Raw genomic sequence first — 57,671 nt, forward strand, 5'->3', positions numbered from 1 at the left:
CCTGCCGCGCCCCGGGGTGCTGACACGCCGCAGCCACGCGCGTGCGTAAATCCAGTGAATAAGCTTGCATCCTGGGACTTACGACCAAACCTCGCCGTAAGATACACCGTTCACGAATCTGCTATATGTATAATGGGTTGTGAGAAGGCTATTAAGGATATAGCACGCCCTAAATACTCAGGCGAATCACTCTATAGGGGCATCTACTTTGGCCAAGGAACGGTGGCTGACCAAGTGCCACTGTTAACCACTAGTTCTCCCTCCATTACGGAAATGATTAAGAGTATGGGAAAAATGCGTGAATTTATCAACATGCAGGATAAGATTGTCCTACAAATCGTATCTGATAATCCAAAGTTTTTCACAGTATTTAAGGAAAAAATACAAAGTTGGAATCAAGTAGTAATTAAGAAAGTGTTGATAAATTCCACGATTACGACCTTACGCGCCGTGCAAAAATTGCCAGAATATAAAACTCATTAGGAGTTACGCAGTTGGTGGCTGGTTTTTAATTTAGGGCATGAATTCGCCAAAGATCAACGCCGAGGAATACATCCAGTTTTTGGTAGCGAGCCCGGTGGCGGTGAGCGGCACGGAAGCCGCCCGCGTCCACGCCGGGCCGCTGGTGGCCCACGACGCCTACACGCGCCTGCTGCACCGGCTGGAGCCGGACGCGGCCACACTCTGGCAGGGAGCGCAGGGCCTGGTTGCGCCCACAAGCGGGGTGTTGGTGCTCGACGACACGACGCTGGACAAGCCCTACGCCCGGCACATGGGCCTGGTCACGCGCCACTGGTCGGGCAAGCACCACGCCCTGGTGCAGGGCATCAACCTGCTCACGCTCTTGTGGAGCGATGAGCAAGCCTTGGTGCCGGTGGAGTATCGCCTCTACGACAAGGCCACCGACGAACTGAGCAAAAACGACCATTTCCAGCACCTGCTGCGCGCCGCCCAGCAGCGGGGCTTCGCCCCGGAGTGCGTCTTGTTCGACAGCTGGTACGCCAGCCTGGCCAACCTCAAGCAGGTGCGCGCCTGCGGCTGGCCCTGGCTCACGCGCCTGAAGCGCAACCGGCGGGTGAACCCCGACGGGCAGGGCCTGCGCCCGCTGTGTGCCCTGGCCGAGGGCGGGCAGCGCGTCTGGCTCCAGGGCTACGGCTTTGTGCGCGTCTTCCGGTTCGCCGCCCCAGACGGCGGCACGGAGGGGGCCGAATACTGGGCCAGCAGCGACCCGGATCTGACCGAAGCCCAGCGCGCCCCACTGGCGGCCCTGGCCTGGGGCATCGAGCAGTACCACCGCGGCCTGAAGCAGTGCTGCGGGGTGGAAAAAGCCCAGGTGCGCGCCGCCAAAGCCCAGCGCAACCACATCGGCTGCGCCCTGCGGGCCTTTTTGCGCCTCGAAGCCCAGCGCCTGCAAACCGGCCGCAGCTGGTACGAGGCCAAAAAGCAACTCCTGCGCGAGGCTATTCTAACCTATTTGGGTAACCCCACTTACCTTTTGCATCCAGCAACTGCGTAACTCCTACTATAAAAGAAGGTGCATTAGGAAAGCATCAAAAAGTGTAGGGCATCGAGTTAAGCCTAGCGCCTGATGATTATGATTATTAATGCCCCGCACTTTTTGATGTTCTCCGGTTTATGCCTGGCACAACGCACAAAAAAGCACTGGCCAACCGGCCAGCGCTTCTATGAAAGAGTTGGGTAAGGACAAGCTACTTGCGGGGCGGGGCTTTTTGGCCACTTGGCGCTTCCCGGCTAAGACTTATACAGCAGCACGATGCCAAACGACAGCGCGGTCAGGATGAGGCCCACCATGAAAATGGTGTAGCTCACGCGCAGCAGCCGATACTTGCGCGAAAGCACCTCGCCCAGGTAATAGATATCGGTTACCATGTTGGTATAGAGGTTGTCTTTGTTGCGCATCAGGCCCGTCATGCCACTCTGGAAGTCGTCGAGGCTGAGCTTGGTGAAGTTGCCGAAAAACAGCAGGTTCACGCGGCGGTTGGTGGCTACCTGCGGGCTTTTCTTGAGCCACTTAAAGCTCGTCACGTCGGGCTGAGCTGAAAGAATGGCCGACACCACCGAGCATAGCGCCGTGGCCAGCAGTAGGCCCATGGGCACCGTCAGAATGGGGTTGCGGGTGAAAGCCGGCCCCACGGAGGTAGACTTGGCCCCCAGATAAGTAATGATAACCGACATAATCACCGCGTTCAGGCTGATCATCATGCTGGCCTTCTTATCGGCCATGTCCGAGAGCTTGATGTGGTTGCTGTAGGTGGTGCGAAACATGGTTTCGACGCCCCGCTTGCCTTCGGCGAAGTTGCCCTTCTCTTCCTGGTCGCGCTTTTTCTGCTTCTTCTCGGTTTTCTTCAGCAGCTTGCGCTGGTCCTTGATGTTCTCCTTGAACTGCTCCTTGTAGCGGTCTTTGGCGGCATCGGTCAGGTACTTGGACGACATCAGGAAGTTGAGCTGGCTCTCGGCCCACTCCACACTGCCGTACGACTTGCCCAGCACCGTTTCCCACTCGGCCCGCAGCAGCTCGCCGTTGGCAAAAAACTCCTCCCGGCCCATGGTGCTCATGTCGGCATCCACCAGCAGCTGCTGCAGGTCCGTTTTCGCTGTTTCGTCGCGGTGCGTAGCCTTGATGGTTTCCGTAATGACCTCGATCCGGTCGGCGGGGTAGCCCTGGGCCTGCAGCCACTGCTCGGCCAGGGCCATGCTGCGGTACTCGTGCCCGTCGTAGACTTCGGTGTAGCCCGCGTCGTGAAACCAGGCCGCCAGCACCAGCGCCTCCAGATCTTCGGTGCTCAGGCTGCTGGCCTCGCCCAGCGCTTTGGCTTCTTTGGCGGTGGCGGCAGTATGCTTAAAGGAGTGATAAACGAGGGTTTTGGGCAGCTTTTCCTCGAAGAGGGTCGTAATATGCGCTTTGGCCTTCTTCAGAATTTCGGCTTTGGCCGGTTTAAGAGTCTCAGTGGTTTCCATGCGGAGGGAAGTAGAATGGAGCAGGCGGCAGTAGGTACCCAACCCCTAACCGGCTTAGAACGCGAATCGCGAAGCGAAGTTTTTGCCGGGGTCAAGCCCAACCGTGACCGGGTAGATTGCGTAGGGCTGCGCACGGCCCACCATCACCCGATGTGCGGGACCGTATGCACCAGAGTATAGCTTTTTTTGCGTTAACTACCCCGCCCGCTTCTCTGTTTCCATATCTCCCCCGCTGCTTTTACGTTCATTGCTTCTAACATGAGAATACCTTTTCTGCTTTGCTGCTTGCTGCTAGTGCTAAGTGGCCGAGATGCTGCCTTTGCCCAAAAATCTCAAACTGCCCATACCACCCGCCCCAACTACAACAAGGGCGCGGAAAACTGGGAGAGCAAAACTCCGCCCGACAGCAACCGCATCCGCTATTCCATCTTCCTGATCGGCGACGTCGGCAAGCCTGTTCCGACCGCCGACGGGGGCGAGCCGTCGCTGAACTTCATGCGGCGCGAGATTCTGAAGGCGGGCTCCAAGAGTACCACTGTATACCTCGGCGATAATATCTACGAGTATGGCATGCCCCGCCAGGGTGCCTACGACCGCAAAGCCTCCGAGGAGCGCATGGTGGCCCAGCTCGAAGTGCTGCGCGGCTACGCCGGCGAGAAATACATGATTCCGGGCAACCACGACTGGAAACAGGGCCTGACGGGCAGCGTGGAGCAGGTGAACCGCGAGCAGACCTTCGTGGAGGACTACCTGACCAGCGATTCGGCGGCTTTCGCCAACCCCGGCGACTTTTTCATTCCGCGCAATGCCTGCCCCGGCCCCTTCGAGGTGCGCTTGCAGGATGATATTCTGATGATTGCCATCAACTCGCAGTGGTTTCTGCAAACCAGCGGCGAGCGGCCCTATGGCTCGAACAGCGGCTGCGGCGTAGCCAACGAAACCGATTTCTTCACCCAAATCGAAGATATCATTCAGCGTAACCAGAACCGTAACATCATGGTCATTGCGCATCATCCGCTGTTTTCGGATGGTATTCACGGTGGCTATTTCACCCTGGCCGACCATTTCTTCCCGCTCTCGATTGTCTATAAATACGCGTTTCTGCCCTTACCCATCATTGGCTCGGTGTATCCCTTTGCCCGCAAATACGGCGGCGTAAGCCAGGATATTCCGCACCCGCTGTACCAGGCCTACAAAAAGGGCCTGATGGAGATTTTTGATAAGTATCCCAACATCATCTACGCGGCCGGCCACGAGCACAATCTGCAGTATTTTAAGATTGGGGCCACGCATGAAATCGTGAGCGGCTCGGGCTGCAAAACGCAGCACGTGCGCCCCGGCAGCAGCGGTGAAGCCGTTTTCTCGGACAAGGAGAAGGGGTTTGCCCGCGTCAATTACTATGACAACGGCGAGGTCTGGACCGAATACTGGATTCCGAACGACAAGGGCGAAACCGGCCGTCTGGTGTTCCGCACGCCGCTCTATGCCAAGGAAACCAAGGAAGTAGCCGAAATTAAGCAGGAGAAAAACATCAAGCGCCCCAACTTCCAGGACAGCACCATTACGCTGGCCGTAAACCCGGACTACGACAAGCGGGGCCGGTTCCACCGCTTCCTGTTTGGCGAGCATTACCGCAAGGAGTGGGCCACGGCCGTGCAGATGCCGGTGCTGGATTTGGCGACCGAGCGCGGCGGCCTGGAACCCTACCAAATCGGGGGCGGCAAGCAAACGGCTTCGCTGAAAGTCCGCAACGAGGAAGGCCGCAACTACACGCTGCGGGGGCTGAACAAGGACCCCGCAGCCGTGTTGCCGGAAGCCCTGCGCGAGGGCGCGGCCAAGGATATTCTGCAGGACCAGATTTCGGCCCAGCACCCGTTCGGGGCCTTTCCGGTGGCTTCGCTGGGTACCACGGCCGGTATTCTGCACACCAACCCCCGGCCGGTCTATATTCCCCAAGACCCCTTGCTGGGCCAGTACTACGAGCGGTTTTCGAACACGCCGGCTATGATTGAGGAGGACGCCAAGGACGACCAGAGCAACGTGGCGTCGTTGGGCAATGCTAAAAACCTGGTGGGCACCGACAAAGTGCTGGAGCGCTTGGAGGAAGACAACGACAACCGGGTCAACGAAAAAGCCTTTGCCCGCTCCCGCCTCTTCGATATGTGGATCGGCGACTGGGACCGGCACGAGGACCAGTGGCGCTGGGCCGAAACCAAGGACAAGGACGGTGACCGGAAATTTGTGGCCGTGCCCGAAGACCGCGACATTGCCTTCTTTAAAGGTGATGGGCTGCTGCCCTACCTAGCCAGCCGCAAGTGGGCCATCCGCAACTTCCAGAACTTCGGCTACGACTACGCCGACTACAAAGGCCTCAACCTGACGGCGCTGGCCAACGACCGGGTGTTCCTGGCTTCTGTAACCAAGGAGGACTGGATAAAGACGGCCGAGAAAATGAAAGCCGACCTGACCGATGCGGAGATTGAAAAGGCCTTCCGCACCCAGTGGCCCAAGGAAATCTTTGACCTGAACGGTCCCGAAATCATTGCCAAGCTGAAAAGCCGCCGCGACCTGCTGCCCCAGCTGGCCGCCGACTACTATGCCACGCTCAACAACATCGTGGAAGTAAAGGGCAGCTCGAAGCGCGAGCAGTTTGAAGTAGAGCGCCTGGCCGGCAACAAAACCCGCGTCAAGGTGACCAAGATCACCAAGGAAGGGAAGCGGTCGAAAACGCTTTTCGACAAGACCTTCGACAAGGACACCAAGGAAATTCGCCTCTACGGCTTCTCCGGCAACGACGTCTACAACGTGTCGGGTACGGCTGGCGGCGGCTCGCTGCTGCGCATCATCGGCGGCACCGATCGGGACTCCATCACCGACAACTCTAGTGTGGGTGGGCTGGGCCACAAAACCCAGATCTATGACGCCGACACCGGCAACGTCATCAAGGCTGGCAAGGAAGTGCGCCTACGCCTGGCACCCGGCATCGACGTGAGCCAGTACGATACGCACCCCCGCACCGACCGCAAGGACTACAACCTGACCTATTTCGGCCCGGCCCTATATTTCGGCTATAACATTGATGACCGGGTCTTTGTGGGCGGCGGCGCTACCTACCGCACCTACGGCTTCCGCAAGTCGCCGTACTCGACCGAGCAGACGCTGGCGGCCAACTATTCGCCTTCGCAGCGCGCGTATAATGTGCGCTACCTGGGGCATTTCGTGGACGTCATCGGCAAGTATGACCTGCGGATGACGGCGCAGCTTTATGGCCCGCAGCTGCTCTACAATTACTTTGGTGAGGGCAACAACTCACGCAACGAGCTGATTGGCTCCGACGAGCAGGTGCGCAACCGCGACATCAACGATACATACCGGGTGCGATTCTCGCGCCTCTACGTGTCGCCGGTGCTGGAGCAGGATGTATTCAGCTTCCTCAAAATCGGGGTCGGCCCGCAGTACGACCAGTTCCGGGTCGAAGGCAGCGCCATCGGCAGTGAAATCGCCAAGGGCCTTGATGACAACAAAAATGGCGTGAGCGGCGCAGGGCTCGGCGTTCGGGGCTCCGACTTTCAGCTCAACCGCTACCTCGGGGGCCGGGCTTATCTGAACATCGACGCGGCCAGCTCGCCCAAAAATCCGCGCATTGGCTTGCGCTGGTATAATGAGGTGCAGCAGAACTACCAGCTGAACGCCGAGCAGCTGCGCTATGGTCGTATCACGTCGGAGTTTCGCTTCTACCTGAGCCCCAATTTCCCCTTCCAGCTCACCTGGGCCGGCCGCGTTGGCGCTGCCCGCAACTGGGGCGACTACCGCTTCTACCAGGCCAATGCCCTGGGCGGCACCACCAACCTGCGCGGCTACCGCCGCACCCGCTACGCGGGCCGCAGCACGGTGTATGCCAACGCCGAGGCGCGCCTGCAGCTCTTCTCCTTCAATGCCTACCTCGTACCCGGCAAGTTTGGCATCCTGGGGCTGGCCGATGCTGGCCGCGTGTACTCGTCTTATGATACGCGCACGGGTATCGATGCCTTTCACACCGGCTTTGGCGGGGGTGTTTGGGTCGATGTGCTGAAGCAGGCCGTTATCAATGCCACCTACTCGGTGGGCGAGGAAAAGCTGGTCTTCGTCGGCTTCGACTTCCTGTTTTAGCCCCGCCCGCTGCCACCGGAAAGGCCCCGCGCCGCTTGCCCGAGGGCCTGCTGGCACGGGGCCTTTCCGGTGGCACTGACCTCAGATTGACAAGCCAATCTTTCGTTCATCCTTTTTCCGGCCAACCCCGTTTAGAACCGGGTGTTCCTGTAGTCGGAAACGCTTCCCGCTTTTGGTAATTTTCATGAAGATTCGTTTCGTTTTGCCGGTTTCGTCTTGGGGGCATCGCTCACTGCTTGTTGCCAGCCTAAGTACGCTGGCTCTCACGGCCACCGCCCAAGTCAAGCCTTCTTCGCCCGTATTCCCGGCCCCGGCTGCTCAGGCCGGCGACACCACCGCCTCGGGAGCAGTCGATAACCAGCAGTTTGCCACGCCCTCGGTGGTGGGCATGGGTCCCAGCAAGGGCCTTGTATTTCGCTACGAGCGGGTGCCTCAGTTCAACGTGTCGTCTTCCGGGCAGGCTGTGGGCTTGACGGACTACAGCTCCCAGGCTACCAAAAACGCCCGCTTCATGGTGAAGGGCTACATTCCGATGCTCAACCATCCTCACCTCAAGCTGATTCTGGGGGTGAACTACGAGCGGGAGGAGTTTAAATTCCGGGAACGGCCTGCCGGCTACGAGCTCTACGACAACATTGAGGACAAAGGCCTGAAAACTCTGGGTGCCCAGCTAGCCGTTATCCGGCCCGTGAATGCCGTGAACTGGTACATTTTTCGGGTGAAGGGCGAGTTGAGCGGCGACTACACGTCCCAGGAGCTGAGCGTGCGCGACTACCTGCGCGTGTCATCTGAGTTTCTGTATGGCTGGAAGCGCAGCCCCACGTTTTCTTGGGGCCTGGGGGTGCAGCTGGGCTACACGTTTGGGCGCTTTAGCCCCTATCCGGCCTTGCTCTACAACCGTACCTTCAACCAGCGCTGGGGAGTGGAGGCGCTGTTTCCGGCCCGCGTCACGGCCCGCTACAACGCCTCGCCCCGCTCGCTGTTCTACGCCGGCTATTCCGTCGATGGCCTCAACTATATCGTGAAGCTGCGCAAACCCTTGCGCTATGAGGGTGCAAACCTGAACTCCCTGGAGCTGCGCGAAACCGAGGTGAAGCTGCGCGGCCGCTGGGAGCGGGAGATTTACGACTTCCTTTGGTTTGGGGCTGAAGCTGGCTACCGCTACAACTACGCCTTCGACGCTTTCGACCGCACCAACAACAACCGCATCAAAATCATTGACAGCAAGCTGGCCGGCGCGCCCTACGCCAGCCTTGAGCTCTTCATTGTGCCCCCACGCAAGTTGCTGAAGCGGTAATTGGTAATTGGCTGCAGAACGGAATAAAGCTCTGCTTCATAGAAGGTCAATTCCTGAATGTGCTCCTGCGGCAAGTAGTTGCTCTACAAAGGCCCGCTCGGTAAGGATACTCCTTGCCAAGCGGGCCTTTGTAGAGCAAAATTGTTTTATGTGGACTCGATCTGGAGAGCCAACCGACCAAACTTCAACCTTGCCAAGTCAATTTTGGGCCGGCCTAAGTAGTAAGCCAGCGTACAGCATCTCCTTCATCTTTAAACATGCGCAGATCGTAGGGTTGGGTGGGAGCCAAGGCCGCCTGCACGATAGGCTGCACCAATACATCGGAGTGCATTACTTCGTCGCGCGTCGGCGAAATGAAATAGGCTAGCTGTAGCCAGCCCGAGCTGATTGCGGCAGCGGCCCGGGGCAGCCAGTTATGCGTTACCCATTGGGCAGCTTCCTGGGTCGGCACCGCGCGGCGGCGCACGTCCAACAGCCACCGGAGCGTGTGGTGGCTCTGGCCTTCGATCAGTATTGCCTCATACTGCGCCTGTAGTTCTGTAAAAGATACATCGGCGAGCCAACGCACCATAAGCAGGTCCAGGTCGGGGCGGTAGAGTAGGTCGAGGGCGGGAGTCATAGGCGCGAAAGATACCAGTAACGGCAACAGATTGTTTCTCCGCTGTTGTCACTAGGCTGCTCTTGCAAGGCGGCACCATTTCACGCGTTGTAGGTGATGAAGCTGTTTAGGAAGTCTGTCGAACGTCATGCTTCGGCTGCGCTCAGCATGACGTTCGACAGACTTCCTAAACAGCTTCGATATCAGTACCCGGTGAAGACGAAGTTTTGGCACCGCTACCCAATGTATTGTGCACGAAACTGCCGTAGCAAAACACCGGCCGCTGACGGCTGAGGGTTTGCTACGGCAGTTTCGTGTGGCCCGTGGGCAGGGGCAGGGTCTACTTCGGCACCGATGCTTTCTTGCGGCGGTTCGTCAGCTTGCGGAGGTACTCATAGGTTTCCGACTGCGCCCGGATTTGCGGCGCGTTCGGATCATCCTGCCCGATGAAGTTGTTGTCGAAGTCGCGCGATTTTACGTTGTCCTGGCGCTGCAAGTCGAGCAGATGGCGTATCTCGGCCCGTAGCTCGTCGTTGTAAATGGGAAAGGCCACTTCCACGCGGCGGTCCAGGTTGCGGGCCATCCAGTCGGAGGAAGCCACGTACACTTTCTCTGCGCCGTTGTTGCCGAACACATATACCCGGGCATGCTCCAGGTAGCGGTCCACCATACCCCGCTGCTGAATGTTGGAGCTCTGGCCGGCCACTTGAGGCACCAGGCACGAAATGCCCCGAATCAGCAGCTCAACCCGCACCCCGGCCTCACTGGCCTCGTAGAGTTTGCGGATCATACGCTCATCCTGCAGCGCGTTCAGCTTGAGAATGATGTAGGCGTCCTTGCCGGCCTTGGCCAGCTTAATTTCCTTGTCGATCAGCGCGTTCAACTGGTCGCGCAACTCGAAAGGAGCCACCAGCAGGTGCTGAAAGCCGGTTTTGGGCTGCCGGTCGTGGAAATAGCGGAATACCTCAGCGGCCTCGTGGGTCAGGCGCGAATCGGCCGTAAACAGGCCGTGGTCGGCGTAGATACCACTGGTAACCTCGTTGAAGTTGCCCGTGCTGAAATAGGCGTAGAGCTTGTTCTGCTCGTCCTCGGTGCGCGTTATCAGCAGCAGCTTGCTGTGCACTTTCAGCTCCGGAATGCCGAAGATGACGTTGGCTCCGGCCTTTTGCAGCTTCTCGGCCCAGTACATATTCGACTCTTCATCGAAGCGTGCTTTAAGCTCCACCACCACTGTCACCTGTTTGCCGTGCTTCACCGCTTTCAGCAGTGCCTTGGCCACCTCGCTCTTGGCGGCCACCCGATACAGGGTAATGCTGATACTGGTCACCTGCGCGTCGGCTCCGGCTTCCGTGATGAGGCGCGTCACGTAGTCGAACGACTGGTAGGGCGGGTGCAGCAGATGGTCGCGCTCGGCAATGGCGGCCAGCATCTGGCCCGCCGCGCGCGGCAACGTGGGGTGGGCCAGGGGCGGCTGCTCCTGGTACTTGAGGTCGGCTAGGCCCAGGTCGGGGAAGCCGAAAAAGTCGCGGAAATTGTGATAGCGGCTGCCTTCCACCAGTTCTTCCTTGCCGATGCCGGTTTTTTGCATCACGGCCCTCAGTACCGCTTTGGGCATGCCGGGGTCGTAGAGCAGGCGGGCCGGGTAGCCGGTTTCGCGCTTTTGCAGGCTGCTCTTGATTTTGGCCATCACGTTGCCCGACACTTCCTCCTGAATGTCCAGCTCCGCGTCGCGCGAAATCTTGATGGCGTGTACTTCTACGTGCTGGTATTTGGGAAACAGCTCGGCGGCGCAGCAGCGTATCACATCGTCCAAGAACATCACGTAGCGCTCCTCGCCCTCGGCGGGCAGCTCCACGAAACGGCCGCCATGGCGCTTCGTTGGCAGCTCAATTACCAGCACCCGCTCCTCTTCGGCCCGCTTTTTTTCCTTCACCGGCTGGGTCAGCAGGAAGGTCAGGTACACGGTTTGGTCCTTCAGAAACAGGTGGTGCAAATTGTCGTCGAGAATGACGGGCGAGAGCAAGTCCTGCACCTTCTCCCGGAAATGCTGCTGCACCCACTCTCGTTGCGTGGGGCTCAGGTCCTGCTCCGATACCAGATGAATGTGCTGCCGCCGCATCTCCGGCAAAATCTCGTTGCGAAACGTGTCGCCGAATTCCTGCTGTTGCCGGCCTACTTCCGCCAGCAGATTTTTAAGCTGCTCGGCCGGGTCTTCGCCCAGCTTGGCGCGGGTTTTCTTCTTCAGTTTCACTAGGCGCCGTAGCGTGGCCACCCGCACCTTGAAATACTCGTCGAGGTTGGAGGAGAAAATTGCCAGAAACTTCAGCCGTTCGAGCAGCGGTACGGCCGGGTTCTGGGCTTCTTGCAATACGCGGCGGTTAAAGGTCAGCCAGCTTAGCTCGCGGTTCAGCAAAACCGGCGCATTTTTCTTAGATACGTCCATACAAAGACAAAATTGAATGCAGAGGTGAGGAGCGCACAGGCTCTCGGCTCACCCTTCACTTTTCAGTCCAGAATTACTCGGGCTGGTTGCGCGGGTAGTCGAGGAAGTAAAATTCCGCGTTGGTGCGGTCGGTTTCGGCCCAGCGCGCACTGTCAAACTTCAGACATACGATGGCCGACGTGGGCAGCTCGTTCAGGGGGCTGGGCGAGAGGGCGTTGGCGAAGTCGGTAATAGTGGGGTTGTGGCCCAGCAGCAGCACCGCTTCGGCCGAATCGGGTAGCGCACGTACCACTTCCAGCAAATCGGCTACCTCGGCGCGGTAGATGCGCTCTATCACCTGAATCTTGTCGTGGGCATAGTTCAGCTCGCGGGCCACGATGGCCGCCGTGCTGATGGCCCGCACGGCAGGCGAGCTGACCACGAGGTCCAGCTGGATATCGCGCTTGGCCAGCGCCTGGCCCATGCGCGGCGCATCGGTGCGGCCCCGGTCGTTGAGGGGGCGTTCCTGGTCAGTCAAATTATCAAAGTTCCAGCTCGATTTGGCGTGGCGCATCAGGTACAGGGTTTTCATAGGGCGCGCTTCAAAGGGTGGGGGTAGGCAGGCCTCTTTACTGTTGGCCTTGGCAAATGGTTATGAAGAATAAATTACGGCTGGGCGTGGGCCTACAACAAGCAAGGCCCGCCGGAGTCGGCGGGCCTTGCTGAACAGGTAAGCGGCAGCCACAACATAGGTAAGTACCCGGCTGTAGCTGTGCTTTTCTACTATTGCTTCACAAAGCGCTGGTGCTTCACCTGCTGGCCATCCGAGATGGTGAGCATGTATACGCCTTTTGCCAACTGGCTCAGGTTCAACTGACCGTTTTCAAATGAAGCCTGCTTCATTTCGGCACCGCGTACGTCGTACACTTTCACCGATACAGTAGCCACGTCACGATCCGAAGGAATGGCTACGTTCAGCACGTCGGTAGCCGGGTTAGGATAGACCGAGTACTCGGTAACCGAACCAATGCGTGCTGAAACCGCCTCGCGGGTACCACCCGTTACGCTGATGGTATAGTCTTCTACTTCGCCGTAGCTGAAGGTGCTGCACGAGCTAGAGGCCGAAGCATCGCTCATCAGCACCCGCATGCGGGTGTTGCCCGATTTGGCGGTTGCTGGCACCGTGAAGTTACTGACACGGATTGCGGAGCTGCTCGAAGCGGCTGCGTTTACCACCAACTCGCCGGCATCAGTGAATACACCGTTCTGGTTCCAGTCGATGTATACTTTGAAATATTCGCTGTAAGCAGTGCCGGCAAAACCAGCGCTGTAGCTAACCGACTGCGCCGAGCCAGCAGCTACCGAAGTGCTGGTAGCGGTGCCGTTGTAGTAGCCGGCATCAGCACCCGAGGTGCGGTTAATGCTACCCAGCTTCACGTAGTCGATGAATTCGTAGGCTACGCTGTTGCCTTTGGCTGCGCAATAGGCTACTGGAGGAGGAGTGGTGCCGCCGCCGCCGGTGCCGGGAGCTGTGCCACCAAGCGAGGTCAGGAGCGAAGCGCGGCTGCCGCCCGAAGTGAACAGGGCGTTCATGCGGGTGCTTTGGCCGGTTGAGAACATGTACATGCACGCATCGTCGGTGTAGTCCATGTAGTTCATGAACATGTCGCCGTTGGTCGTGTTGCCGCAGGTGCGCTTAGGGAAGCTTGGGCAGCCACCGTTGCTTGTTTGCTGAGTAGGCGTGTCCGTTACCAAGTCGTTGCCGCAGTTGGCATCGCCCCAGATGTGGCGCAGGTTCAGCCAGTGGCCTACTTCGTGCGTCGCCGTCCGGCCCAGGTTGAAGGGAGCCGACAGATAGCCGGTGCGGCCAAAGTAGTTGGGGCCGATAACGACGCCATCGGTGCTGGCAGCGCCGCCGGGAAACTGCGCATAGCCCAGAATGCCGCCGCCGATGTTGCACACCCACAGGTTCAGGTATTGGCCGGCGGGCCATGCATTCAGGCCGCCGGTGCTGGTGCTTTTCATGGCATCAGCAGTGCCCCAGGTAGTTTTGGTGCTCGACTTGCGCTCGATGCCCGTGGTGGCATTGCCACTCGGGTCGCGCTTAGCCAGCACAAACTGTAAGCCAGCATCGGCCGCGAGGCCGGCAAAAGCCGCCGGTGTCTTGTTTACATCCGAGTTGAGCTTGCGGAAGTCCTCATTCAGCACCGCAATCTGGGACTGAATCTGAGCATCCGATACGTTCTCATTGGAGTTGCTATAGAGCACGTGTACCACCACCGGGATGGTGCCGGTGAGGGCAGTGCCACGCTGCGAAATCGGGTTGGATTCGAATTGGCGGGTTTGGTTTTCAATGGCGGCCATCCGCTGAGCTAAAGACGGGTCGGCTTCCATCTGCGCTTGCAGCGCTTCCATGGTAGCGCACTGACGGCTAGCTTCTAAGGTCTTTTGTGCAACTGCTTCCGACGTCAAGCCCAAGCCTAGGCAGGCAAGTGCTACTGAGTAAAAGGTTTTCTTCATGCGAAATTGATTGATTTGGTTGTGGGAAAGGGAACGAGGGGACTAATGTATTAAATAATTGAGCAGGAATAAGCCAAGTTGGTATGATATTTTTAAAAATTTAGGCAAAACATTTTCATTTAACCACCGTAGCGGGCCTTTTTCATCTGTATGTCGTAATGCTGCGAGGTAGAGCGGATTTGGACCATAATTAAACTATTCTCAGCTGTAGTCGACTTGTAGCCATAAAAAAAGCCCACCGGTATCGGTGGGCTTTTCGGGTGAGTGTGCTTCGGATCTTAGTGCGGAGGCAGAGGTGCTGCTGCAACAGCGGCTGCCGGAGCTAAGATAGTGCTTATTGCTTCTCGAACCGCTGGCGCAGTATCTGCTGCCCGTCGGAGAGCGTCATCTGATACAAGCCTTTGGGCAGCTGGGCTACCTGCACCTGGCCTTGGCCATTGTAGCTAGCCTGCTTCATCTCGCGACCCCGCAGGTCATACACCGTTACCATCCAGCCGTTGACAGCTGTAGTCTGGGGCAGAGTCAAGTTCAGCACCGAAATAGCAGGGTTAGGATAGAGGGAAACTTCCGAAGCCGAGCCCAGAGTATTAACCGCAACCATGCGGGGAGCAGTGCCGCCGAGGGAAGAGGACAGCGAAGCGCGCGTACCACCCGAGGTGAACAAGGCATCCATGCGCGCCGACTGACCACCGGTGAACATATACATGCAGGCGTCATAGGTGTAGTCCATGTAGTTCATCGACATGTCACCCTGGTTGCCGCAGGTTACCTTGGGGAAGGTCGGGCAGCCACCATTGCTGGTTTGCTGGGTAGGCGTGTCCGACACCAAATCATTGCCGCAGCTGGCATCGCCCCAGATGTGGCGCAGGTTCAGCCAGTGGCCTACTTCGTGCGTCGCCGTCCGGCCTTTGTTGTAGTTGCTGGCCGTACCGCCGGGTACCGACGAATACAAGCAGACCACGCCGTCGGTAGCAGCCGCGCCGCCGGGAAACTGCGCGTAGCCTAGCAGGCCCTGGCCCAGGTTGCACAGCCACAGGTTGAGGTACTGGCTGGCGGGCCAGGCATCGCTGCCGCCTTTGCTGGTGTATTTCACGAAATCGTTGCTGCTGAACGAGCGGATCTTGGTCGACTTCCGGATTACGCCCGTACTAGCGGCGCCGGTAGGAGTGCGCTTGGCCAGCACAAACCGCACGCTGGTACCGGCTGCAACGCCGGTGAAGGCCGAAGGAATCAGGCTGGCATCGCTGTTCGTTTTGGCAAAGTCATCATTCAATACTTGAATCTGGGCATCAATCTGCGCCTGTGACACGTTCTGGGCAGCCGTGTTGTATACCACGTGTACTACCACCGGAATTGTCACGATGGCGTTTACCCGGTTGGCGGTAGGATTAGCCAATACCCGGGCCGTGTGCCGCTCTACATCGGCCATGCGCTTTGCCAGACTCGGGTCGGCGGCCATCTGGGCTGCCAGGGCTTCCATGGTAGCGCACTCGCGGGTCGTAGCGGCGAGGGGCGAATGGTCGGTTGCTATCATGCGCTGATCCTGCGCCTGTGCTGAGAAGGAAGCGAAACCCAGGCAAGCCAGAGCAATTGCGTAAAAGTTTTTTTTCATGGGGAGCGGTTGGTTTGAAGTAGATTGTGGAGAAACGGAATGAGGATTCCAATGTATTGAAATTATTATGTATCGCAACGCATGATGTCTGCGGTTTTGTATTATATATAATTAAATATATTTGTCAATATCATCGCATATGTTGAAATAAACTACATTTTTAGGCAGAATAAATACGGATGCTCTTGAAAAATAACCAAAAATATTTTATCTGGCTGCAGGGCTGTGCTATTTGAATATTCATATTCACCCTGCAAAGGTTAAACATAAGCAACCGCCTTGTACTGCTGCCAGATTGCTAGGGTTACACACAAAAAAACGCCCGAACGTACTGTCCGGGCGTTGATCAGGTAAAAAGGCGGGGTACAGGCTGGCTTACTCGGCCTCGTCGTAGGCCTGGGTGGGGTAGCGCTGCTGCTGAATAGCTCCTACGTGGCGCACCAACAGCGCCCGCAACTCCTCAATGTTCTGGCGTTCCTGCGCCGAGATGAAGATGACCGGGTCGTGCATCTTGGCCATGTAGGTCGCCTGCATCTGCTCCAGCGTAGGGCGCGGCACCACGTCTTCGTCGAGGTTCATGCCTTCGAAGCCTTGCGGCTGGTTGGCGGTGTCGAGGTTGTACTGGTCAATCTTGTTGAATACCAGCAGCATAGGCTTGTCGGCGGCTTCAATGTCCTTGAGTGTGGCATTTACCACCTCAATCTGCTCCTCAAAAGACGGGTGCGAAATATCGACGACGTGGACCAGCAAGTCGGCCTCCCGAATTTCGTCGAGCGTGCTTTTGAAGCTCTCGATCAGGCGGGTGGGCAGCTTGCGGATAAAGCCAACGGTATCGGAAAGCAGAAACGGGGTGGTATCGAGCACCACTTTGCGCACCGTAGAGTCAACGGTAGCAAACAGCTTGTTCTCGGCAAACACGTCGGAGCGGCTCAGCAGGTTCATAATCGTGCTTTTGCCCACGTTGGTGTAGCCTACCAAGGCCACGCGCACCACGCCACCGCGCGACTTGCGCTGGGTGAAGCTCTGCTTGTCGAGGTCTTTGAGCTTCTCTTTCAGAAAGTCGATTCGGTCGCGCACTACGCGCCGGTCGGTTTCAATCTCGGTTTCGCCCGGTCCACGCTGGCTCACGCCGCCGCCGCGCTGCTTATCCAAGTGACTCCATAGCCCGGTCAGGCGGGGCAGCAGGTACTGATACTGGGCCAGCTCTACCTGGGTGCGGGCCGTGGCCGACTTAGCCCGCCGGGCGAAGATATCGATGATGAGCAGGGAGCGGTCCACGATTTTGACCTTCAGCTCGGCTTCGAGGTTGCGCAGCTGCGACGGGGAAAGCTCATCATCGAAAATAACCATGCTGGCCTTCGCGTGGTTCACGTAGGCTTTGATTTCGGCCAGCTTGCCCTCCCCCACGAAAGTACGGGTGTCGGGTTTGTCGAGGCGCTGCACAAAGCGGTGCACTACCTGCGCCCCGGCCGTTTCGGCCAGAAAGGCCAGCTCGTCGAGGTATTCCTTGGTTTGCGCTTCTGGTTGCCGTTTGTCGGGTACGGCCACCAGCACGGCGGTTTCGTGGCCCTGCTCGGTGGTGTAGGTGCCCGTTAGCGGGTCGCGGGTGGGCTGCCCGCTGCCGCTGGGGGCCTTGTCGGTGGTATGATGCCGGGTGCTGGTGGTGGGGTTCCAGCTATGCGAATTAGATTTCTTTGCCATTGAGTTCGGGTGAAGAGGAAATGCCTCCTGATAACAACTAATAGGAAAAAGGGCCGCCGACAACTCTGCCGTTAGCGCAGCGTGAGCGAGTAAGCCACTACCTGTTCAATCTGCTCGGCACTGAGCTGATCTTTGAAAGCAGGCATCTTGCCCAAGCCTTGGGTTACGATATACACGCGGCCGGTGGCATTCAGGTTGCTCTTGGTCAGGTCGTGGGCTCCGTTGAGGCCCAACTTGCCATCGGGGCCGTGGCACACAACGCAGTTTTGGGTAAAAAGCAACTTCCCGGGTAGCTCCTGCGGGGCCGCTTCGGCTACTTCTTCCGGTTGGGCCGGAGCGGGCGAATTGCAGGCTCCGGCAAGCAAAACGAGGGCGGCGCTGGCGCAAATGGCCAGCGCACTTGCGTAAGAAAAACAGGCAAAGCGAATCATAAAGCGAAGGTACGCAAGGTAAGCAGCCCGCTCACTGGTTATTTTTTACGAATCCCGATACCCGACCTGCTACCTTTGCGGCCCGAATATCGAGTCTGCTTATGCGCGTCGCCATTGTCATTAATACGTCCTGGAATATCTGGAATTTCCGTCGCAGCCTGGTAAAGGCCCTGCAGGCGGCCGGGCACGAGGTGCTGGCCATTGCCCCGCCCGACGCCTACTCTGAGCGGCTCGAAACCGAGCTGGGCTGCCGCTACGTGCCCATTCTGATGGAGAATAAAGGCACCAATCCGGTGAAAGATGCCCAGTTGACGCGCCGCTTCTACACCATCTACCGGCGCGAGCGGCCCGATGTGGTGCTACACTACACCATCAAGCCCAACATTTACGGGACGCTGGCGGCCAAGCTGGCCGGCATTCCGAGCGTGAATAACGTGTCGGGCCTGGGCACGGTCTTTATCGTTCAGAATTTCGTGAGCCGGGTGGCACTGAGCCTCTACCGGTTTGCTTTCCGCTTTCCCAAGCGGGTCTTCTTTCAGAACGGCGACGACCGACAGTTGTTTTTGCAGCACGGCCTGGTGCGCCCCGACATCACCGATCTGCTGCCCGGCTCGGGCGTCGATACCGTGCGGTTCCGGCCGGCGGCCGAGTTCGTGCGGCAGGAGCCCTTCACTTTCCTGATGATAGCGCGGGTGCTCTATGAAAAAGGAGTGGAGGAATACTTCGAAGCGGCCCGCCTGGTGCGGCAGGCCATGCCCGGTACCCGCGTGCAGCTGCTGGGCGGCCTGGATGAGTCGGGCAATATTGGGGTGAAGCGCACCGTATTCGATGAGTGGCTGCGCGCCGGCAACATCGAATACCTGGGCACTTCCGACAACGTGGCCGAGCACATTCAGCGCGCCGACTGTGTGGTGCTGCCGTCCTACCGCGAGGGCACGCCCAAAACCCTGCTCGAGGCGGCGGCAATGGGCAAGCCTATCGTGACGACGGACGTGCCGGGCTGCCGCGAAACGGTGGTCGATGGCGTAAACGGGCTGCTGTGCCACGTGCGCGACGCGGCTGACCTGGCCCAGAAAATGCTGCGGGTACAGGGTCTCGCGCCCGCGCAGCTCGCAGCCATGGGCTGGGCGGGTCGGCAGCTAGCCGAGCAAAAGTTCGATGAGCAGATTGTGCTGAATAAATACCTGCAAATTGTACAGGCAATCGGCCCAGGGACACGTTAACAGCAGATTCTGTCTACCTTACCGCTCCCTGTCCTTGCGGTCTTCTCCCTATAACCTCTCTCCCGAATGGAAATTAAGCATCATGCTCTGGCCGGCGTAATTGAGTTTGCGCCACGGGTATTTGGTGACCCGCGCGGCGCCTTTTTTGAGTCTTTCAGCGCCCGGATCATGCAGGACGCCGGTGCCGTGGGCGACTGGGTGCAGGACAATCAATCGAGCTCGGGAGTGGGCGTACTACGCGGGCTGCACTTTCAGCGCCCCCCCTATAGCCAGGCCAAGCTGGTGCGTGTGGCCACGGGTCGGGTCTTGGATGTGGTAGTTGATTTGCGCCGCTCCTCGCCTACGTACGGGCAGCATACCGGCGTGGTGCTGGACGCCCAGCGCTGCAATATGCTGTACGTGCCCACCGGTTTTGCCCACGGCTTTATGGCCTTGGAGGACAATACGCTGTTTCTCTACAAGTGCACCGATTACTATAATCCGGGTTCCGAAGGCGGGCTCCTCTGGAACGACCCCACACTCAACATCGATTGGGGCATACAGGAGCCGCTGGTGTCCGACAAAGACCGCGCCCTGCCGCTATTCACCGATTTTGATACTCCTTTCGCGTAGCCGAAAGGAGTATGACCCACAGGAAAGAAGGCCGAGGGAATCCATTCCCTCGGCCTTCTTTCGTGCTGTGCACATTTCGTCATCCTACGCAAAGTCGAAGCATCTTCCTTGTAGCAGTAACTAATGTTAGGCTGGCCGGTAGAGATGCTTCGACCAGCGGACGACAGATCAGGCAGGACATTCTGCCACTAAGAAACCAAGCCTATACCAGTGGTAGCAGCGTTTCCAGGCCCATGCCCCGGGAGCCTTTGATGAGAATTTGCTGGTGGGTGAGCGGGTGCGCCGCCAGCCACTCGGCCGCCTCGGCTTTGGTAGCGAAGTGGTGAAAACCGGATTGCACGGCGGCATGGCGCATGTCGGAGCCACATAGCAGCACCGTGTCGAACTGCTGAGTGGCCAGCAGCTCGCCCAGCGCCTGGTGCTCGGCCGCGCTTTCCGCGCCCAGCTCAAACATGTCGCCCAGAATAACGACTTTTCCGGTGGTGGCCGGGCGCGCCGCAAAGCTGGTCACGGCCACGGCCATCGACGACGGATTGGCGTTGTACGCGTCCAGAATTACCTCGTTGCGGTCGGTGCGCACGAGCTGGGAGCGGTTGTTGGTGGGAGCATAGTCGGCCAGGGCAGCCGCGATATCGGCGCTAGGTACGCCAAAGTGCGCGCCCACGGCGGCGGCGGCGGCTAGGTTCGGGAAATTATAGTCGCCCGTGATGTGCGCCTCTACCACCGTGCCATCGAAGAGGCGAAACACCACGTGGGGAGCGGCAGCCAGCAATTTGGCGGGGTACGTATCGGTGGGGCCAGGGTAGCTGATGCGCTGCGCTACGCCCGCCGAAAGCGCCGGCAGCCGCGCGTCAAGGGTGTTGACGAAGGCCGTGCCCCCGGTAGCGGCCAGAAACCGCAGCAGCTCGCTTTTGCCCTTGGCAATGCCTTCCACACCGCCGAAGCCTTCGAGATGCGCTTTGCCGATGTTGGTAATCAGGCCGTGGGTAGGCTCCGCCAGGCGACTTAGCAGCTCAATTTCGCCCTGATGATTGGCTCCCATCTCCACGATGGCCAACTCGTGCTCACCGGGCCGGATGCTGAGCAGCGTGAGCGGAACTCCAATGTGATTGTTGAGGTTGCCACGAGTGTACTGCACAGCGTAGCGGCGGCTGAGCACGGCGTAGACCAGCTCCTTGGTCGTGGTTTTGCCATTGGAGCCCGTAATACCAAGTACCGGAATCGAGAGCTGCCGCCGGTGGTAGTGGGCCAGCTGCTGGAGTGCCCGCAAGGGGTCGGGGGCGTAGGTGTAGCGGGCGGGGGCGGTGGCCGCCAAGGCTTCGTCATCGACTACGGCGTAGCGGGCCCCCTGGGCCAGAGCCGAGGCGGCAAAGTCGCGGCCCCGGAACGAGGGGCCATTCAGGGCAACGAATAAAGTGTCGGTCTGGTCCTGCCGCGAGTCGGTGCTGACGGCCCGACACTGCTGAAACCGGGCGTACAAAGCCACTACATCTTCCATGCTGATTCTGCGTAACTTGAGGCTTCTTTTCGGGTTTATCGTATTCTACAACTGAGCTACCGATGCGACAACCGCTATTTTCTCTGATTTTACTCGGCTTGGCAACGCTGCTGCCCGCCGCTGCTCTGGCCCAGTCGCCTTTCGGGCTGGAGTACCGAGCGGTGGCAAAAGTAGTACACGGCACCGAGACCCTGTCGAATGCCTGGGCCGGGGGCTTCAACGCTCCCCAGTTCTCGGCCATCGACCTGAACGGCGACAGCCAGCAAGACCTTTACGTTTTCGACCGGCAGACGCGGCGCTCCTTTACCTACCTGAGCGTGGCCGATGCTGCTACTGGTGGCCGCCAGTGGCACTATGCTCCCGAGTACCAGTCCCTGTTTCCGGCCGATATGACAAACTGGGTGCAGCTGCGCGACTACGACTGCGACGGCCGCCCCGATATTTTCACGATGGGCACCATCAGCGGCAGTATTCGGGTGTATCACAATGTAGCGGGAGCCGGCGGCCGGCCCACCTTCCAGCAGATATCGGACGAACTGGAGTACTTCGACCCCAGCCCCAGCGGCGGCCTGACCAATATCAACACCGGCGGGTATAATACCCCGGCCATTGAGGACGTGAACGGTGACGGTCGGCTCGATATCACCACCTTCAATTTCATTAACAGCAGCACCATTTATTACTTCCTGAACACCAGCACCACGGGGTGTGGCGGACTGGCGTTTCGGCAGGCCAGCCGGGAGTGGGGAGAGGTCAAAAGCTGCCATTCAAGCTGTACTTCTTTCGTCTTTGGGTCCGATGACTGCCGCGGCATTCTGCAGCCTACGCATACCGAGGGCGGCAACCTGCTGCCCATCGACCTGGACGGCGACGGTGACAAAGACTTGCTCACTAGCCGCGACAACTGTGCCGAGCTGGTGCGCCTCACCAATGCGGGGACGCTGGCTACGGCACGTTTCACGGTGGCCGGCCAGAGTAATAGTTTCCCAGCTGCTATGCCGGTGCGCCTGCCCAATTTCCCGGCGGCCTACTCCCTGGATTTGACTTTCGATGGCCGCCCCGATCTGGTCGTGACGCCCAACGTGTATGACAATCAGGATAGCATCGATACGCGCCACAGCACATGGCTCTACCAGAATACCAGCCCGACGGCCGTGCCCAGCTTTGCGTTCCGCCAAGACGACTTTCTGCAGAAAGACATGCTGGACGTGAGCGAAAAGGCGGCTCCGGCCTTCGGCGATGTAACGGGTGATGGGCTGAAGGATATGCTCATCGGGGGCGTGAGTCGCGCCGCGCCTGAGGGCTCCTATCGGGCTTCGCTGTGGTTGTACCAGAACGTGGGCACGGCCCGCGAGCCGATATTTCGGCTCGTTACCAATAATTACCTGAACCTGGCGGCCAAGAAGTACGGCTCCCTGCGGCCTGTATTGGTCGACCTGAATAGGGACGGAGTTCTCGACTTGGCTTACTCGGCCTTTGCGCTGCGTAATAGCTCCTACAACTTCCTGGCATACTGCCTCAATACGGCCACTAGCACCCAGCCAGCGGCCTTCAACACGGCGGCTCCCGCGCTACTGGAGAACGTGCCGGCCCGCCCCTACGACACGCCCTGCTTCACCGATATAGATGGGGACGGCTACGTAGATATGCTGCTCAGCACCAATACGAATTCCAGCGACTTTCCCGGTCAGGCCCTGCGCTACTACCGCAACACCGGCAGCCAGCCGCTCAGCCGGGCTTTTGTGCTGGTCAACAACGACTTCGGCCGCATACGCACTGCCACCGACGAACGCCCCAACAACCTGACGGCCGCCGTAGCCGATGTGGACGGAGATGCCCGCCCCGATTTGGTTACGATAGACGAGCTGGGACGACTCCATTTTTTTGCGGATTTCCGGAGCCAAAGCGGCCTGTTCCTCGACCGCGCTGACCTGCTCTACAACTCCACGCTGAGCCGTTACGAAGCCGTTGAGCTGGGCTCCCGCATCGAAAACCTGTACACGCTGACGACGGCCGACGTGGATAATGACGGCAAGCCGGAGCTATTCGTTGGTACCCAAACCGGTGGCGTGGTCGCGCTGGGTATTCGGGCTGCGGTGCTGGCTACCCAGCCGGCCGCGTCGGCCCTGCCGATGAGCGTATTTCCCAACCCGGCTACCAGCACCGCCACCATCGAAACGCCCCGACCCACGCGCCTCACCGTGCTGGATGTGCTCGGTCGCCCCGTCCGGACCGAGGCGGGGGCAAGCGCCCGGCATACGCTGGACGTGCGCGGTCTGGCCGCCGGCATCTATCTGGTGCGGGCCGAGGCTGCCGATGGCCAGAGTGGGGTGCGCCGTCTGGTGGTGCAGTAGTAGCGGCGCGCTGCGTTGAGTGCGACGTAGCAAGTTGATAACAAACGGTCGTGGTTGTTGCAAAACTCACTCACAGCTAGCTTTAGGCGATTCGACGACATTAGGCACAACAAAAGAGGCGCTGCCGCGTGCTTTCTATAGCACTCAAGGTAGAGCTAACGGAATAGAGAATACGTGTGGAAGAGCGCTGCAACAGTCACTACTATTACTACTACTCGAGTGAACAGCCTCACGCAGGTTATGCGGATAGGGGACGCTATATTCGTTCATGAAACAATTTTCACGCCTTCCCCTTCTTCGCTACTGCTTTCAGGTACTCCTCGTGCTCAGTGCTGCTTGGTTGCTGCACACCACCGCCTGGGCGCAAGCCCCCGGCTGGCAAGGGGCCGCCGCCATTGGCAACTCGACCAATGCGACTAGTGCCAACGGTATTTTCGCAATGGCTCCCGAGGCGGGCGGTAACGTGTACGTCACGGGCACCTTCTACGACCGTGCCGTCTTCAACGGCACTACCATCACCAGCCAAGCCGACGGCTCGGGCTTCGTGGCCAAGTGGAGCCCCGTCACTAGACGGTTCATTTGGGTCATCCAGTTTGGCGGGGGGCAGGGCGTGGTCACGCCGCTGGCGCTGGCCGTGCGCGGGGCCGACGTCTTTGTGGCGGGCGGTTTCACCGTTACGGGTTTGAATTGGGGCAATGCCGCCTTTGTAAGCAACTCCAGTTTTGGCAACAGTGACGGGTTTGTGGCCAAGCTCACGGACCTGGGGTCCAGCGTGAGCTACGGCTGGCTGCAGCGAGCCGGCGGCAGCGGCTATGACCTCGTCGAAGGCTTAGCCATCAGCGGTAACAACGTGTACGTGGCCGGCACGTTCAGCGGCACGGCCGCGTTCGGGGGCACCTCGGCCGCCAGCTTGGGCAGCCGCGACGGCTTCGTGGCCAAGCTAACCGACGCCGGGGCCAGCGGCGCCTTTACCTGGGTGCAGCGCATTGGCGGGACTGGCGTCGAGGAAGGCCATAAAGTCGCTGCCGCCAACGGCAACCTTTACGTGACCGCCAGCACGAGCGGCTCGGTGACCTTGGGTAACGCGACCTACACCAGCGCCGGCGGCACTGACGGGCTGGTTGTCAAGCTGACCGACGCCGGCAGCAGCGGCAGCGTGGGCTGGGTGCAGCAGTTGCAAGGCACCGGCAACGAAGTGGCGCAGGATGTAGCAGTCAGCGGCGCGGCGGTGTACGTCGCGGGGTCCTTTACCAGTGCGGCGGCGGCTTTCGGTCCGGCCACGCTCAGCAGCGCCGGGGGGCTCGACGGTGTGGTGGCCCGCCTGACCGATGCCGGGCCTACCGGCGTCGTGGCCTGGGCCCAACGCTTGGGCGGCCCCTTCGACGACGAACCCCAGGCCCTGACTGTGGTAGGCGGCAAGGCGTTCGTGGCCGGCTACTTCAACAGTGGCGGTTCTGCCAGTGGTCCGGTCGCGACCTTCGGCAGCACCTCCCTGCAGGCCGTGGGCGGTAGCGATGCCTTTCTCACGCGCCTCACCGACACGGGTCTTACCGGCCGGTTCGATTGGGCCCAGGCGGCCGGCAGCGCGGCCGACGACTACGCCAACGCCGTGAGCGTGAACGGTATTACCCCTTGCGTGGGCGGGTTTTTCACGGGCGCCAGCTGTGCCCTGGGGGCGACCAATTTGTCTAACCTGTATCCCGGCAGCGCCACCAGCTTCGTGGCGTCGCTCACCGACGTGACGCTGGCCACCCGTGATGTATCGCTGCAAGCAGGCCTGGGGCTGTATCCTAACCCGGCCCACGGCACAACCACTGTGCTGCTGCCAGCCAGCGCTGCCCCGGCCTCCCTGACGCTGCTCGATGCCCTGGGCCGGGTGCTGCGCGTGCAAGCAGCCAGTACGGGAGCACCTGTGGCGTTCGATCTGGAGGGAATTGCCCCGGGAATGTATACGCTGCGCGTGCAAACGGGCGCATCATGGTTCGTACGCACTTTGATTGTGGAGTAGCTTCAGAAGAAAAGATGCGTGCGAAACAGGTCCAGAACCTTATTGCTTCACTGTTCAGAATGTGGAGCTGTTTAGGACGTAGGCAGACCGTTATGTCGAGCCTCAACGGGACATCTCGCGTGCCATATAGGAATCTGATTACTCTGACAATGTCAGCACGCGAGATGTCTCCCTCTGTTCGACATGATGGTCTAGCGTGTTTCAAGCGACTTTCCAAGCTGCTTCTGTGGCTAGTATAGAGGTTTTGATATCGTCCCTGGGGTCAGTTGGAGTTAGAGACGGTGTACATCGGGAAGTTCTGCAACAGTTACGGCCGTGTTTTGACACGCGCCGCATGACGGTGGCACCCTATTGCGAACAGCGTCTCAACCCAAAAGCCTCTGACAACGCATCAAGAGCTTTTGGGTTGAGAAGTAACAGCCAGCTAATGGGAAAGCGCCGATAGCACTGGCTCGCCGAGCGAAAATGGATCCGCGTCGTTCAGGGCCGGGAACCGCTCCCGGAAGGCTTCCAGGTCGGCGCGGCGTAGTGTGCGGGTGATGCTGGTTTCGTGGTTGCCAACTTCTACCAGATAATCGCCCCGCATGTCGAGTAGGGCCGAGTCGCCGGCGTAGGCCAGGCTGTTGCCATCAATGCCGACCACGTTGACGCCTATTGTGTACGCCAGATTCTCGATGGCCCGGGCCCGCAGCAGCGTAATCCAGGCGGTGCGGCGCGAGGCGGGCCAGTTGGCCACATACAGTAGCACGTCGTAGGGCGCGGTGGCCGAGTTGCGGCTCCAGACCGGAAAGCGCAGGTCGTAGCACACCAGCGGGCAGATGCGCCAGCCGCGCCATTCCTCTATCAGCCGCTCGGTGCCGGCCGTGTACACGTCCTTTTCGCCGGCCACCCCAAACAGGTGGCGCTTGTTGTAGTGGCTGATGGAGCCATCGGGCCGCACCCAGAGCAGCCGGTTGTAATAGTAGCCCTGGTCCTGGATAATGAGGCTGCCGGTAACGACGGCGTCCCGGGTGGCGGCCAGCTGCCGCATCCAGGCCACGGTGGGCCCGTCCATGGTTTCGGCCAGGGTGGCGGCCTCCATGCTGAAGCCTGTCGTGAACATCTCGGGCAGCACAATAAGGTCGGTGGGGATGGATATTTCCTCGATATGCTGGCCCAGCTCGGCCCAGTTGGCGGCCGGGTCGTGCCATTGCAGGGAGGCTTGAACGAAAGAGATAGTGAGGTCAGACACGCGCAGTAGGGTAAGGTAGTAGAAAGGTCAGCGGCATTTTACTGACAAAATATACCAGTTGTAAAAAGAATAATGCAAGAATTTTTTCGATAGTTCCTACGCTTCTTCTCTTCGATCATTTAGTTCCTTGCTTTTGTAGCGCTGGGCGCATATTGGGCTGTTGCTCCTGGTTGCCTGCACGCGCTGGCATTGGCTTGCGGAAGCAGCGCTGCGGCCACAAGAAGTGAATCTGCCACCGCATGATGCCCAGTTGCTTTACCGCTTCCTGCGAGGCTCCGCTTTATACCTGGCACAGTCGCTCGGCCGCCAGCTGCAAGGTTTCGTCGCGCTTGGCGAAGCAAAAGCGAATCAGGCCCTGGTCGTGGGAGTCGTGGTAGAAAGCCGACACCGGAATAACCGCCACGCCCGATTCGCGGGTGAGCCGCTGGGCGAATGCCAGGTCATTTTCTGAGGAGATGCGGTGGTAGCGGGCCAGTTGAAAATAAGCGCCCTGGGCCGGTAGCAGATCGAACCGGGAGTTGCGTAGCAGCTCCGTGAACAGGTCGCGCTTGTGCTGGTAGAAGGTGGGCAGCGTCTGGTACTGCTCCGCTTCGGCCAGCACGTCGGCCAAGGCATGCTGGGCGGGCGTGCTGACGGCAAAGGTCAGGAACTGATGTACCCGACGTACTTCGGCCGTGAGCGTGGGCGGCGCGATGCAGTAGCCCACTTTCCAGCCCGTGGCGTGGTAGGTTTTGCCAAACGACGACAGCACGAAACTACGCTCGGCCAGCTCTGGGTGCTGCAGAGCACTGTAGTGCGGCTGCCCATCAAACACCATGTGCTCATACACTTCGTCGCTGAGCACCAGCGTGGCCGTGGTGTCGAGCAGGCCGGCCAGGGTGGCCATATCCTGAGCCGTGAGCACCGCCCCCGACGGGTTGTGGGGTGTATTGATCATCAGCAGACGGGTGCGGGGCGAAAGTGCTGCCGCCACCCGGTTCCAGTCGGGGCGAAAGTCGGGAGCCAGCAGGGGCACATACACCGGAATACCGCCCTGCAGCCGAATGGCCGGGCCATAGAGGTCGTAAGCAGGCTCCAGCACAATAACCTCATCGCCGGGCCGCACCACGGCGGCCAGCACGGCATACAGCGCCTCCGTCGCGCCGCTGGTAACGGTGATTTCCGTGTCCGGATTGGGTGCCGGCACGCCGTAGAGAGCGGCGGTTTTGTGGCTAATGGCCTCGCGCAGCCGCAGTAGGCCGGGCATGGGCGCATATTGGTGGTGGCCACTGGTACGGGCATGGCGTACCAGCGCTTCGGTGAGGGCTACCGGCGGGTCGTAGTCGGGAAAACCCTGTGCTAAGTTGATGGCTCCACACTCGGCCGCCAGCTGCGACATAACGGAGAAAATGCTGGTGCCTACATCAGGCAATTTCGAAGTGAGAAGCGGTGAAGGCATAAACAGAAGTAGGAATGCGCCGGGCAAGCAGCAGCGGCCCAACGTACGGGCAGCCGCTGCAGTGAATTTAGATAACGGGCACTTCGGGTGTGGGCGTCAGCAGCGAGGTGGTCAGCGGAACGTACATACGGAAGGTGGAGCCCTTGCCCAACTCACTTTCCACTTCAATGCGTCCCCCGTAGCTCTGCACGATCCGGTTGACCAGATACAGGCCCATTCCCGAGCCGGAAACATGGTCGTGGAAGCGGCGGAACATCTGGAACAGCTGCGTACCATACCGGTCGAGGTCGATGCCCAAGCCGTTGTCGCGCACGCAAATCACCAGGTCGTTGCCTTCTTGGCTACTCCAGAGCCGGATCTGGGGGGTACGCTTCGGCGCGGCGTATTTCAGGGCGTTGCTAATCAGGTTATACAACACGCTCTGCAGATTGGGCCGGACGAACAGAACGGCGGGCGCGGCGGCAAAATCGGTGGTGACGATGGCGCGGGCATTGGCCAGCTGCTCGCCGATGCTGGCCAGCACTTCGCGCGTGAGCGGCTCTAGCGCCACCAGCTCGGTGGGCAGCTCGTTGCGCAGCTTCTGCACCTGCACCAGCTCGGAGAGGTTATAAATCGTGTCGTAAATCTGCTGCAAAGCCCGCTCAAACATGGTGATGAGCTTCATGGCATCCGGGTCGCGGAAGTAGGCCGTGCGGGTCAGCTCCTCGAAGATGCCCGCCATGTTATTGATGGGCTGCTTCAAATCGTGGGAGGCCGTATACACGAAGTTGTCGAGGTCCTCATTGATGCGCAGCAGCTCGGTGTTCTGCTGCCGAAGCTGCTGCTGCGCGCGCTGCGCTTCCGTCACGTCGGTATTGGTGCCAAACCAGCGCTCCACTTCACCCTGGGCGTTGCGCATGGGTTGAGCCCGCGACAAAAACCAGCGGTACTCGCCGCTTTGGCTCCGGATTGGGAAGGTGTCGTTCCAGGGCACGCCCGCTACCAAGGAATTGGTCCAGCCTTCGGTCACGGCCACTACATGGTCGGGGTGGTGCACTTTCGTCCAGCCCCAGCCCCGCATGTCGTCCAGCGCATAGCCCGTATAGTCGTGCCAACGCTGATTATACCAGTAAATATGTCCATTGGGGTCCGCCATCCAGGCTAGCTGCGGCATGGAGTTGGCCATGGCCGTAAACTCATTCTCCCGCTGACTGAGGCTGGCTTCGGTCTGCCGCTGCTGGGTCACGTCCTGCATGGCCCCAATCATGCGGGTAGCTTGCTGGGCCGCGTTGCGGGCTACGTGGCCCCGGTCCAGTACGTGGGCATACGAACCATCGGCCCGCAAAAAGCGGTATTCATCCTGCCAGTCAGATAAGCCACCATCAATGGCGGCGTGAATACCCTGCACCACCCGCTCGGCATCGTCGGGGTGAATATGGGAGTACCACCAGGCAATGGTAGACTCGATATGAATAGGGGAATGGCCAAACACTCGCTCAATGGCCGGGTTCCAGGTCAGCACATCAGTTTGCAGATTCCAGTCCCAGATGGCGTCGTTGGTGGCCAGCGCGGCCAGCTCGTAGCGCTCCTGGCTCCAGCGCAGCGCCGCCTGAATCTGCTTTTGCTCGTGAATATCAGTCGAGGAGCCATACCAGCGCGTTACATGCCCTTGTTCAGTGAGCACCGGCACCGAGCTGCTCAGGTGCCAGCGGTACTCGCCATCGTGGCGGCGCAGGCGTAGCTCGCCGCTCCAGCTGCGCTTGGCCGCTTGGGCCGCCTGAAACGATTGGCTAACTGGCTCCAGATCGTCGGGATGAATTGCCTTTGCCCAGAGAATATCTAACGTATCGTTGGTGTCGTGGCCGGTGTAGGCAAACCACTGGGGGCTCAAATAGAGTGATTGGCCCTCCGCGTTGCTGACGTACGTTATCTGCGGCAGCGACTCCGTAATGGTGCTTATTTCCTCGTCGCGTTGGCGCACAGCTTCGGCCAGGGAGTGTGCCCGGCGCCGCGCCAAAACCCGCTCGGTGGCTTCCACGGCAAATGCCAAAATGCCTTGTATGCGGCCCGATTCATCGAGCAGGGGCTGATAGGTGAAGTCGAGGTAATGCGTTTCGGGCTGCCCGGTTTGCTCGTTCTCAATCAGCGTGAGCTGTTCCAGGCCATGGTAAGGCTGGCCCGTGGCGTATACCTGATCCATCAAGGCCACAAATCCTTGTTCGGCCACTTCCGGAAAGGCCTCGGCCGCCTTGTGGCCCAGCACCGTTCGGCTGCCGTACAAGCGCCGCATGCCGTCGTTGACGAAGCCGATAACGTGCTCCGGGCCCAGCAGCGTGGCAATACTGGCCGGCATCTGCCCCAGAATACGGTGGAGTAGCCGATCCTTTTTCTGCATCTGGTCGCGGGCTTGGCGGCTGGCGTGAATGTCGGTATTGGTGCCGACCCACAGGGTGAGCGTGCCGGCCTCGTCGTGAATGGGCTCGGCGCGGGCCAGAAACCAGTGGTAGTCGCCTTGCTGGTTGCGCCAGCGGTGCTCGGCCTCGAACCGGCTGCCATGCCGGAGCGAATGATTCCAGCGCTCCAGTGTGCCAGCCAAGTCGTCGGGGTGAATGAACCGCTCCCAGCCCCAGTCCTGCAGTTCGGCGAAGGTGCCGCCGGTGAAATCATACCAGCGCTGGTTGTAGTAGGAAACGCCGCCATCGGGCCGCGAGGTCCAGGCCATTTGCGGCAACGACTCCAGCAGCTTGCTGAACTGCGAGTTGCTGCGCTGCAGTGCCTGCTCGATTCGCTTCTGGGTATTGATGTCGGTGGCACCGCCCACCCATTGCACCACGCGTCCGTCCGCATCCAGCACCGGCACCACGCAGGCCAGGAACCAGCGGTACTCGCCCGTACGAGCCTCGCGCAACCGGATTTCAAACTCGAAAATCTCGCCCGTGGTCAGACTCTCCAGTCGGCGCTCCTTGGCCTTCGCAAAGTCATCGGGATGCGCGGCCTGGCCCCAGCCCCAGTTGCGGGACTCGACCAGCGTGAGGCCCATATACTGTAGCCAGTAGGGATTTACGTAATCAATAACGCCCTCGGCATCGGTGGTCCAGATCAGCTGCTGCTGCACTTCGGCCAGCACCTGAAAGCGGCGTGCGTGCTGCCGGGCCTGCTGCTCGGCGGCCCGCTGCTGCGTCACATCCTGCATGGCACCCAGCAGGCGCACGGCCTGGCCCTGCGCATCGCGCACCACGTAGGCACGGTCGAGCACCTCGGCCCAGGAGCCATCGGCGCGCCGAAAGCGGTACGCGTCGTTGATGACGGTGGTGGCGCTGGCGAATATGGCCGTCCGGTTTGCCATTATAGTGGCGCGGTCATCGGGGTGCAGGCTGTCTTCCCAGAGTTGGGAATCGGGGTAGAGGCCCGCCCGATAGCCAAAAAGCTGGCTGAACATCTCGTTGCGCCAGACGATGCCGGTGCGCAGGTCCGCGTCCCAGATGGCATCGTGGGTAGCTTGCGTAAGCAAATTGAAACTCTCGCGGCTGAAATTGCCCTGCGTTTCGGCGGTTACCTGCTCCGTTACGTCGAGGGCCCGGCACACGATGTGGCGCAGCTGCCCGGCCTCCAGAATAGGACGGAGCGAGGCCTGCCAGTAGCGCGTACTCACGGTGCCATTGGGGCGCACCACGTCGTAGCGCTGAATGGCCAGGGTTTGGGTAGCCTGCTGCGCCACTACCTCCAGCAAAGCCGTGCGCCAGAGAGTAGCCGTCGGCTCGGGGCCGGCCACCGACGGCGGCAGGATGGCCAGCGCGTCCATCCCGACCAGCTCGGCCTGCGCACGATGCAGCACCCGGCACATGGCTTCATTGACGGCCTCCACGGTGAGAGCCGTCGATAGAATCAAGTGCGGGGCCAGCAGGGAGTCAAATATGAGCTGAAAGTCAACGGCTGTGGCAGGCATGGAATCTTGCGAAAAAGCAATGGGCAGGACATTTCTTCAGCTCCGGCAGCCCACAGCAAACACCCTAAGCAAATATAAGCCGGCCGACACATTTACCCCCAATATCGGGGAATAAACCTGCCGCCGCTGAGCAAACCAGTACTAACGAAAAAAGCCCGGCTGGTAGCTACCAACCGGGCTTCTATATTATTCCGTTGCCAGCTTATCTTTAAAAGCTTTGCGGAACTTCTCGACTTTGGGCATCGACACCGACTGAATGTAGCCCTCGTTGGGGTGTAGCCGGTAGTAGCCCTGGTGGTAGTCTTCGGCGGGCCAGAACTGCTGAAAAGCCGTTACCTGCGTCACGATGGGGGAGGCGTAGTGCTTGGAGGCGTCCACTTTCTTGATGGTAGCTTCGATCAGCTGCTTTTCCTGTGGCGTGCGGTAAAACGCCACCGAGCGGTACTGGGTGCCCGCGTCGGGCCCCTGGCGGTTCAGCGTTGTGGGGTCGTGGCCGGCCAGGAAAAATACGTCGAGCAGCGTCTGGTAGCTGACCTGCTTGGGGTCGTAGTATATTTCTACGGCCTCGGCGTGGCCGGTCTGGCCGCTGCCTACCTGTTCGTAGGTGGGATTCTTTTCGGGGCCGCCGGAATAGCCCGACACGACCTGCCTGACGCCGCGCAGCTCCTCAAAAACTTCTTCGGTACACCAGAAGCAGCCGCCCGCAAAGGTGGCCACGGCGAGGCCTTTCAGGTCGGTGGGGGCCGCGCCGGTAGTGGGGCGGCGGAAGGTTTGGGCGTCGGTGCGGTTTTCCGCGCAAGCCGTTACAAACAGCACGAGGCCCAGGAGGTAGATTTTGAGTTGTATCATCACAAGCTCACCTACGAAAACTGTGCCTATCTGGTCGTAGGTGCCGCCGCATGATGCGGCGAGTGAACGTGTGCCGGAATTGCAGGCCCGATGCGGGGCTCCCACCCGGAAGCTGCCAATAAAACGGTGCTATGTCGGGTTTGCCGTTAAATTTGTCAGCCGCCGTTTTCCGCTGCTTCTGCCCGCTGGCAGTGACGGTTGCTGCTCCCTGCTTGTATTACCAGCTCTGTGCGCGTACTTCCCTTGTAGTGAGGCCACTCTGGACGGGCAGCGCTGCGGTAATGACGTACCTACTTTCTTCCGACTTGATGTATAAATATATTGTAGCCGCCGTGGCCGCTACGCTGAGCCTGCTGCCGGCTTTGGCCCAGCCCACGCTTCCCGTGCTACCCCAAAATCCGGCTTCGCTGCGCTGGTACCAAGTGCGCACGCCGCACTTTCAGGTGCTTTTTCCGCAGGGCTTCGAACCCCAGGCGCAGCGCACGGCCTTGCGGCTGGAGCAGGTGTATGGCCCGGCCAGTGCTTCCCTGGAAAAAGAGCCCCGGCCCGTGTCCGTTATTCTGCAAAATCAGACGACGGTCAGCAACGGTTTCGTGACCATCATTCCGCGCCACTCCGAGTTCTTCACCACCGCCCCCCAGGACCCCTTCCTGACCGGCACGCTCGACTGGCTCGACCAGCTGGCAGTGCACGAGTACCGCCACATCGTGCAGTACGACAAAGGTCAGCAGGGGCTGGGGCGGCTGGCCTACACGCTTTTCGGCTACGGCGGTCTGGGTCTGGTCACGCTCGGCATTCCCGACTGGTTTTGGGAAGGCGACGCCGTGGGCACCGAAACCTTGCTCACGCGCAGCGGCCGGGGCCGGATTCCCTACTTCGACATCGGCCTGCGGGCCAATCTGCTGGCTGGCCGCCGCTTCGACTACAGCAAAGCTGTGGCCGGCTCCTACCGCGACAATGTGCCCAATCATTATGTGCTGGGCTATTTTATGACCACCAACTTCAAGCGCACCAATGGCCCTAACGCCTGGAGCGACGTACTGAACCGCTATTATCGGCTGCCGGTCTATCCGTTTTCCTTTTCCAACAGCCTGCGCCGTAGCGCCGGCAACGGGTTGCGCGTCGACGACTTGTATGAGCGCACCATCCAGCAGCTCGATTCGACGTGGCGCGCCCAGCAGCGGCCGCTGACGCTTACCCCAGCCACCACCTTTGCAACCACCGCCGACCCCAAAATCTTCACCGAGTACCAGTATCCGCAGTACGTGAGCGACAGTGCCGTGCTGGCCGTGAAGACCGGACTTGGCGATATTTCGCAGCTGGTACTGCTCCGCCGTGGAGCTCCCGAGCAGCGTGTGTATGTGCAGGGGTTGGTCAATAATCCGGAGATGCTTTCGGTGGGCGGCGGCAAAGCCTGCTGGCTCGAATTTCGGCCCGACCTGCGGTGGGGCCAGCGCATCTCCTCCGATATCCGGGTGCTGGATATTGCCAGCGGCCAGCTTACGCGCCTCACCACCAAGCAGCGCTACACCACGGCGGCTTTGTCGGCCGATGGCACTGCTATTATTGCCGTGCGGGCCAGCTCCGACTACCAGAACCAGCTGGTGGTGCTCGATGCCCGCACGGGCCAGGAAAAGCGCGTGCTGCCCAATCTCAACAACGACTTCTACCTGCAGCCCCGCTGGCAGGCCGACCAGCGCACCATCGTGGTCGTGACGCTGAAGACCGGCGGCAAAACCATTGAGACAATTGACACCGAAACCGGGCAGCACCGGGCGCTGCTGCCCGTCAGCAATACCAACTTGAGCCACCCGCAGCCCTGGGGCGACTACGTGCTCTACAATTCGCCCCAGTCGGGCATCGACAACGTGTATGCCGTGGACACGCGCTCGGGCCAGATTCGGCAGGTGACCTCCCGGCCGCTGGGCGCGTACCACGCGGCCGTGGCCCCCGGCGGGCAGCAGCTGGCCTTCCACGATTTTCGGGCCGAAGGGGCGCGGGTGGCCCAGATGCCGCTGCAGCCGGAGCAGTGGCCCGTAGTGGCCCCGGCCGCGCCGCCGGCCACGGCCTACACCGACCCGCTGCTCGGCCAGGAGCCCGGCACGCGCACCGTGGGCCCCATCCTGCCCGATTCGAGCGTGAGCCCGGCTACGCCGCTGGCACTCAAGCGCTACCACCGGCTGAGCCACGTGTTTAATGTATTCAGCTGGGGCTTGGTGCAGTCGCCCACCGGGCAGGGCCTGAGCGTAGGCATTCGGTCCCAGGATATTCTCAATACCGTGCAGGCCGTGGTGGGAGCCGGCTACGACCAGGTAGAGCGCACCGCTAATGTGTCGGCCGACGTAAGCTACCAGGGCTTGTTTCCGGTGCTGGACCTGGGCTTTCGGCGGGGCGGCCGCGAGGCCTCGGCTTTCGACCAACGGTCGAACCGCTTGGTGACGGACCGCTGGACTTATAACCGTGTCACGGTCGGCGGGCGGCTGCCCTTCAACCTGACGCGCTCCAAATACCAGCAGTTTCTCTCCTTGGGCGCTTACTACAGCGGCGAGCAGGTGCAGGGCTACGAGCTGCCGACGCGCCCGTTTACCGAGGTCGGGTTCGGGAAAAGCCTGCATGTGCTGAATTACACGCTGGCCTATTCGCACGTGCTCAAGCGAAGCAAGCGCGATGTGGCGCCGCGGTGGGGCCAAACGCTGACGGCCTCCTGGCGGCATACCCCATTCGACGTGGGCTTGCAGGCCCGGCAATGGGCCGCGTTTGGCAGCGTGTATGTACCCGGCATCGGTAAGCATCACTCGGTGCGGCTGCGCGGCGGCTACCAGCGCCAGGAGTTGCTGGAGCATTACCGCTTCAGTCCGGCTGTTTTCTACCCCCGGGGCCAAGACTACGTGAACTTCAACGCGCTGCGTACCGGCAGCATTGAATACCGCCTGCCGCTGGCCGATACGCACTGGACGCTGGGCCGCGTGCTCTACATTCAGCGCATCAAGGCAATGGGCTTCGTGGATGCCGCCGCCGGCCGTGGGCCCGTCAACCGCGACTACCACACCGCTGGCCTCGACGTGTCGTTTGTATTCAACCCGCTGCGTCTGCGCACGTCCCTCGAAGCGGGCGTGCGCACCATCTATAATGTGCGCACTGGCGTGTGGCTGGTGCAGCCGCTGGTATTGGATATCGGCTTCTAACAGGAAAAGGATATACCGGGTTGATTGCCAGGTTTCTGAACAAGGCACGCAGGTTGTGGTTCTTGGTTGGGCAACGGAAGCAACAGAGAAATATTCAGAGTTCGAAATCCAGTTGCGAATAAGCCTGCGTAAGTGCCCCCAGTTCCGATCCAACCTTTTTCTGCAAAAAAGTATCATGAAAAAAAATCTCCTTTCCCTCGCCGTAGTGGCTATGCTTGGCGCCGCTTCAGTTCAGTCGGCTTCGGCCCAGGCTAAAATGGCACCTGCCGGCACCGTAATGGTAGGCGGCGAAGCCATGTACGCCAACAAGAACATCGTTGAAAACGCGGTGAACTCGAAGGACCACAAAACGCTGGTAGCTGCTGTGAAAGCCGCTGGCCTCGTCGAGACGCTGCAAGGCAAAGGCCCGTTCACGGTATTCGCGCCTACCGATGCCGCTTTCAACGCGCTGCCTGCTGGCACGGTTGAAACCCTGGTGAAGCCCGAGAACAAGGCTACCCTCACCAAAATCCTGACCTACCACGTGGTAGCCGGCAACATGACTTCCGATAAGATTGTAGCGGCCATCAAAGCGGGTAAAGGCACGGCTACCCTCAAAACAGTAAGCGGCGGTACGCTGACGGCCACCATGAACGGCCCCAAAAACGTAGTCCTATCCGACGAGAAAGGCAATACCTCCTGCATCTCTACCTACGACGTGACCCAGAGCAACGGCGTGATTCACGTAATCGACAAAGTGTTGATGCCGAAGTAAGTAGTATTCTTATTCGATAGCAAATAGTTTTCCGAATCGAAAAAGTCCGGCTCATTGAGTCGGGCTTTTTTTAGGTGCTAGCGGCAGCTGGAAGGGTTGCTTCCGTTGCCTTGTGCGGCTCAGCGGGCCGGTTGAAGCTGCTGCCGGGCTTTGTCGATAAAATCCAGCTCCTCACTGGAGAGCTTCACCTCGATGGCCTTAGCATTTTGTGTGGCTTGCTCGGCGTTCCGGGCTCCCACCAGGGCCACCGTAATGCCGGGTTGCGCCAGCGTCCAGCGGATGACGACCTGCGCGAGGCTGGCGCTTTTGCTTTCCGCCAGCGGCCTGATCTTCGCCAGAAAGGCATTGACGCGCGTCACATGCTCGGCCTTGAACAACGGGTGCGTGGCGCGCAGGTCAGTAGCAGCGAAGGACTGGCCGGGCTTTATTTTGCCCGTCAGCAGCCCCAGTTGCAGGGGGCTGTACGCCAGAATGGCCTTGTTGTGCTCCAAGGCAAAGGGCACTACCTCTCGCTCAATATCGCGCCGCAGCATGCTGTAGGGTACTTGGTTGGAAGCCAGCTTCACGGTTTTTTCGGCCTCAGCCATCTGGGCGGCCGAGTAATTGCTCACGCCCACAGCACGCACTTTGCCCTGGGCCATCAGCCGGGTCACGGCCTCCATCGTCACATCGATGGGCGTAGTTACGTCGGGCCAGTGAATCTGGTAGAGGTCGATGTAGTCGGTGCCGAGGCGGCGCAGGCTGTCCTCGCACTCCCGCACGATGCTTTCGGGGCCGGCATACGTATACACGTCGATATCGTGGCCGGCATTGTCCTTGGTTTTCATGGCCAGCGTGCCCTGGGCCAGGTTCCAGCGCATGCCAAACTTGGTCAGGATCTGCACCTTGTCACGGGGCAGGCCTTTGATGGCTTCGCCCACAATTTCCTCGCTCAGACCCATCCCGTAAATGGGGGCCGTGTCGATGGAGGTCACGCCCAGGTCGTAGGAGGCCCGAATGGCGCCCACGGCGTCGTTTTGCTCAGTGCCGCCCCACATCCAGCCGCCCGCCGCCCAGCTCCCAAACGCAATAACGGACGTCCGTACCCCGGAGTCGCCCAGCTCTTTATAGTCCATGGTTTTCCTATGAATGATCAGCAGCTAGCCCGCGGTAGTTCGCCGGCCATAGCCTGCTGTAACCCGTGCATTCGCCTCAAGGTTACGTCGGGCCGTGCTGTCCCAGGAGTAAGCCTACCGGAGAAGAGGAGGTGAAAAAGCGAGCCGGGCCGCAATATTAAAGCGCCGACTCTGGTTAGGAATGTGGTTGATTCTCTTAGTTTTGTGAGGCGCTACCCTTGCCGTAGCCCGTCTGCTCCTCTCTTCTCCGCCTCTTCGTCCCCGGTTTATGCCGTTGCGCATCCTTCAGGAGCTTCCTTACCTCGATATCCACTACGACTATCGAAACGAGTGGATCTACGCCGAGTGGCGCGGCGACATCACCTTCGAGCGAGCCAAGGAGGGCGGCGAGGCGCTGGTAAGCTTCGTAGAGTCGGAAGGGTGCACCAAGCTGCTGAACGACAATGCGCTGGTGACGGATATGTGGCTTGAAGCGCCCGAGTGGCAGGCAATGAACATATTTCCGCGTCTGCATGCTGCCGGCCTGCTCTACATTGCCTGGGTATATTCGCCCAATCTGTACAGCCGCTTCTCTGCCGACCGGGCCATCGACGCCATCGTGCAGCCGGTTACGCTGCCTTTTGAGGATATGACCATTGCCAAAGGCTGGCTGCGCGTGGTGTAGGCGCTGGCACAGCCAGAAGAGGCAGTAGTGGCCGGTGAGCAGCTAGTTACCACGCAGCGCAAGGCATATGCACTTCGTCTATTCCTCCCGATGGGGCGCCTTGAACGGGTTGGCCCCGGCCGCCAGCTGCCGCAAGGCCTGTAGCGTGCGGTTGAGGCGGGTTTCGGGCCGTTTGGCGCTGCCGATGTGGTAGGCCAGCGCCCGTTGCATGCTGCCCGAAAGCGCCCGAAAGCCTGCTTCCGCTTCCGGCCAGGCCGCCAGGCCCTCGGCCAATTCCTCGGGCAAGTCCACGGTATCGGGGTTCGAGTCGGCAGCCAGGCACACTTCTACGGGTTGGCCCAGCCGCAGGCCGGCCGCCTTGCACATGGCTTTATTGACCATCAGGTACCGCTCGCCGGGGCCCAGCGGCAGCAGCCCCAGCCGAAACGGGTAGCCGTTGAGCGTACCCACTACGCGCCGGGCCGTCTTGCCGCCCAAGCCTTCCAGCACGTCGAGGGGCACTATCACGATTTGCGTCGGCATGAAGCTGGGGCCGCCGGGTTCGAGCAGGGCCCGGAAGGTGAGCTGAGCTGTGGGAGTTGACATGGCTGCTGAAAAGCGTTTCCCAAACCTAGCATTTTGCGTTGGGTCGTACGCACCCGCGTGGTGCCAGTAAACGTAAGATCTTTGCCGATATGGTATACATAGCCAAGGCAAACACTTCGGCTGCCTCCAGCTTATTACGCCTTCAAAATACTGCTGACATGAAACTAGAAATCTGGTCTGATATAATGTGCCCGTTTTGCTACATCGGCAAGCGGCGCCTGGAAAACGCGCTGGCGCAATTTCCCCACCGCGACGCGCTCCACATCGTGTGGCGCAGCTTCGAGCTGGACCCCAATATGCAAACCAAGCCCGGCCAAAGCATCCACGAGCTGCTGGCTGAGCGCAAGGGCGTGTCGTTGGCCCAGGGCCAGCAAATGAACGCCCACATGGGCCAGATTGCCCAGGAAGTCGGCCTGCGCTTCGACTTCGACAATATGGTGCCGGTCAACACGTTTCTGGCGCACCGGTTCCTGCATCTGGCCGCCACCCATGGCCAGCAGGACGCGGCCAAGGAGCACGTGCTGGCGGCCTACTTCACCGAGGGCCGCAACGTGGATGACATCGACACCTTAGTCGAAATAGGAGCCGCGCTGGGCTTCGATGCCGCCGAAGTGCGCGCCGTTTTGCACACCGACGCCTACACCCAGGAAGTGCGCCATGACGAGTATCAGGCCCGCCAGATCGGGGTGCGCGGCGTGCCCTACTTTGTATTCGACGATAAGTATGCCGTATCAGGAGCCCAGCCCAGCGAGCTATTCCTGGAAGTGCTGGAAAAAGTATGGGAAGAAGCGCACCCCGCGCCGGCACCCGTAGTGCTGGCTACCGGCGACGCCTGTGGCCTCGACGGCAGCGACTGCTAAGCGCGTGTTTGGGATTTTAATTTTCGGGTCATGCTCAGCATGACCGTTTTTGATACCTCAAACAGCTTCTAAGCATTTACCAAAAAGAGCCTGCTCCGATACGGAAGCAGGCTCTTTATACTAAGCACCGAACAAAGCTTATTTCTTTACTACCGTCGTCGTACGAACTTTATCCACGGCTTTCATCACCCGAAACAGGTTGCCGCTCCAGATTTTGTCGATGTCCTTTTCGGAGTAGCCGCGCCGCACCAGCTCCCGGGTTAGGTTGGGAAACTCGCCCGCGTCGGCCAGGCCCGTCAGGCGGGTGCCGCCGTCGAAGTCGGAGCCGATACCGACGTGGTCGATGCCGGCCGTTTTCACGATGTGGTCAATCTGGCTCACGGCATCCTGCACCGTAGCCAGCGGCACCGGAAACTGCACGTCGAGCTGCTCCGCTTCAGCTTTTGCCTGCTGCTGCTCGGCGCTGGGCAGGGCATACATGTTCAGGAACGCCTTTATTTTCCACTTGGCAAAAAAGGCCTGTTCGGCCGCCAGCCGCGCCGGTGTTTTGGTTTCCGTCTTCACATACGGGCTATACAGGTTCACCTGCACCACGCCGCCGTTGCGGGCCAGTGCCTTCAGCATGTCGTCGCTCAGGTTGCGGGGCGAGTCGCTCAGGGCCCGGCTGCTCGAATGCGAGGCAATAATAGGCGCTTTGGTGAGGCGTAGTACGTCGTAGAAGGTGGAGTCCGAAGCGTGCGACACATCCACCATCAGGCCCAGGCGGTTCATTTCGACTACGGCCTGCTTGCCAAAAGCGCTGAGGCCCTGGTGCTCGGGCCCCGTGGGGTCGGTAGCCGAGTCGCAGATGTCGTTGTTGGAGGAGTGGCACAACGTGATGTAGCGCACGCCCAAATCGTAGAACGACTTCAACGAGCCCAGGTCCTGCCCAATGGGATACCCGTTTTCCATCCCGATAAAAATGGCCCGTTTCCCGTTGCGCCGAATCTGGAGCGCCTGCTCTTCGGTCGTCGCCAGATCGAGCTGGCCAGAGTTGGCCTGGATGGCGGAGCGAATGGAGTTAAAAATGGTAAGCGCTTCCTGTTTAGCGGCCGCGTTGCCCTCCGGCGTGCGCGGCCCCTGGCCCATATACACGGCCCAAAAAGCCCCATCCAAACCACCACGCTGCATTTTGGGAATGTCAACCTGGGCGTCTTTCGTGTCGTGGTCCTTGCTCAGATCGAAGCCCGGCTTCATCAGGTTGATGGGCGTGTCCTCGTGCGAGTCAAGCACGAATGCTTGATTATGGATGGTATTCGCTTTGATGGTTAGCGCCTCTTCGGCTTTCTGGGCCCAGGCCGTAGCTGGACTCAGCAAAGCCAGCAAAACGGGCAGGACGCGTAAGGTAGAGTTTTGCATAAAATCTGGTCTTTGAATAAGGTCGCGGAGCAAAAATACTCAATCATCAGCAGGTTGTAGCGTAGTAGATTGTTTTTAAAACGACGTATTTTAATTCATATTGTTGATGGTAAGACATTTGTGTAAATAAAATAATTCTGCATGCCTACTACTTTTCTGCTGAGGAGTAATGGGGTGCCCTGCCAAGTAGTACCGTGGTTCGAATGGTTTATGACTATTTGAATGTTTTACTCCTAGCCGGCGACTCACTTCGCGCGTTTTGGCTGGTAGCTGTAGGTGTCTTCGTCGTCAGCTAAAGAAGCTGTTTAGAAAGTTAAAAGAACGTCATGCTGAGCGCAGTCGAAGCATCTCTACCGCTTCGTATGAAGCACTGGTAGCGATGCTTCGGCAAGCGGACGCCAGAGCAAGCAGGACGTGCTGATTGCGGTTGGCGACTCGCCAAACAGCTTAGAAAAGCACGAAGCCAGTGGGCTGCTCTGCGCGAGACACCCCACTGGCTTCGTGGTACAGGTTTAAGGAAAAGGGCCGCTTTATTCCGTCACGATGAGCTTCTGCTGGTAGGTGCCCTGGGCGGTCGGAATCTGGAGCAGGTAGAGGCCGGCGGCGAGGTTGCGCACGTCGAGCACGGCTTCGGGCTGGGCGGCGGGCACGGGCCAGCTCCGCACGGTTTGGCCCTGCAGGGTGAGCAGCGTAGCGCGCAGGGGTACTGTTGTAGCCGGTACGCGCACCGTCACTTGGCCCTGGGCCGGGTTGGGGTAGAGGGCCAGCGGCAGGCGGGCAGTGGCTTCGCGGGTGGCCGTCACGCCGGGGTTGATGAGGCGGGCCAGCCCCACGCGGCGCTGACCGGCGACTGAGCGGAAGCTGCCAAACACGATGATTTTGCCATCGGCAGGCTGTAGCACGGCTCCACTAATTTGATCATCTCCCACAAAAATGCCAGGCGGAATACTAATAGGCGCAAATGTGTTGTCGGGGCTGCCGGTGGCCGTCAGGCGCACGAGGGCCGTGTTGCCTCCAACGCCCGCCAGCGCCAGAATGCGGCCATCGGGCTGCACAGCCCGGAAGCTGTAGGCAGTGGTGCTGGGCAGGCCATTGAAGCTCGCGTCGAGTGCGCCATCAACGCCGAGGCGCACGGCCCCGGAAGGCGTGGCCTGGCCATTGAAGCTGGTGAAGTTGCCGCTGAGCAGCAGCCGGCCGTTGGCATCAGCCAGAATGGTGAAGAAGGAGTTGGCGCTGGCGCCCGTGCCGATGGAATAGGTGTTGTCGAGTGTGCCGTCCGCGTTCAGGCGAATGATCTGGGTGCCGGGCGTGGCACCGGTGCCGGTTTCCTGGTAGGAAAGCACGATTTTGCCGCTCGGCTGCACAAATACATTGTTCACCGTACGGGCAATGGTGCTGGTGGGTGGCGTGAAAGAGTTGTCGAGCGTGCCGTTGGCATTGAGGCGGGCAATGCTGTTGCGGGCAACGCCGCCAACCGTGACGAAGTTGCCGAACACAAGTACCCGCCCATCAGCCTGCCGGGCTACTCCAGCAAGCGGCGCCACGTTAGTGGCAGTACTCACGAATGAAGTAGCCGCAAAGGTATTGTCGACCGCGCCCGAGGGCAGCGCCCGCAGCACCTGTTGGGTCTGAGCCGCAATGCCGGTAAACGAGTAAAAGCTGCCATCGGGCTGCCCCGCAACAATCTGGGAGAGAGTAGACGTGTAGCTTGGGTCCAGGCTGCCGTCGGCATTCACGCGGCGCACGGTGAAGCTGCCGCCGGGGGCTACTACGTTATTAAAGTCTGTGAAATTTCCACTTACCAGTAGCTGCCCATTGGCGAGAGGCACCGCCCGACTGATACTGCCCCGAAACTGAAGCAGGGTAGAAAAAGCACCATCATTAGCACCCGTGGCTGTGAGCCGGACGGCGCCGGTTTTGGCAATGCCATCATACTGATTAAACTCGCCCACCACTATCGGTTGGTTGTTGGCGGTAAGGGCTATGGCATTGACCGTGCCAGCGGCGGCTGCGCCCGTGGCGAAGCCAGCATCGAGCACGCCGGTACTGGAAATCCGTGCCACGCGGTTGCGCGTTTGGCCATTATACTGCGTGAAGCTTCCGCCCGCCAGAATGTCGCCGTTAGCCTGTAGCAGCAGCGTAAACACCGTACCCTCATTGAAGGCAGTAGCAGCGGCAAAAGTGTTATCGAGAACACCAGTAGGCAGTAGGCGAGCTATGCGCAAGGCCGGCGCACCATTAACGGTAGTAAAGGTCCCGCCGATGACGAGCTTACCATCGGGTTGCTGCGCAATAGCACGCACGGCATTGTTGGGCCCTGCACCACTGGCAGTGGTGAAGCCAGCATCCAGCGTGCCGTTGGCGTTCAGGCGGGCCAGGTTGGTGACGGTCTGGCCATTGAAACCCGTGAAGGTGCCCCCGACCAGAATAGCGCCATCCGCCTGCACGAACACGGTCCGAATAACGGCTGCGGAGGTAACGGGGGTAGCGGTGAAACCAGTGCCGATGTTGAACGAAGCATCCAGCGAGCCATCGGAGTTGAGGCGGGTAATGCCGGTGTTTGTTTCTGCTGATAAAATAGAAATGCTGCCCACCAGAATCTTGCCATCGGGCTGAACCGCTACGCTGGTCACCTGCCGGCGCGTAGTGATACCCACGGGCGAGAATGTGGCGTCCAGCGTGCCGTTGGCGTTCAGGCGGGCCACGGTCAGCATGGGCGTGCCATTGTAAACCGTAAAGCCGCCGCCAATCACAATCTTACCATCGGCCTGCACGACCATGCTAGCTATGAAGCCGTTGGCTCCAATACCACCAGGGTTGAAGCCGGCATCGGTAGAGCCGTCGGCATTCAGGCGCTGAAGCTTGCCGGAGTAAGTGCCATTCACAAAGTCGAAAGACCCGGCTAGCAGAACTTTACCGTCGGGTAGTGTCACCACGGCCCGGGCGGAGTTTGTAAAATCAAGCGGAGTGCTAGTAGCTTTCAGCACGGTGGGCTGAAAGCTGGGGTCGAGGGTTTGGGCCTGCGTGGGCAGCAGGCTGCTCAGCCACAGCAGGCCGGCGAGCAGCAGAGAGGTTGTGGAGAATTTCCGCATAGGGTGTGAGGGTTAAGGAAATAGATAAGGAAAAGTACTACTTGTTAAGATCAATATACTAAAACAGCCCGGAAAAGTATTCGTCAGGATTTTGGTGCCCCGAGTGGGTGCTGATAGCGCGTGGTAGTACCAGCGCTGCACGCCCGGGCTCGGGGTGGCCTGCTACAGTGCCCACGGCAGCTTGGCGTATCTTTGGGCTCTGTGGCCCGGGTGTAGCGGAGCCGGGGCGTGCAGCGGCACCGCCTGGCTGCGCAACGCTGGCCGAGCTGCTGAGTATGCCTGGGTAGGCAACCGCAGAACAGCGGCCTCGGAGCTTACGCCACCCTGCGTTTTTTGCTGTGAAGCTGTTTAAGAAGTCGTCAAAAGCCAGCGGGACGTGATGCTTCGCCAAGCTCGGCATCACGTCCTTTGACTTCTTAAACTCGTTACGAAGTGGTGTGCGCGAACGACGGGCGGGGCTTGCCCCCGCCCGTCGTTCGCGCCGACGCAATGATTCCGTTCGACGGCGGGCGGGGGCAAGCCACGCACCCTACTTCGTGACGGATATAAATAGCTTCTGTAGCACACGGCTTTTCACGAATTTTCTACTTCTATGAGTTGGTTGCGCGTTGCGGGAATATCATTGCGGGAAAAGGAGGCGGAGGTTTTACAGGACATCAGCTTCACCCAGCCCCGCTTCCGGAAGCTGGCCCTGGCGGGCGAAAGCGGGGCCGGCAAAAGCACGCTGCTCCAGGTTATTGCCGGCCTGATTCAGCCCACGGCGGGGGCGGTGCACCTGGAGGAGCGCCGGGTGCTGGGGCCGGCCGAAACGCTGGTGCCGGGGCACGCGGGCATTGCTTATCTGTCGCAGCATTTCGAGCTGCCGCCTTCCTTGCGCGTCGAGCAGGTGCTGCGCTATGCCAACACGCTCGGCCCCGCAGCCGCCGACACGCTGTACGCCGTGTGCCGCATCAGTCACCTGGCTGCCCGGCGCACCGACCAGCTCTCCGGCGGCGAGCGGCAGCGCATTGCGCTGGCCCGGCTGTTGCTCACGCGGCCCCGGCTGCTGCTGCTCGACGAGCCGTTTTCGAACCTGGACCGCGGGCACCGCCAGCTGCTGAAGCAGGTGATAGACGACCTCGGCGAGCAGCTCGGCATCACCTGCCTGCTCATCTCCCACGACCCGGCCGATACGCTTTCCTGGGCCGAGGAAATCATGGTCCTCAAGCACGGGCGCATCGTGCAGCAGGGCCCGCCCGCCCAGCTCTACCAGCAGCCCGTAGATGCTTACACCGCCGGCCTGTTCGGCGACTACACCCTGCTCACGGGTAAGCTGGCCCAGGCGCTGGCCACCCTGGCCGGAAGCCGGCCGAAGCGCCGGCCGCTGTTGGTGCGGCCGGAGAGCTTCCGCCTGCATACGGCCGGTGGCTTGGCGGGCGTTGTGCGGGCCGTTCGGTTTTTTGGCAGCTACTGGGAGGTGGAGGTAATACTGCCGGGCGCGACCATTACCGCCAAAACCGCGTCGGCTGAGCTGAAGCCGGGCGATGCGGTCCAGGTTTCGCTCGTGGCCGACCACCTGTGGTATTTGTAAGAGCGGGTTTGGGAATCGTGCTGTTGAGTGGGAGTGGTACTAAAATCCTATCCCAATAGCACGTCATGCTGAGCGCAGCAAAGCGCAGCCGAAGCATCTCTACCGCTTCGTATGCGCCGTTCAACGAAGCGGTAGAGATGCTTCGACTGCGCTCAGCATGACCGCCTTGCGTGGCTTAGTAGGATACACTCTAAGCCCGGCGCAGCCCAGCCCAACCGGCTAAGTATAACAGTTTGGTAACCGGCCCGCCCGGAGGAATGGCGTTCTTTGCCGCTCACTTCGTCCCTTCGCCTTACCTACCACACTTTTCTATGAGCAAGCTTTTCCCGGCCGCAACCCTTCTGTTGGCCCTTGTCGCCTTTCCCGCCCTGACAGCCTGCGACGACGATGAGGACGCGAAAACCGATACCGCCAAGCCGCTTCAGGTGTCGTCCCTACGGTTTATCGGCGAGAAGCTGGTGCCGTTCAAGCAGGACTACAACGGCACCACGCTGGGCGGCTTCTCGGGCATCGATTACCGCCCCGACAACAACGCGTACTACATCATGTGCGATGATCCGTCCACGTTTCAGCCTGTGCGCTACTACACCGCCGCGCTGGCCTTCGACCAGACTACCTTTTCGGGCGTCACTTTCACGGGCGTCACCACCATTAAGCGTCCCGACGGCAGCCCGTTTCCCAACGCTGCTACCGACCGCTACAACGTAGCCGACCCCGAGGGCATCCGCTACGACGCGGCTACGGCCCACATTATCTGGTCGAGCGAAGGGGCGCGCAACGTGGGCGTAACGCCGGCCGTGCTCATCAACCCGTTTCTGCGCGAGGCTAACCTGGACGGCTCCAGCGTGGCCGAGTTTGCGCTGCCGCCCTTGCTGCGCATGCAGGCCACCGAGAACGGCACCCGCTCCAACGGCTCACTCGAAGGCTTATCGATTTCGCCCGACGGCCGGTTTCTGTTTACGGCCCAGGAAGAGCCGATTTACGAAGACGGCCCCCGCGCCAGTGCCAGCGTAACGGGTGCGGTTATCCGGGTTATAAAGTACGACAAGGCCACGCGCCAGCCCGTGGCACAATTTGCCTACAAGCTCGATGCCGTGCACAAGGCTCCCGTGCCCGCCGACCAGTTTCAGCTCAATGGCGTGGTAGAGGTGCTGGCTCTATCGGAAACCAAGCTGCTGGCCCTGGAGCGGTCCTTCGCCGTGGGTGCCACGCCCGATTACTCGGTCAAAATCTACGAAATCGACCTGGCCGCTGCTACCAATGTGGCTAGCCTGGGGGCGCTGCAAGGAGCCACCTACACGCCCGTGGCCAAGCGCCTGGTGCTCGATGTGGCCACGACGGGAATTAAGCGGGTCGATAACCTGGAGGGTATGACGTTGGGACCGAAGCTGGCGAACGGCAATTATTCGCTCATCCTCGTTTCGGACGACAACTTCGGCACCTCGCAGATTTCGCAGTTCCTCGCCTTCGAGGTGCTACCATAGCGCCCCTTACCAGGCTGGGTGGGCAGTGGCGCTTTGGGCGGTATTGTGCCTTGCTCTTTCTAGGCTGTGTGGACAGTAAAAGTAAAGAACGTCCTGTCGAGCAGCGCGAGACATCTCGCGTGCGGTCGGTAGATTACTACTCATACGGCAGCACGCGAGATGTCTCGTGTTGCTCGACATAACGTTCTTTTTACTTGTGCACACAGCTTAGGCGGTGCGTACGAGCAAGAGCCTATCCGAATAGGCAAAAAAAGCCCGGTCATACTTCGACGGGCGGACGCCAGAGCAAGCAGGACGTTCTAAAAAGGCAACACGGGCTTAACAAATGCTGCTGTCCACGCGCCTTAGGCCAACGCCAGCGCTTCGGCCACGGTGTAGCTGTTTTGGCCAGGGCCGGCCTGCGACTGATAGCCGCTGAACTTGTCGCAGACGCCGCAGGGGTGGGCCCCGCCCGAGCTGCGGCACGACGCATTCAGGGCCTGGGGCACCGTGGCCAGGGCTGCCTCGTACTGGGCAACAATATCGGCCGCCGATGAGTCGAACGTGCCCACGATGGGGCTCTGCGGCATGCAGCAGGTGTGCACCGTGCGCTGCGGGCCATTCACGAGCATGCCCGTCACTTTGGCGAAGCAGTTGCGGCCGGGCCAGCCAACGGGCATGTAGCGCTGAAAGAAATCCTGCTTGTAGCCGGGCTCGTGCTCGGCCCCGCGCCCGGTCGTGATGGTGAGGGGCAGCAGGTTGAGCCGGGCCACCCCTTTCAGCTCCTGTAGCGCCGCCAGTACCCGCTCGTTCACTGTGTCGGGGTTAACCAGAATTTCGAGCCGCTTGGAACCTAGTATTTCCAGCACCTGGCGCGGCGACTTCGAGCGCAGGGTGGTGTAGAGCACCAGCTTGCTCACGTAGGGCGAGTCGCGCACGCGGCGGGCAATATGCTCGACGTAGCCGGCCCGCAGCATGGGCTCGCCGCCGTAGAAATGCAGCTGCATGCGCCGCCCGTAGCGCCGGCTCATGGTTTCGAGTAGCTCAAAGAGCAGGTCTTCGCCCGAGTCGGGCCAGCCGGCAGGCTTGCCGGGCAGCGAGTCGACGCAGCAGAACTCGCACTGGTACGGGCAGTCCCAGAAGGGAACAAAGAACACCCGGTCGAGTACCGGGCGGTTGAGGTAGCTGTAAAGCGTGACTTTGGGTTCAACCATGAATAGGTGCGGCGGCACATGGGCCGGCAAGGAGGGAAGGGCGAAGCAAAGCTATATGCTAAGCACTTCCCAACCTCAAGCGGCCGCCGCTTGTTCGACGGAGCCAGCGGGCAGCTACTGGCGCATGCCGTAACCGTAGCGCGGCAACGGCCGGCGCACGGTTCCCGCAGCGCCCTCAAGTGCCGGGCCGCAGCAACCCCAGCGTAGCAGGTAGAACGCTCGACCGGACGTCCAAAGAAAGCAACATGCCCCAAAGCGCTACGGTCCACGCAGCCTGGTTGGGGTCGGAGGTGAACCAGTTCGGGTCGGACCCCAACCAGTTCTCCTCCTACCCCAACTGGTTCGGTTTCGACCCCAACCAGTTCGGCTTCGACCCCAACCAGTTCACCTTCGACCTAAACCAGTTCGGGTCGGACCCAAACTAGTTCGCCTCGAACCCGAACTGGTTTAGGTCCGACCCGAACTGGTTGGGGTCGAAACCGAACCAGTTCGCCAACGAGGCTAACCAGTTGCCCGCGGACCCGAACCAGTTCGGGGCGGCCCCCAACCCGGCCCCAAACAAAACGAACCAGCCCGGACGTCTGCCGGACTGGTTCGTGCTAGGAACGGGCTGGTTCGGCTAGTTCACCGAGGGCTTCACGGGGGCCTGTTTCTGCTTGCCCTGGCCGGCAAAGCGCTGCTTCAGATCTTCGAAGGCGGCCTGGGCCCCGGCCTGCTTGTTCTGGGCCATAAACTTGATGTTGTTGTAAATGGTCAGCGAGTTAGCGTAGGCTTCGGAGCCGGCTACCATCATGGTGCTGTCCATATCCAGGGCCAGCTGCTCTAGCTGCTGATGCAGCGGCACCAGGGCCGTGAGGGCAGCCACGTCGGCTTTCAGCTCACTTAGCTCCACGAAGGGCGGCACCAGGGCGGGCGTGTTAGTAGCGTAGTCGGTGGTTTTCTGCACGAAGGCCACGGTTTTGTCGGCCATGCGCAGCATGGATTTGCGCTCCTCCGGGGTCAGCGAAATCAGGTAGGGCGCCAGCGCGGTCTTAATGGCGTTGAGCGAGTCCTGCACCTGCGCCAGCACGGGCGCCGGAATAGCAGCTTGGAATTCGTTGGGCATGAATAAGGGGATAAGAAGTGGGAAAAGAATGGGACACGTTGCAATAGGTAACTAGCAGATAGAGTGGAGCGGGAAGGTGGGGAAATGAGGTGGGGTTAGCAAGGGGTGGAAGGAGAAAATTTATCAGGGTATTCCTGGCGCGAGCTTGTAGCTCGGGCCTTGCTTAGCGTGAGGCTGAGCCTCACCTGCTAGAACAACTGGCGTGGGGCCGGTTTGCCGCTGGGCGGCAGATGAGGTGCAACCTCATCGTCATGGTGGGCACGAGCTACAAGCTCGCGCCAGATGGGAATTGGTCCATTCTCTAATTGAATGTAATCATAGCATAATATATATTTAATCTATATGTCACCTGCCTCTTGGAGTTTAAACATTGCTTGGATAGTGTCTATTGTTGCCATAATCATACTGATAATGCAGGCGTATATTAGAAAATCGCATAATATATATTTGCTTAGATAAGTGTAATTGCTTCTTATCGGCCATTCTACGTACGGGATGTCCATGTTCTTAAAAATTAGAAATATCAACCCAATACAGTACGTGAAAATTGTGAACAAAGTATTGTCTTTTACTTCTCTAACAAGATTTTTGACAACATTGATAGCTGATTGTTGCTGTGAATCACCTATAATACCTTCCTTAAATTGGGTTTTAATTCCGCTGTATATAGAAGTTATTGAGGTGGTGAATATTCCGACTGCGCCCAATATCAATCCGGCTACAATTGACACGAAGCTATAGTACAAGTCTTTGATAAAATTTACATCAGCACAGAATTTCATTGATACACTGAGTGTCAAGCTGAGAACAAGTATTGTGAATATTTTTTGAATCACTTTTTGGCTGATTTATTTATTTTGCCTAGTAATATAGCATCAATCCTACTAATTGCGTCATGAAGTTTGCTTCTTATTCCTACAAGTGATTCTATATCCTTTATATTGTCTGTACTTATTGTTTTTGCCTTGTCGTAGCTTTTAATCACAATCTTTGCTCGCCTAATTAGTGCAGTAATTTGCCAACTGCCACCTCCACTTTCAGCTTGGTCTCTACATGTTTCGATAAATTTATTTTCTGGGACTTTGAGAGCTGCATTCTCGTTCTCTAACGAAAAAGAAAACTTTTCTTGATTGTATATCGGCTTAAGAGCTTGAAGTAGTTGATTTGCGCTTTTAGTAGCTCCAAAAAGGTTTGGGCCAACTAATTCAAATTTCAATCCGTAAATACCGTCTGAATTTTTTATAGCTGGCCAAAAATTTCCAGGTTCAATAATAGGTTCTACTATTGTATTATAATAATTGATTTTTTGTTCGTCTATTTTCAAGCTGCTAAGTAACTCGCAAAGTATGGTTATTGGTATTATCTTTTTCTTTTCCTGTATAAAAATAATTTGTGTTTTATAATAAATATAAAATGGCATTTGTTGCCAATTGTCCATCTGCTCTACAACTGGACCTTTATTGTCGTATGTCCTGCCAACATTTGCCTTTTGTTTTTTCATTAAGGTGCCAAAGCATCCTAAGTCATCTTCTATGTAAAAGAGAAATTTATATTCACTATAGTATAGTGTAAAACTGCTATTCTCTTTTATTGATTTTATCAAAGTGTTTTCACGAGATAAGTCAGCAACTGCCACGCTTGAATCAGAAAACAGGGTAGAAGCTTTTACGTTTTGATATCTCAGTACTAATATCTTGTCCATTTTTTGAAGTGGTAATACATTAAAAAAGTAATGCTATATAACTCATTTATTTCATTCAATATCGAATCCTCACGCCTCCACCTTCTCCTCACTCCCCAACTCGGCCAATATCCGTTTGGCAGCCTGCACGCTTTTCACCTCGTCGATGCTGATGATGAGCTGTTCCTTGCGCTCCTTCATGCTGGCGGTGCGGCTGTGGGTCTGGATGTAGTGGAGGATGTTGCCGAAGGTGTCGCCCTGGAGGCGGGGCTATTTTTCCAGCTCGGCCCAGAAGTCTTCCTTGCCCAAGCCCAGGATGCGCAGGCCGTTTTTGAGGATGAACTCCGGCACCGGGTCGATGTGCGTCTGGAAGGTAACCGGGCGGTTCAGGTCTTTGCGGGTCCAGTGCTCGTGGCCGCCTTTGGTGCGGGTACACTGGCAGCCGACGCGCTCCAGGAACGTCCGGTAATCCCGGATGGTCACGTTGCGGAGCGTTTTGATGGTCATCCGGCCAGCACGGGTAGCTCCACTTTCCGGTCATACTTCCGGAAATCCTTATGGTTTACGATGTCCTGCAGCTGGTCGTTTTGCCGGAGCAGGCGGCTGAACTCCGGGGCCTTGTAGGTGCGGCTGGTGGCCCGGCCGGCCATTTTCCAACCCAGGCGCAGCAGCTCGTCCTGCAAAGAACCCTTGTTACGGGTATAGCGCAGAAACTCCTGCAGCGTTTCGTCAAAGGAGGCGCGGGCTTCCTTGTCCGAGTGGCCATAGCCGAACATGTCCAGAGCGGGGGAGAAAATGACGTGCAGCTCCTCCTCACGGTACGAAAGCAGGGACAAGCCTACTTCCATCACTTTGCCGTCGGGGCTTTTCACGGTTCCCCGGTATTTAAGTTTTGCCACGGTGCAGTGAAAGGTTACAGGGCAAGTTAGTACTTGCCGCCGCGTGGAACAACAGGGTTAGAGTAGGGTTTCATTCCCCGGCGTTTGGAGCTGGTGGTAAAAAACGTGTCACGCTGAGCGCAGCGGAGTCGAGGCATCTCTCTCCCGCTTCGTCCGGCTCCCCTCTCTTTTGGCTTCGCGCCTCAGGCGAACCGGGGCTGGGGGTGAGGTTCGACAAAGCGGGAGAGATGCTTCGGCTTCGCGGACGCAAGATGAAGCATGACGTTCTGCATTGCGCATACTCTACGCCTCCACCTTCTCCTCACTCCCCAACTCGGCCAATATCCGTTTGGCCGCCTGCACACTCTTCACCTCGTCGATGCTGATGATGAGCTGTTCCTTGCGCTCCTTCATGCTCGCGGTGCGGCTGTGGGTCTGGATGTAGTTGAGGATGTTGCCGAACTGCTCGCCCTGGAAGTAGGCGGCGTTGTCGGTGGCGGGGATGTAGCCTTTGAGCAGGTTCTTCTTGAGCGTGAGCTTCTCGAAACCGGCCTGGCAGGCCTGCCAGCGCAGCTTCACGATGTCGGCGAGCTGCTCCACCTCGGCGGGCAGCGGGCCGAAGCGGTCCACCATGCCGGCAATGAGCTTGCGCAATTCCTCGGGGCCTTTGGCCCGGTCCAGCTTGCTGTAGAGCTGCAGGCGCTCCGACACGCTGCTCACGTAGGAGTCGGGAATCAGGATCTGCAGGTCGGTTTCGATGTTGCACTCCTTGGGGCCCTTGTTGCCCACGGCATCCTGGAGTCGTCCTGTCGTGTCGCCCAGGAACAGGTCGCGGAACTCGGTTTCCTTGAGCTCGGTCACGGCCTCGTCCAGAATCTGGTGGTAGGTTTCGTAGCCCAGGTCGTTGATGAAGCCCGACTGCTCGCCGCCGAGCAGGTTGCCGGCCCCGCGGATGTCGAGGTCGCGCATGGCCACGTTGAAGCCCGCGCCCAGGTCCGAGAATTCTTCGAGGGTGCTCAGGCGCTTGCGGGCGTCGGAGGGCAGGCCGGCTACGGGCGGGGTGAGCAGGTAGCAGTACGCCTTCTTGTTGGAGCGGCCCACGCGGCCCCGCATCTGGTGCAAATCACTTAGCCCGTGCAGGTGGGCGCGGTTGATGATGATGGTGTTGGCGTTCGGAATGTCGAGGCCCGACTCAATCAGGTTGGTGCTCACCAGCACGTCGTACTCGCCGTCGATGAACTTCATCATGCGCTTTTCGAGCTGGTCGCCCTCCATCTGCCCGTGAATGGTGGTGATGCGCGCGTCGGGCACCATGCGCAGGATCATCGCGCCCATCTCGTCGAGGTCCTTCACCCGGTTGTGCACGAAGAACACCTGCCCGCCGCGCTTCAGCTCCCGGGCCACGGCGTCGCGGATCAGGATTTCGTCGAATACGTGCAGCTCGGTCTGCACCGGCTGGCGGTTGGGCGGGGGCGTGGCAATGACGGATAGGTCGCGGGCGCCCATGAGCGAGAAGTGCAGGGTGCGCGGAATCGGCGTGGCCGACAGCGTCAGCGTGTCCACGTTCACCTTCAGCTCCTTGAGCTTGTCCTTGGTCTTGACCCCGAACTTCTGCTCCTCATCAATGATGAGCAAACCCAGGTCCTTGAACTTGATGTCCTTGTTGGTGAGGCGGTGGGTGCCGATGAGGATGTCGGTTTTGCCGTCGGCCACCCGGGCCAGGGTTTCCTTGATCTGCTTGGTGGTCTTGAAGCGGTTCACGTACTCCACCGTCACGGGCAGGTTGGCGAGCCGCTCGCGGAAGGTTTTGTAGTGCTGCATGGCCAGAATGGTGGTGGGCACCAGAATGGCGGCCTGCTTGCCGTCGGCCACGGCCTTGAAGGCGGCCCGGATGGCAATTTCGGTTTTGCCGAAGCCCACGTCCCCGCAGATCAGGCGGTCCATGGGGTGGGGCACTTCCATGTCGCGCTTCACGTCCTCGGTAGCCTTGGCCTGGTCGGGGGTGTCCTCGTAGATGAACGAGGATTCCAGCTCGGCCTGCATGAAGGAGTCGGGGGCGAAGGCGTGGCCGGGCGCGGTTTTGCGCTTGGCGTAGAGCCGGATCAGCTCGGCGGCAATGTCCTTGACCTTTTTCTTAACCGACTTCTTCTTGTTTTCCCACTCCGGCGAGCCCAGCTTGCTCATGGTCGGCGGCGTGCCCTCGGCCCCCGAGTACTTGGCAATCTTGTGCAGGGCGTGGATGCTGACGGTCAGCAAATCGTCGTCGCGGTACACCAGCCGGATGGCCTCCTGCAGGTGCCCGTTGATTTCGACCTGCGTCAGGCCGGCGAAGCGGGCAATGCCGTAGTCCTGGTGGGTCACGTAGTCGCCGGGGCTGAGCGTGCGCAGCTCCTTGAGCGTAAGCGCCTTTTTCTTGGAGAACTTCTTCGCTTCCTGGGCCCGGTAGAACCGCTCGAACAGCTGGTGGTCAGTGTACACCACGAGCTTCATCAAATCGTCCACGTAGCCTTCGCGCAACGCCACCAGCATGTGCTGGAAGGATACGTTGTTGTCCAGCTCGTCGAAGATAGTGCGCAGCCGGTCGGCCTGGCGCACCGAGTCGGCCCCGATAATGGTGACGTAGTTTTTGGTGGCGTTGTCGTGCAGGTTCTTCACCATGCGGTTGAAGTCCTTGTTGAACGAAGGCTGGGGTTTAGCCCCGAAGCTGAACTCCTCGGCCCCGGTCTTGAAGTGAAACCGCTTGCCGAACTCCACCACTGGGAAGTTCTCCAGCAGCTTGCGAAACGACTTGCCCGTCTCGAACAGCTGCTCGGGCTTGCTCACAATCTGCATCCCCGCCGCCCCCGCCAGCAGCTCCTGAAAGCCCGCGTCGGCCTTCTCGAACGACTCCGTCACGATGTCGATGGTCTGGCGCACGTCCTTGATCCACACGGCCGTGTGCCGGGGCATGAAGTCCAGAAAGGCCTCCCGGGTTTCCTGGAGCAGCTTGGTCTGCACGTTGGGAATGATGCTGATCTGCTGCTTCTGCTCCACCGAAAGCTGGGTTTCGGGATTAAACGTGCGGATAGTCTCCACCTCGTCGCCGAACAGCTCGATGCGGTAGGGCAGCTCATTAGCGTAGGAAAAGATGTCGACGATGCCGCCGCGCACGGCAAACTGCCCGGCCTCGTACACGAAGTCGGTCCGCTCGAAGTCGTACTCGGCCAGCATGTCGCTGATGAAGTTCACGTCGAGCTTCTCGCCCACCTTCACCAGAAAGGTGTTTGCCACCAGGCTCTTGCGGTTGATAACCTTCTCGAACAGCGCCTCAGGATAGGTAATGATCAGCTCCCCGGTCTTGGGCTTGGAGTTCAGGCGGTTGAGCACCTCGGCGCGCATGAGCACGTTGGCGTTTTCCGTCTCGTCGAAGTGGTAGGGGCGCTTGTAGGAGCTCGGGAACAGCAACGGGTCCTGCTCGGGCAGCAGGTGCTGGAGGTCGGCCAGGAAGTAGCCGGCCTCGTCCTTGTCGTGGAGCACGAACAAATGGTGCTGGTCCGGAAACAAGCCGTGCATAGCGGCCGCCACCACCGCGTCCTGGCTGCCGACGAGGCCGCGCAGGTGCAGGCGGGGCAGGGGCCCGGCGGGCGCGGCTTCGGCGGCGGGGCGCAGGGAGTGGCGCGTGGCCGGGTTCAGGCGGCCCGCTACGGTGAGTACGGTCGGGTCGAGGCGGTAGAGCTGGAGGAAATCGGTGACCTTCAAAACGCGGAAAGGCTAGGAGGGAGGCAAAAGGGAGAAGCCCGGCCGGCAGTATTTCCGGTCGGGCATAACGAATAAGGAGTGGGTAAGCAATACCGCCCGCAAGGTCCGAAAGTTTCCCCGGCCCGCCGAATGCTTGTGTTACGCTTGTGTTTCCTGTACATTAGTCGTCATTCTGCGGTATATCCCGCAGTTTGCCCTACTCTTCTCCTGTTGCGATGGACCCCACCCGTAACCCCGCCGCGGATACCGATTTTGATTTTGACGCCTGGGTGCGTTGGCAGCACCTCACCCACGCCTGGCACAGTGTAAGTGCGGCCCGGCGCAAAGCGACCCGCCACATTGCTCCGGTCTCCGCTGCTGTCCCGCCTGCCCCCGAAGAGGCTGCCCTGCTGCCAGTGCCTAACTAGCGGCGCGCCGCGTACCTTCGCCCTTTGGTGTATCTGCAGTAAAGACTATTCGTGCGCGGTTCTTCTCACCTGGCCATCGGCCTTATTACCGGCGTGGCCGTGGGCGGCCTCATAGCCGGGGTGCCTTTTTCTCCCGCCGGCATTGCCCTGGCGGGCTTCTCGGCCCTGGCCCCCGACCTCGACCATCCCAGCTCCCGCCTGAGCAAGCGCTTGAGCTTCTCCCAGAATTACGTGCGGTGGGCTTTTGCTATCGTAGCGCTGGGGCTGGCTGGCTACACGCACTACATGCTCCCACTGGGGCCCGAGCGGCGCATGGGCTTCACGGCGGCGCTGGCCTTCGGCTTGATCGGAGTGTCGTTGCAAGGCGGCTCGGCCCGTAAGCTGGCCCTGATGTTTACCGGCATCTGCACGGTGCTGGCCGGGCTCTACTTCGGGTATCTGTGGCTGAGTCTGTTGGGTACTTTTGTGGCCCTGGCACCCTACACCTCCCACCGCACCTGGACGCACACTATCTGGGCCGCCGCCCTCTGGACCTACATCGGCTACCTGGCCAATAACACGCTTGGCTGGCACGGCGTGGCCCACTTTGCCGGTGCGGGCTACGTTTCCCACCTCCTCGCCGATTCGCTGACCAAGGCCGGCGTCAAGTGGTTTATGCCCTTGTCGGACTACGCTTTCAAGCTACCCTTGATCCGGACGGGCTCTGCTGCCGGCAACATGCTGGAGGTCGGTATATGCCTGGGCTACGCGGCCCTGGTGCTCGTGCTCATCGTGAGCCGGATGAACTTCTGAGGCCTGCACACTACAAGCCCACCAGTTAGTTCTACCATGCCCCGACTGCGGTTGAGTGCGCCGGAAAAGTGTGTCGCCCATGAGAAGCTTACAAAAAAAATTGTGTTATTTAGAAGAAATGGGTGGGTAGAAAATTTTATTTCAAACAAGCCCGAGCACAGTTATTTGTTTGCTGAAATTGAACTATAACGATAAGGTAATAGATAAATAGGGATAAATGACAGAATTTAGAACAAGTGGACGAGAGTACAATTCCACTACAATCGGTGATGGCTGCAAGGGCGTGCAGCGCTAGCGCCAATAGAAAAGTTGCACTACTGTCA

At 59.5% G+C, this 57,671-nt stretch carries 40 protein-coding genes; 17 read left to right on the forward strand and 23 right to left on the reverse strand.

What is annotated here, in order from left to right; all coding sequences use genetic code 11:
* Both E5J99_RS21590 and E5J99_RS06145 read left to right on the forward strand, forming a co-directional pair.
* Positions 1-483, forward strand: a 483-nt coding sequence (locus E5J99_RS21590; RefSeq protein WP_210114410.1) for a hypothetical protein, incomplete at its 5' end; no start/stop codon positions are given.
* Positions 484-520: 37 nt separating this feature from the next.
* Positions 521-1,516, forward strand: a complete 996-nt coding sequence (locus E5J99_RS06145; RefSeq protein ID WP_135496846.1) for an IS701 family transposase — start codon at positions 521-523, stop codon at positions 1,514-1,516.
* 236 nt (positions 1,517-1,752) lie between these two features.
* On the opposite strand, the gene E5J99_RS06150 is transcribed toward E5J99_RS06145, so the two are convergent.
* A complete protein-coding gene (locus tag E5J99_RS06150) occupies positions 1,753-2,979 on the reverse strand; it encodes a Pycsar system effector family protein (protein WP_135496847.1) in 1,227 nt (408 codons plus the stop codon).
* A gap of 258 nt (positions 2,980-3,237) precedes the next feature.
* On the opposite strand from E5J99_RS06150, the gene E5J99_RS06155 reads away from it, so the two are divergent.
* Positions 3,238-7,128 carry a metallophosphoesterase gene (locus tag E5J99_RS06155; RefSeq protein ID WP_135496848.1) on the forward strand — a complete coding sequence of 1,297 codons (3,891 nt, stop codon included), beginning with the start codon at positions 3,238-3,240 and terminating at the stop codon, positions 7,126-7,128.
* Between the two features lie 184 nt (positions 7,129-7,312).
* Positions 7,313-8,425, forward strand: coding sequence for a DUF6268 family outer membrane beta-barrel protein (locus E5J99_RS06160; protein WP_135496849.1), 1,113 nt, complete (start codon positions 7,313-7,315; stop codon positions 8,423-8,425).
* A 214-nt stretch (positions 8,426-8,639) separates the two neighbouring features.
* Here E5J99_RS06160 and E5J99_RS06165 read toward each other — a convergent pair whose 3' ends face one another.
* From E5J99_RS06165 to E5J99_RS06195, 7 genes are all read right to left on the reverse strand, one after another.
* Positions 8,640-9,044, reverse strand: a complete 405-nt coding sequence (locus tag E5J99_RS06165) for a hypothetical protein (protein WP_135496850.1) — start codon at positions 9,042-9,044, stop codon at positions 8,640-8,642.
* Positions 9,045-9,363: 319 nt separating this feature from the next.
* The gene (ppk1, locus tag E5J99_RS06170) at positions 9,364-11,466 is read right to left on the reverse strand and encodes a polyphosphate kinase 1 (RefSeq protein ID WP_135496851.1); all 2,103 of its coding nucleotides are present in this window, start codon (positions 11,464-11,466) and stop codon (positions 9,364-9,366) included.
* Positions 11,467-11,539: 73 nt separating this feature from the next.
* Complete coding sequence (locus E5J99_RS06175) at positions 11,540-12,037, reverse strand: SixA phosphatase family protein (protein ID WP_135496852.1); 498 nt, start codon at positions 12,035-12,037, stop codon at positions 11,540-11,542.
* A 191-nt stretch (positions 12,038-12,228) separates the two neighbouring features.
* Entirely contained in the window at positions 12,229-13,860 is a 1,632-nt protein-coding gene (locus E5J99_RS22135) for a GEVED domain-containing protein (protein WP_317128817.1), read from the reverse strand.
* Between the two features lie 439 nt (positions 13,861-14,299).
* Positions 14,300-15,577 (reverse strand): M43 family zinc metalloprotease, encoded by a 1,278-nt coding sequence (locus tag E5J99_RS06185; protein WP_135496854.1) that lies wholly within the window; start codon positions 15,575-15,577, stop codon positions 14,300-14,302.
* Between the two features lie 375 nt (positions 15,578-15,952).
* The gene (gene hflX / locus E5J99_RS06190; protein WP_135496855.1) at positions 15,953-17,278 is read right to left on the reverse strand and encodes a GTPase HflX; all 1,326 of its coding nucleotides are present in this window, start codon (positions 17,276-17,278) and stop codon (positions 15,953-15,955) included.
* Between the two features lie 71 nt (positions 17,279-17,349).
* On the reverse strand, positions 17,350-17,709 hold the full coding sequence (locus E5J99_RS06195) for a c-type cytochrome (RefSeq protein ID WP_135496856.1): 360 nt from the start codon (positions 17,707-17,709) through the stop codon (positions 17,350-17,352).
* Positions 17,710-17,810: 101 nt separating this feature from the next.
* Here E5J99_RS06195 and E5J99_RS06200 point away from each other — a divergent pair, with 101 nt between their 5' ends.
* The gene (locus E5J99_RS06200) at positions 17,811-18,932 is read left to right on the forward strand and encodes a glycosyltransferase family 4 protein (protein WP_135496857.1); all 1,122 of its coding nucleotides are present in this window, start codon (positions 17,811-17,813) and stop codon (positions 18,930-18,932) included.
* A gap of 66 nt (positions 18,933-18,998) precedes the next feature.
* Complete coding sequence (rfbC, locus tag E5J99_RS06205; RefSeq protein ID WP_135496858.1) at positions 18,999-19,544, forward strand: dTDP-4-dehydrorhamnose 3,5-epimerase; 546 nt, start codon at positions 18,999-19,001, stop codon at positions 19,542-19,544.
* 202 nt (positions 19,545-19,746) lie between these two features.
* Here the strand turns inward: rfbC and E5J99_RS06210 are convergent, their stop codons facing one another.
* Positions 19,747-21,042 (reverse strand): UDP-N-acetylmuramoyl-tripeptide--D-alanyl-D-alanine ligase, encoded by a 1,296-nt coding sequence (locus E5J99_RS06210; RefSeq protein WP_135496859.1) that lies wholly within the window; start codon positions 21,040-21,042, stop codon positions 19,747-19,749.
* A gap of 62 nt (positions 21,043-21,104) precedes the next feature.
* Between E5J99_RS06210 and E5J99_RS06215 the strand changes: the two genes are divergently transcribed.
* Both E5J99_RS06215 and E5J99_RS06220 read left to right on the forward strand, forming a co-directional pair.
* Positions 21,105-23,396, forward strand: coding sequence for an FG-GAP-like repeat-containing protein (locus tag E5J99_RS06215; protein WP_135496860.1), 2,292 nt, complete (start codon positions 21,105-21,107; stop codon positions 23,394-23,396).
* Between the two features lie 268 nt (positions 23,397-23,664).
* Positions 23,665-25,404 (forward strand): T9SS type A sorting domain-containing protein, encoded by a 1,740-nt coding sequence (locus E5J99_RS06220; protein WP_135496861.1) that lies wholly within the window; start codon positions 23,665-23,667, stop codon positions 25,402-25,404.
* A 424-nt stretch (positions 25,405-25,828) separates the two neighbouring features.
* Here E5J99_RS06220 and E5J99_RS06225 read toward each other — a convergent pair whose 3' ends face one another.
* The 4 genes from E5J99_RS06225 to msrA form a co-directional block, all read right to left on the reverse strand.
* Positions 25,829-26,635 carry an amidohydrolase gene (locus E5J99_RS06225; protein WP_135496862.1) on the reverse strand — a complete coding sequence of 269 codons (807 nt, stop codon included), beginning with the start codon at positions 26,633-26,635 and terminating at the stop codon, positions 25,829-25,831.
* Between the two features lie 280 nt (positions 26,636-26,915).
* Positions 26,916-28,073, reverse strand: a complete 1,158-nt coding sequence (locus E5J99_RS06230) for a methionine aminotransferase (RefSeq protein WP_135496863.1) — start codon at positions 28,071-28,073, stop codon at positions 26,916-26,918.
* Between the two features lie 67 nt (positions 28,074-28,140).
* Complete coding sequence (locus tag E5J99_RS06235; protein WP_135496864.1) at positions 28,141-31,998, reverse strand: PAS domain-containing sensor histidine kinase; 3,858 nt, start codon at positions 31,996-31,998, stop codon at positions 28,141-28,143.
* A 186-nt stretch (positions 31,999-32,184) separates the two neighbouring features.
* The gene (msrA, locus tag E5J99_RS06240) at positions 32,185-32,847 is read right to left on the reverse strand and encodes a peptide-methionine (S)-S-oxide reductase MsrA (RefSeq protein WP_135496865.1); all 663 of its coding nucleotides are present in this window, start codon (positions 32,845-32,847) and stop codon (positions 32,185-32,187) included.
* Positions 32,848-33,155: 308 nt separating this feature from the next.
* Between msrA and E5J99_RS06245 the strand changes: the two genes are divergently transcribed.
* Complete coding sequence (locus tag E5J99_RS06245) at positions 33,156-36,032, forward strand: TolB-like translocation protein (RefSeq protein ID WP_135496866.1); 2,877 nt, start codon at positions 33,156-33,158, stop codon at positions 36,030-36,032.
* Between the two features lie 175 nt (positions 36,033-36,207).
* Positions 36,208-36,786 (forward strand): fasciclin domain-containing protein, encoded by a 579-nt coding sequence (locus E5J99_RS06250; protein ID WP_135496867.1) that lies wholly within the window; start codon positions 36,208-36,210, stop codon positions 36,784-36,786.
* Between the two features lie 119 nt (positions 36,787-36,905).
* On the opposite strand, the gene E5J99_RS06255 is transcribed toward E5J99_RS06250, so the two are convergent.
* Entirely contained in the window at positions 36,906-37,901 is a 996-nt protein-coding gene (locus E5J99_RS06255; RefSeq protein WP_135496868.1) for an aldo/keto reductase, read from the reverse strand.
* Positions 37,902-38,169: 268 nt separating this feature from the next.
* Between E5J99_RS06255 and E5J99_RS06260 the strand changes: the two genes are divergently transcribed.
* The gene (locus tag E5J99_RS06260) at positions 38,170-38,565 is read left to right on the forward strand and encodes a hypothetical protein (protein ID WP_135496869.1); all 396 of its coding nucleotides are present in this window, start codon (positions 38,170-38,172) and stop codon (positions 38,563-38,565) included.
* Positions 38,566-38,643: 78 nt separating this feature from the next.
* On the opposite strand, the gene E5J99_RS06265 is transcribed toward E5J99_RS06260, so the two are convergent.
* Positions 38,644-39,150: a YdeI/OmpD-associated family protein gene (locus E5J99_RS06265; protein ID WP_135496870.1), complete on the reverse strand. Its 507-nt coding sequence runs from the start codon at positions 39,148-39,150 to the stop codon at positions 38,644-38,646.
* A gap of 158 nt (positions 39,151-39,308) precedes the next feature.
* Between E5J99_RS06265 and E5J99_RS06270 the strand changes: the two genes are divergently transcribed.
* Complete coding sequence (locus E5J99_RS06270; protein ID WP_135496871.1) at positions 39,309-40,010, forward strand: DsbA family oxidoreductase; 702 nt, start codon at positions 39,309-39,311, stop codon at positions 40,008-40,010.
* Positions 40,011-40,148: 138 nt separating this feature from the next.
* Here E5J99_RS06270 and E5J99_RS06275 read toward each other — a convergent pair whose 3' ends face one another.
* Both E5J99_RS06275 and E5J99_RS06280 read right to left on the reverse strand, forming a co-directional pair.
* The gene (locus E5J99_RS06275) at positions 40,149-41,408 is read right to left on the reverse strand and encodes a dipeptidase (protein ID WP_135496872.1); all 1,260 of its coding nucleotides are present in this window, start codon (positions 41,406-41,408) and stop codon (positions 40,149-40,151) included.
* A gap of 530 nt (positions 41,409-41,938) precedes the next feature.
* Positions 41,939-44,500 (reverse strand): T9SS type A sorting domain-containing protein, encoded by a 2,562-nt coding sequence (locus E5J99_RS06280; RefSeq protein ID WP_135496873.1) that lies wholly within the window; start codon positions 44,498-44,500, stop codon positions 41,939-41,941.
* Between the two features lie 592 nt (positions 44,501-45,092).
* Between E5J99_RS06280 and E5J99_RS06285 the strand changes: the two genes are divergently transcribed.
* Positions 45,093-46,070, forward strand: coding sequence for an ABC transporter ATP-binding protein (locus tag E5J99_RS06285; RefSeq protein ID WP_135496874.1), 978 nt, complete (start codon positions 45,093-45,095; stop codon positions 46,068-46,070).
* Positions 46,071-46,381: 311 nt separating this feature from the next.
* Positions 46,382-47,554: an esterase-like activity of phytase family protein gene (locus tag E5J99_RS06290; protein WP_167852017.1), complete on the forward strand. Its 1,173-nt coding sequence runs from the start codon at positions 46,382-46,384 to the stop codon at positions 47,552-47,554.
* 344 nt (positions 47,555-47,898) lie between these two features.
* Here the strand turns inward: E5J99_RS06290 and E5J99_RS06295 are convergent, their stop codons facing one another.
* Entirely contained in the window at positions 47,899-48,747 is an 849-nt protein-coding gene (locus E5J99_RS06295; protein WP_135496876.1) for a radical SAM protein, read from the reverse strand.
* Between the two features lie 245 nt (positions 48,748-48,992).
* Here E5J99_RS06295 and E5J99_RS06300 point away from each other — a divergent pair, with 245 nt between their 5' ends.
* Positions 48,993-49,172, forward strand: coding sequence for a hypothetical protein (locus E5J99_RS06300; protein WP_135496877.1), 180 nt, complete (start codon positions 48,993-48,995; stop codon positions 49,170-49,172).
* 194 nt (positions 49,173-49,366) lie between these two features.
* On the opposite strand, the gene E5J99_RS06305 is transcribed toward E5J99_RS06300, so the two are convergent.
* From E5J99_RS06305 to mfd, 5 genes are all read right to left on the reverse strand, one after another.
* A complete protein-coding gene (locus E5J99_RS06305) occupies positions 49,367-49,852 on the reverse strand; it encodes a hypothetical protein (protein ID WP_135496878.1) in 486 nt (161 codons plus the stop codon).
* An 832-nt stretch (positions 49,853-50,684) separates the two neighbouring features.
* Positions 50,685-51,554, reverse strand: a complete 870-nt coding sequence (locus tag E5J99_RS06310) for a hypothetical protein (protein ID WP_135496879.1) — start codon at positions 51,552-51,554, stop codon at positions 50,685-50,687.
* A gap of 249 nt (positions 51,555-51,803) precedes the next feature.
* Complete coding sequence (locus E5J99_RS06315; RefSeq protein ID WP_135496880.1) at positions 51,804-52,040, reverse strand: type II toxin-antitoxin system HicA family toxin; 237 nt, start codon at positions 52,038-52,040, stop codon at positions 51,804-51,806.
* Positions 52,037-52,432 (reverse strand): hypothetical protein, encoded by a 396-nt coding sequence (locus E5J99_RS06320; protein ID WP_135496881.1) that lies wholly within the window; start codon positions 52,430-52,432, stop codon positions 52,037-52,039. Before E5J99_RS06320 ends, E5J99_RS06315 begins: the two co-directional genes overlap by 4 nt.
* 282 nt (positions 52,433-52,714) lie before the next feature.
* Positions 52,715-56,149 (reverse strand): transcription-repair coupling factor, encoded by a 3,435-nt coding sequence (gene mfd, locus E5J99_RS06325; RefSeq protein WP_135496882.1) that lies wholly within the window; start codon positions 56,147-56,149, stop codon positions 52,715-52,717.
* 191 nt (positions 56,150-56,340) lie between these two features.
* Here mfd and E5J99_RS06330 point away from each other — a divergent pair, with 191 nt between their 5' ends.
* Positions 56,341-56,556: a hypothetical protein gene (locus E5J99_RS06330; RefSeq protein WP_135496883.1), complete on the forward strand. Its 216-nt coding sequence runs from the start codon at positions 56,341-56,343 to the stop codon at positions 56,554-56,556.
* Between the two features lie 51 nt (positions 56,557-56,607).
* Entirely contained in the window at positions 56,608-57,348 is a 741-nt protein-coding gene (locus E5J99_RS06335; RefSeq protein ID WP_135496884.1) for a metal-dependent hydrolase, read from the forward strand.
* Positions 57,349-57,671 lie beyond the last annotated feature (323 nt).

This window comes from Hymenobacter elongatus (genome assembly GCF_004745955.1).
Lineage (GTDB): Bacteria > Bacteroidota > Bacteroidia > Cytophagales > Hymenobacteraceae > Hymenobacter > Hymenobacter elongatus.

What these genes read in the sequence shown, in the direction of transcription:
- E5J99_RS06145 (WP_135496846.1), top strand. Translation starts at nt 521, where the DNA reads ATGAATTCGCCAAAGATCAACGCCGAGGAATACATCCAGTTTTTGGTA.
- E5J99_RS06150 (WP_135496847.1), bottom strand. Translation starts at nt 2,979, where the DNA reads ATGGAAACCACTGAGACTCTTAAACCGGCCAAAGCCGAAATTCTGAAG.
- E5J99_RS06155 (WP_135496848.1), top strand. Translation starts at nt 3,238, where the DNA reads ATGAGAATACCTTTTCTGCTTTGCTGCTTGCTGCTAGTGCTAAGTGGC.
- E5J99_RS06160 (WP_135496849.1), top strand. Translation starts at nt 7,313, where the DNA reads ATGAAGATTCGTTTCGTTTTGCCGGTTTCGTCTTGGGGGCATCGCTCA.
- E5J99_RS06165 (WP_135496850.1), bottom strand. Translation starts at nt 9,044, where the DNA reads ATGACTCCCGCCCTCGACCTACTCTACCGCCCCGACCTGGACCTGCTT.
- ppk1 (WP_135496851.1), bottom strand. Translation starts at nt 11,466, where the DNA reads ATGGACGTATCTAAGAAAAATGCGCCGGTTTTGCTGAACCGCGAGCTA.
- E5J99_RS06175 (WP_135496852.1), bottom strand. Translation starts at nt 12,037, where the DNA reads ATGAAAACCCTGTACCTGATGCGCCACGCCAAATCGAGCTGGAACTTT.
- E5J99_RS22135 (WP_317128817.1), bottom strand. Translation starts at nt 13,860, where the DNA reads ATGGAAGCGCTGCAAGCGCAGATGGAAGCCGACCCGTCTTTAGCTCAG.
- E5J99_RS06185 (WP_135496854.1), bottom strand. Translation starts at nt 15,577, where the DNA reads ATGAAAAAAAACTTTTACGCAATTGCTCTGGCTTGCCTGGGTTTCGCT.
- hflX (WP_135496855.1), bottom strand. Translation starts at nt 17,278, where the DNA reads ATGGCAAAGAAATCTAATTCGCATAGCTGGAACCCCACCACCAGCACC.
- E5J99_RS06195 (WP_135496856.1), bottom strand. Translation starts at nt 17,709, where the DNA reads ATGATTCGCTTTGCCTGTTTTTCTTACGCAAGTGCGCTGGCCATTTGC.
- E5J99_RS06200 (WP_135496857.1), top strand. Translation starts at nt 17,811, where the DNA reads ATGCGCGTCGCCATTGTCATTAATACGTCCTGGAATATCTGGAATTTC.
- rfbC (WP_135496858.1), top strand. Translation starts at nt 18,999, where the DNA reads ATGGAAATTAAGCATCATGCTCTGGCCGGCGTAATTGAGTTTGCGCCA.
- E5J99_RS06210 (WP_135496859.1), bottom strand. Translation starts at nt 21,042, where the DNA reads ATGGAAGATGTAGTGGCTTTGTACGCCCGGTTTCAGCAGTGTCGGGCC.
- E5J99_RS06215 (WP_135496860.1), top strand. Translation starts at nt 21,105, where the DNA reads ATGCGACAACCGCTATTTTCTCTGATTTTACTCGGCTTGGCAACGCTG.
- E5J99_RS06220 (WP_135496861.1), top strand. Translation starts at nt 23,665, where the DNA reads ATGAAACAATTTTCACGCCTTCCCCTTCTTCGCTACTGCTTTCAGGTA.
- E5J99_RS06230 (WP_135496863.1), bottom strand. Translation starts at nt 28,073, where the DNA reads ATGCCTTCACCGCTTCTCACTTCGAAATTGCCTGATGTAGGCACCAGC.
- E5J99_RS06235 (WP_135496864.1), bottom strand. Translation starts at nt 31,998, where the DNA reads ATGCCTGCCACAGCCGTTGACTTTCAGCTCATATTTGACTCCCTGCTG.
- msrA (WP_135496865.1), bottom strand. Translation starts at nt 32,847, where the DNA reads ATGATACAACTCAAAATCTACCTCCTGGGCCTCGTGCTGTTTGTAACG.
- E5J99_RS06245 (WP_135496866.1), top strand. Translation starts at nt 33,156, where the DNA reads ATGTATAAATATATTGTAGCCGCCGTGGCCGCTACGCTGAGCCTGCTG.
- E5J99_RS06250 (WP_135496867.1), top strand. Translation starts at nt 36,208, where the DNA reads ATGAAAAAAAATCTCCTTTCCCTCGCCGTAGTGGCTATGCTTGGCGCC.
- E5J99_RS06255 (WP_135496868.1), bottom strand. Translation starts at nt 37,901, where the DNA reads ATGGACTATAAAGAGCTGGGCGACTCCGGGGTACGGACGTCCGTTATT.
- E5J99_RS06260 (WP_135496869.1), top strand. Translation starts at nt 38,170, where the DNA reads ATGCCGTTGCGCATCCTTCAGGAGCTTCCTTACCTCGATATCCACTAC.
- E5J99_RS06265 (WP_135496870.1), bottom strand. Translation starts at nt 39,150, where the DNA reads ATGTCAACTCCCACAGCTCAGCTCACCTTCCGGGCCCTGCTCGAACCC.
- E5J99_RS06270 (WP_135496871.1), top strand. Translation starts at nt 39,309, where the DNA reads ATGAAACTAGAAATCTGGTCTGATATAATGTGCCCGTTTTGCTACATC.
- E5J99_RS06275 (WP_135496872.1), bottom strand. Translation starts at nt 41,408, where the DNA reads ATGCAAAACTCTACCTTACGCGTCCTGCCCGTTTTGCTGGCTTTGCTG.
- E5J99_RS06280 (WP_135496873.1), bottom strand. Translation starts at nt 44,500, where the DNA reads ATGCGGAAATTCTCCACAACCTCTCTGCTGCTCGCCGGCCTGCTGTGG.
- E5J99_RS06285 (WP_135496874.1), top strand. Translation starts at nt 45,093, where the DNA reads ATGAGTTGGTTGCGCGTTGCGGGAATATCATTGCGGGAAAAGGAGGCG.
- E5J99_RS06290 (WP_167852017.1), top strand. Translation starts at nt 46,382, where the DNA reads ATGAGCAAGCTTTTCCCGGCCGCAACCCTTCTGTTGGCCCTTGTCGCC.
- E5J99_RS06295 (WP_135496876.1), bottom strand. Translation starts at nt 48,747, where the DNA reads ATGGTTGAACCCAAAGTCACGCTTTACAGCTACCTCAACCGCCCGGTA.
- E5J99_RS06300 (WP_135496877.1), top strand. Translation starts at nt 48,993, where the DNA reads ATGCCCCAAAGCGCTACGGTCCACGCAGCCTGGTTGGGGTCGGAGGTG.
- E5J99_RS06305 (WP_135496878.1), bottom strand. Translation starts at nt 49,852, where the DNA reads ATGCCCAACGAATTCCAAGCTGCTATTCCGGCGCCCGTGCTGGCGCAG.
- E5J99_RS06310 (WP_135496879.1), bottom strand. Translation starts at nt 51,554, where the DNA reads ATGGACAAGATATTAGTACTGAGATATCAAAACGTAAAAGCTTCTACC.
- E5J99_RS06315 (WP_135496880.1), bottom strand. Translation starts at nt 52,040, where the DNA reads ATGACCATCAAAACGCTCCGCAACGTGACCATCCGGGATTACCGGACG.